Annotated in this window: 40 protein-coding genes (1 of these 40 running past the window's edge); 21 read left to right on the top strand and 19 right to left on the bottom strand. The window is 57.6% G+C overall.

Annotation, left to right across the window (positions count from 1 at the left end; genetic code table 11):
* Together Q0K10_RS06985 and Q0K10_RS06980 are read left to right on the top strand one after the other, a co-directional pair.
* On the top strand, positions 1-1,049 hold the 3' portion of the coding sequence (locus Q0K10_RS06985; protein WP_294505039.1) for a 7TM domain-containing protein. Its footprint begins 478 nt before the window's first position; only the last 1,049 of its 1,527 coding nucleotides appear in the window; the start codon falls outside the window, past its left edge; it ends in the stop codon at positions 1,047-1,049.
* Positions 1,046-2,014: an alpha-L-glutamate ligase-like protein gene (locus Q0K10_RS06980; RefSeq protein ID WP_294505037.1), complete on the top strand. Its 969-nt coding sequence runs from the start codon at positions 1,046-1,048 to the stop codon at positions 2,012-2,014. The genes Q0K10_RS06985 and Q0K10_RS06980 overlap by 4 nt, the downstream gene beginning before the upstream one ends.
* A gap of 60 nt (positions 2,015-2,074) precedes the next feature.
* Here Q0K10_RS06980 and Q0K10_RS06975 read toward each other — a convergent pair whose 3' ends face one another.
* The 6 genes from Q0K10_RS06975 to Q0K10_RS06950 all read right to left on the bottom strand — a co-directional run bounded on the left by Q0K10_RS06975 (position 2,075) and on the right by Q0K10_RS06950 (position 10,999).
* Positions 2,075-5,158, bottom strand: a complete 3,084-nt coding sequence (locus tag Q0K10_RS06975) for a hypothetical protein (RefSeq protein ID WP_294505035.1) — start codon at positions 5,156-5,158, stop codon at positions 2,075-2,077.
* Positions 5,155-7,728: a hypothetical protein gene (locus Q0K10_RS06970; protein WP_294505033.1), complete on the bottom strand. Its 2,574-nt coding sequence runs from the start codon at positions 7,726-7,728 to the stop codon at positions 5,155-5,157. The genes Q0K10_RS06975 and Q0K10_RS06970 overlap by 4 nt, the downstream gene beginning before the upstream one ends.
* 21 nt (positions 7,729-7,749) lie before the next feature.
* Entirely contained in the window at positions 7,750-8,451 is a 702-nt protein-coding gene (locus Q0K10_RS06965; RefSeq protein ID WP_294505031.1) for a prepilin-type N-terminal cleavage/methylation domain-containing protein, read from the bottom strand.
* A gap of 22 nt (positions 8,452-8,473) precedes the next feature.
* The gene (locus tag Q0K10_RS06960) at positions 8,474-8,647 is read right to left on the bottom strand and encodes a hypothetical protein (protein ID WP_294505028.1); all 174 of its coding nucleotides are present in this window, start codon (positions 8,645-8,647) and stop codon (positions 8,474-8,476) included.
* Complete coding sequence (locus Q0K10_RS06955) at positions 8,644-9,771, bottom strand: hypothetical protein (protein WP_294505026.1); 1,128 nt, start codon at positions 9,769-9,771, stop codon at positions 8,644-8,646. Before Q0K10_RS06955 ends, Q0K10_RS06960 begins: the two co-directional genes overlap by 4 nt.
* A gap of 148 nt (positions 9,772-9,919) precedes the next feature.
* Entirely contained in the window at positions 9,920-10,999 is a 1,080-nt protein-coding gene (locus Q0K10_RS06950; protein WP_294505023.1) for a GntR family transcriptional regulator, read from the bottom strand.
* A gap of 200 nt (positions 11,000-11,199) precedes the next feature.
* On the opposite strand from Q0K10_RS06950, the gene Q0K10_RS06945 reads away from it, so the two are divergent.
* Entirely contained in the window at positions 11,200-12,567 is a 1,368-nt protein-coding gene (locus Q0K10_RS06945) for an MFS transporter (RefSeq protein ID WP_294505021.1), read from the top strand.
* Between the two features lie 62 nt (positions 12,568-12,629).
* On the opposite strand, the gene Q0K10_RS06940 is transcribed toward Q0K10_RS06945, so the two are convergent.
* The 8 genes from Q0K10_RS06940 to Q0K10_RS06905 all read right to left on the bottom strand — a co-directional run bounded on the left by Q0K10_RS06940 (position 12,630) and on the right by Q0K10_RS06905 (position 21,209).
* A complete protein-coding gene (locus tag Q0K10_RS06940) occupies positions 12,630-16,703 on the bottom strand; it encodes a cobaltochelatase subunit CobN (RefSeq protein ID WP_294505018.1) in 4,074 nt (1,357 codons plus the stop codon).
* Positions 16,704-16,706: 3 nt separating this feature from the next.
* Positions 16,707-17,045 (bottom strand): DUF2149 domain-containing protein, encoded by a 339-nt coding sequence (locus Q0K10_RS06935; RefSeq protein WP_294505016.1) that lies wholly within the window; start codon positions 17,043-17,045, stop codon positions 16,707-16,709.
* Positions 17,042-17,632, bottom strand: a complete 591-nt coding sequence (locus Q0K10_RS06930; protein ID WP_294505014.1) for a MotA/TolQ/ExbB proton channel family protein — start codon at positions 17,630-17,632, stop codon at positions 17,042-17,044. Before Q0K10_RS06930 ends, Q0K10_RS06935 begins: the two co-directional genes overlap by 4 nt.
* Positions 17,607-18,317: a hypothetical protein gene (locus Q0K10_RS06925; RefSeq protein ID WP_294504998.1), complete on the bottom strand. Its 711-nt coding sequence runs from the start codon at positions 18,315-18,317 to the stop codon at positions 17,607-17,609. The genes Q0K10_RS06930 and Q0K10_RS06925 overlap by 26 nt, the downstream gene beginning before the upstream one ends.
* A 28-nt stretch (positions 18,318-18,345) precedes the next feature.
* Positions 18,346-18,783, bottom strand: coding sequence for a hypothetical protein (locus Q0K10_RS06920; RefSeq protein ID WP_294504996.1), 438 nt, complete (start codon positions 18,781-18,783; stop codon positions 18,346-18,348).
* Between the two features lie 11 nt (positions 18,784-18,794).
* Positions 18,795-19,604 (bottom strand): prepilin-type N-terminal cleavage/methylation domain-containing protein, encoded by an 810-nt coding sequence (locus Q0K10_RS06915; RefSeq protein ID WP_294504994.1) that lies wholly within the window; start codon positions 19,602-19,604, stop codon positions 18,795-18,797.
* 181 nt (positions 19,605-19,785) lie between these two features.
* Positions 19,786-20,526, bottom strand: a complete 741-nt coding sequence (locus tag Q0K10_RS06910; protein ID WP_294504992.1) for a hypothetical protein — start codon at positions 20,524-20,526, stop codon at positions 19,786-19,788.
* Positions 20,527-20,627: 101 nt separating this feature from the next.
* Entirely contained in the window at positions 20,628-21,209 is a 582-nt protein-coding gene (locus Q0K10_RS06905; RefSeq protein ID WP_294504989.1) for a hypothetical protein, read from the bottom strand.
* Positions 21,210-21,677: 468 nt separating this feature from the next.
* On the opposite strand from Q0K10_RS06905, the gene Q0K10_RS06900 reads away from it, so the two are divergent.
* The 13 genes from Q0K10_RS06900 to Q0K10_RS06840 all read left to right on the top strand — a co-directional run bounded on the left by Q0K10_RS06900 (position 21,678) and on the right by Q0K10_RS06840 (position 38,916).
* Positions 21,678-22,778, top strand: coding sequence for a GntR family transcriptional regulator (locus Q0K10_RS06900; RefSeq protein ID WP_294504987.1), 1,101 nt, complete (start codon positions 21,678-21,680; stop codon positions 22,776-22,778).
* 38 nt (positions 22,779-22,816) lie between these two features.
* On the top strand, positions 22,817-23,020 hold the full coding sequence (locus Q0K10_RS06895) for a hypothetical protein (protein ID WP_294504984.1): 204 nt from the start codon (positions 22,817-22,819) through the stop codon (positions 23,018-23,020).
* Positions 23,021-23,026: 6 nt separating this feature from the next.
* Entirely contained in the window at positions 23,027-26,485 is a 3,459-nt protein-coding gene (locus Q0K10_RS06890; protein ID WP_294504981.1) for a beta-galactosidase trimerization domain-containing protein, read from the top strand.
* A 36-nt stretch (positions 26,486-26,521) separates the two neighbouring features.
* A complete protein-coding gene (locus Q0K10_RS06885) occupies positions 26,522-27,406 on the top strand; it encodes a discoidin domain-containing protein (protein ID WP_294504978.1) in 885 nt (294 codons plus the stop codon).
* A gap of 11 nt (positions 27,407-27,417) precedes the next feature.
* Positions 27,418-28,059, top strand: coding sequence for a prepilin-type N-terminal cleavage/methylation domain-containing protein (locus tag Q0K10_RS06880; protein ID WP_294504976.1), 642 nt, complete (start codon positions 27,418-27,420; stop codon positions 28,057-28,059).
* A 13-nt stretch (positions 28,060-28,072) separates the two neighbouring features.
* Positions 28,073-29,965, top strand: a complete 1,893-nt coding sequence (locus Q0K10_RS06875) for an alpha-galactosidase (protein WP_294504974.1) — start codon at positions 28,073-28,075, stop codon at positions 29,963-29,965.
* A gap of 244 nt (positions 29,966-30,209) precedes the next feature.
* Positions 30,210-32,096, top strand: coding sequence for a proton-conducting transporter membrane subunit (locus Q0K10_RS06870; protein WP_294504970.1), 1,887 nt, complete (start codon positions 30,210-30,212; stop codon positions 32,094-32,096).
* A complete protein-coding gene (locus Q0K10_RS06865) occupies positions 32,093-33,034 on the top strand; it encodes an NADH-quinone oxidoreductase subunit H (protein WP_294504968.1) in 942 nt (313 codons plus the stop codon). Before Q0K10_RS06870 ends, Q0K10_RS06865 begins: the two co-directional genes overlap by 4 nt.
* Positions 33,031-33,735, top strand: coding sequence for a hypothetical protein (locus Q0K10_RS06860; protein WP_294504966.1), 705 nt, complete (start codon positions 33,031-33,033; stop codon positions 33,733-33,735). The genes Q0K10_RS06865 and Q0K10_RS06860 overlap by 4 nt, the downstream gene beginning before the upstream one ends.
* A complete protein-coding gene (locus Q0K10_RS06855) occupies positions 33,732-35,159 on the top strand; it encodes a proton-conducting transporter membrane subunit (RefSeq protein ID WP_294504964.1) in 1,428 nt (475 codons plus the stop codon). Before Q0K10_RS06860 ends, Q0K10_RS06855 begins: the two co-directional genes overlap by 4 nt.
* Positions 35,156-36,640, top strand: coding sequence for a hypothetical protein (locus tag Q0K10_RS06850; RefSeq protein WP_294504961.1), 1,485 nt, complete (start codon positions 35,156-35,158; stop codon positions 36,638-36,640). The genes Q0K10_RS06855 and Q0K10_RS06850 overlap by 4 nt, the downstream gene beginning before the upstream one ends.
* Positions 36,641-36,660: 20 nt before the next feature.
* Complete coding sequence (locus Q0K10_RS06845) at positions 36,661-37,428, top strand: 4Fe-4S binding protein (protein ID WP_294504958.1); 768 nt, start codon at positions 36,661-36,663, stop codon at positions 37,426-37,428.
* A gap of 219 nt (positions 37,429-37,647) precedes the next feature.
* Entirely contained in the window at positions 37,648-38,916 is a 1,269-nt protein-coding gene (locus tag Q0K10_RS06840) for a hypothetical protein (RefSeq protein ID WP_294504955.1), read from the top strand.
* A 217-nt stretch (positions 38,917-39,133) separates the two neighbouring features.
* Here the strand turns inward: Q0K10_RS06840 and Q0K10_RS06835 are convergent, their stop codons facing one another.
* The 5 genes from Q0K10_RS06835 to Q0K10_RS06820 all read right to left on the bottom strand — a co-directional run bounded on the left by Q0K10_RS06835 (position 39,134) and on the right by Q0K10_RS06820 (position 47,670).
* On the bottom strand, positions 39,134-43,558 hold the full coding sequence (locus tag Q0K10_RS06835; protein WP_294504952.1) for a hypothetical protein: 4,425 nt from the start codon (positions 43,556-43,558) through the stop codon (positions 39,134-39,136).
* Between the two features lie 44 nt (positions 43,559-43,602).
* A complete protein-coding gene (locus tag Q0K10_RS06830) occupies positions 43,603-44,358 on the bottom strand; it encodes a type II secretion system protein (protein WP_366942973.1) in 756 nt (251 codons plus the stop codon).
* Positions 44,359-45,289: 931 nt separating this feature from the next.
* Entirely contained in the window at positions 45,290-45,610 is a 321-nt protein-coding gene (locus Q0K10_RS15605; RefSeq protein WP_366942970.1) for an acetylxylan esterase, read from the bottom strand.
* Positions 45,495-46,538: an acetylxylan esterase gene (locus Q0K10_RS06825; RefSeq protein ID WP_294504946.1), complete on the bottom strand. Its 1,044-nt coding sequence runs from the start codon at positions 46,536-46,538 to the stop codon at positions 45,495-45,497. Before Q0K10_RS06825 ends, Q0K10_RS15605 begins: the two co-directional genes overlap by 116 nt.
* 28 nt (positions 46,539-46,566) lie before the next feature.
* Positions 46,567-47,670 carry a sialidase family protein gene (locus Q0K10_RS06820; protein ID WP_294504944.1) on the bottom strand — a complete coding sequence of 368 codons (1,104 nt, stop codon included), beginning with the start codon at positions 47,668-47,670 and terminating at the stop codon, positions 46,567-46,569.
* A 125-nt stretch (positions 47,671-47,795) separates the two neighbouring features.
* On the opposite strand from Q0K10_RS06820, the gene Q0K10_RS06815 reads away from it, so the two are divergent.
* The 5 genes from Q0K10_RS06815 to Q0K10_RS06795 form a co-directional block, all read left to right on the top strand.
* A complete protein-coding gene (locus Q0K10_RS06815; protein WP_294504940.1) occupies positions 47,796-48,659 on the top strand; it encodes an AraC family transcriptional regulator in 864 nt (287 codons plus the stop codon).
* Between the two features lie 676 nt (positions 48,660-49,335).
* The gene (locus Q0K10_RS06810) at positions 49,336-51,924 is read left to right on the top strand and encodes a virulence factor SrfC family protein (RefSeq protein ID WP_294504937.1); all 2,589 of its coding nucleotides are present in this window, start codon (positions 49,336-49,338) and stop codon (positions 51,922-51,924) included.
* A 98-nt stretch (positions 51,925-52,022) separates the two neighbouring features.
* Positions 52,023-54,818 carry a virulence factor SrfB gene (locus Q0K10_RS06805; protein WP_294504935.1) on the top strand — a complete coding sequence of 932 codons (2,796 nt, stop codon included), beginning with the start codon at positions 52,023-52,025 and terminating at the stop codon, positions 54,816-54,818.
* A gap of 351 nt (positions 54,819-55,169) precedes the next feature.
* The gene (locus tag Q0K10_RS06800; protein WP_294504932.1) at positions 55,170-56,807 is read left to right on the top strand and encodes a hypothetical protein; all 1,638 of its coding nucleotides are present in this window, start codon (positions 55,170-55,172) and stop codon (positions 56,805-56,807) included.
* On the top strand, positions 56,804-57,671 hold an 868-nt coding region (locus Q0K10_RS06795), incomplete at its 3' end, for a hypothetical protein (protein ID WP_294504929.1). The genes Q0K10_RS06800 and Q0K10_RS06795, both read left to right, overlap by 4 nt.

Genomic DNA, 57,671 nt, shown 5'->3' with positions numbered 1-57,671 from the left:
GGGAACTCGTTCCTGCGCTGCTTCAGGAGCTCGGCACCATGCCGCGCGGGGAGAAGCGGGCGCTCGCCCCGAACTCCGGCGGAGACGAGACGGTTGAAGCTGCGATCATGTTGCTTGAGATGCGCGGAATTCCGGCGAGGGTGGTGCGCGGAATCCTGCTGGATCAGAAGCGTTTCCTGCAGCAGCCGGACAACTACCTCGATGTCTGGTACGGCGATGCGTGGCACATCTACCGTCCGAATACGGGCGTTGAAGAGCTTCCGACGGAGTTTCTGATTCTTCAGCGGAACGATCGGTCGCTTTATGAGGTTTCCGGGGTGAAACGGTCGTCGATCGGTTATTCCGTGACCAGGGTTCCGGCCGGAGCGGAACGGCTGAATCAGATTCGGGCGCAGATCATTGACGAGCGGGATCTTTCGGACTTTTCGCTTTTTTCGCTGCCTGCCTCGGAACAGAATGCGTTCAAGCGTCTTGCGCTGCTGCCGCTGGCGATTCTGCTGATCGTGCTGATCCGGAACATCGTTGGAATTCCGACGATGGGAACCTTCATGCCGGTGCTGATCGCGATGGCGTTTCTCGAAATGCAGCTTCTGCCGGGACTGGTGAACTTCGTGCTGATTCTGACGGTCGGCCTGATGATCCGGGCATGGCTTTCCAAGCTGAATTTATTGATGGTTCCCCGCATTTCGGCGGTGGTGGTGGTGGTGATTCTGCTCATGCAGCTCATCAGTGTGGCGGCGAATTTCCTGAAACTGCCGGCGTTTGTCGACGCGACCTTCTTCCCGATCATCATCATCGCGTGGACGATCGAGCGCGCCTCGACCACCTGGGAGGAGGACGGAGCGACAAATACGCTTAAACAGCTTGTCGCGAGTACCTGTGCGGCGGCGATCTGCTACTTCATTCTTTCGAGTGCGTATCTGCAATATGTGCTCTACACCTTTGCGGAATTGAATCTCATCATCCTCGGCGTGATTCTGCTGCTCGGGACCTACACTGGTTACCGGTTCACGGAACTCATGCGTTTTCAGCCGCTGGTGAAGAAATGAAACTGTTCGGAATGCCGCTGCCGCGCATCGTTTCGCCGCGGAGTTTGCAACGGGCGGGTGTGCTCGGCATGAACCAGCGCAATCACGCTTACATCATGCGATACAATCGCCGCTCGGACTATCCCGATGTGGACGATAAACTTCGCACGAAACAGCTTGCAATCCGGTACGGCGTGGCCACCGCCGAGCTGATCGGCAGCATCGAGTATCAGTATCAGGTCCGGCATTTCCTCGATCTCGTGGCGAATGCGCCGGATTTCGTCATCAAGCCGGGGCATGGCAGCGGCGGGCGCGGAATCCTCGTCATCACGCATCACGACGGCGGGGTGTTTCACAAGCCGAACGGCGAGGTTTGCGACTACGATTTCATCTACGAGCACATCTCGAACATCCTTTCCGGACTTTACAGTCTCGGTGGCCAGGTCGATTATGCGCTGTTCGAACGGTGCATCGACTTTTCGGATGTGTACAGCCGCTTCAGTTTTCAGGGAGTGCCGGATGTGCGGCTCATCGTGTTCAAGGGGTATCCGGTCATGTCGATGATCCGGCTTGCGACGAAGGAGTCGGACGGGCGCGCGAATCTGCACCAGGGGGCCGTCGGCGTCGGGCTGAGCATCCGGGACGGAAGACCCCGGTTCGCGGCATCGCACAACCGTGAGATTACGCACCATCCCGATACGGGGGCGGCCTTTTCGGAGCTTGTGGTTCCGCATTGGGAGGAACATCTGGATCTGGCGGCCCGCTGTGCCGAGATGACGCCGCTGGGGTACTTCGGCGCGGACATCGCGACTGACCGCAAACGCGGTCCCTTGCTGCTCGAACTCAATGCGCGGCCGGGGCTGGCGATTCAGATTGCGAACGGGCAGGGGTTGCTTTCGCGGTTGCGGCTCATCGAATCTCTGCCGCCGGGCGCACATCCGACCCGTGCTGAAAAAATCGCGTTTGCACGCGAGAACTTCAATTGATGGCGCAAAAAACTCCGGAGCGGTGTGCCACGGAGTTCTTTGTCGATTTTTCCGCCCGGTTTACTTTACTTCAAAAGCGGTGTCGGCGGAGAATCCCGCGATGAGATCATGAACCGTCACCTGCCAGAATCCGGTTGCATCGTTGAGCGCGACCGGGAGCGTCACTTCAAGTTCGCCGTTTTTCGCCGCATAGAATCCGCTGCGGGCGTCGCGTCGGCCGCGGCTGTCCCGGATATCGAGTGAAACAGCCTGTGTGCCCCGCACTCCGGCGACGCTTGCGAGTTCAATTTTAACTTTGATCTCCCCGCCTTGCCTGACCTCGGGGGCGGAGCAGGAGACTTTCAGCCCCGTGATCGGACTTTCTGCGACGTAGAGGAGCCGCCCGCCGCCCGCCGGGAGGAAGAGTTCCGCTCCGGACGAATCAAGCCGGCGTCGCGCGAGAACATCGTAGACGGTCTCTTTTTCCTTGAGCATTCCGGGGGCGAAGTCGACCCGGACTTTCCGCGGCACTCCGGCATCGAGCACTTTGCCGTACTGCCCGACATACTTTCCGGCGCGCCGTGCATCGTTGACCACGAAGATCGCGCGGTCGCCGTCGCCGAGGCGCGTACTGAGGATCACATCGCCCGCCGGCGAAGAGATCTCATAACGGAATCCTCTGGATTCAAGCAGCTTTTTCAGTTCCTTCCCCGAGGCGCCCCAGCTCTGCTGCTGCGCTTCCGGGGAGAGCTTTGCGGTGTCGGGGAATGCGAACGCAGTCGAGCCGGAGAGTTTGAGTCCGGAGCTCCGGTCGAGGATGACCGGTTTTCCGGCGGCGGTGAACGCCTCGATCCGGCGGGCGACCTTCTCCGGGATGATTTCAGTGTCGGCGACGATCAGAATATCGTACCGGTCGAGCCGGTCGATCGAATCGTCATAGAGAATTTCAGGCTGGAGTTGAGCCAGAAGGATCGTGTTGTAGACGTCCGCGAAGCGCTTGTTCGCATTGCCGAAATTTCCGGTGCGCCCGAAGAGCGTGCTCGCCGCGGACTGGAGCACTGCGACGCGGGCAGGGGAGCCGGTCATCTGCTTGAGCATCGGGCCGTAGGGTTTGACCAGCGTGTCGGAGATCTCCGCGAGCGCCTCGATCGTATCGGAATTCGTCGCGGCGTAGGTTCCCGGCGTGACGCTGATCGCGCTGCCGCCGTCGAGCATCAGGGCGGTGAGCGGACGCGCCATCGCGAGCCAGACCGCTTCACGCAGATGATCCGGAGAAATCGTGACGAATCTCCCGAAGTGAACCGCGTCGCGTGCTTCGGCGACGGCGGCGGCCTCCTGCGCCTGCTTTGCGCGGTCGGCGGCGTTTTCGAGTTTGCCGATCACCTCGTTCGTGTACCAGAAGAGCTGGATGTTCGGGACGACCGGTTTGCTGTATCCGGCTGCGGCGCGCATCTCATCGATGTTTTCGAGCAGAGCGAGCGGCGAGGGGTTCGTGTAGGTCCAGTGACTGACGAAATCCATCTGCCGGTCGCGCCCGAAGAAGGGCGGATTGCGCAGGATCGGATCATGGAAACTCTTCGCCTGCGGCAGATGGCGCTTCAGGATCGCCGCCGCTTCGGCGCGCGCATCGACATAGCCGGAGCCTTTGAGCCACCACCAGCGGATGAAATCCCCCTCCGGGGTCGAGTCGGGAATCACTCCGTTCGGCGCAAGTTTTTTCGCGACCGGCACGAGCGAGACGCCGACCATCCCCCAGGTGCGGTTCAGATGGGCCGGGATCTCCCGGAATCCTGCTTCCGCGGCCCGTTCGAGGCAGGCGGGGTGAAAGCATTGATAGAGTTTGCGCTCCTCGTTTTCGGTTTCGGAGTCAAAGAGCAGATAGCCGACCGAGCGGGTGTCTGCGAGTGCTTTGCCGAGCGATTCGACCGATTCCGCGGCTGTTTTACGGAATTCCGGATGGTTCTGGCAGATGTCGCCGGAGAGTTGCAGATTCCCTTTTGCATCCTTCATCATCCAGTCGGCATATTTGTTCCTGTCCCAGTTTCGGCGGGTGTCGATCTTGATGAGGGTCGAGACGCCGAAGGGGAGTCCCGCCTCGGCGCGCCGCACGGCGGTCGTGACCGAGTCGACGTGTTTCTCCTTCTCCGCCGCGTATTTCGAGGTGAAGAAGAAGGGGGCGGAGGAGGCGGTGAAGCCGAGGCGCGCAAGTTCCGGCCAGGAGTCGATTCCGTCCCAGAGGATCATCTCATACCGGCCCGGATCGCGGCCGGGCGCGACGGTGATGACTTCTTCCCACAGGCCGATCGTGTTTTTTTCCGCATCTTCGGTGATGGCGCGGAGTGTTATCGGATAGTCGCCCGGGCGAAGTTTCCCCGCAGGAAAATCGACGGTGAAGGTTTTTTCTCCGCCTTTCGCGGGAAGCGGGATGACCGTATCGGGAATCGCATCGGTCAGATGGACGACCAGCTCCGCCTCCGGGGCGCCGGGCAGAGGCGTTGCCGTGAAGGAGAGCTGGACGTTTTTCTCGTTCTGTTCAAACACCTTGCGCCAATCGTTCCGGACGATTGCAATTTTTTCCACGGAAGGCTGTCCGGGCGCGGAGTCGTCCGGAAGGGAGATTTCCGGACAAAAGATTCCCTGCCGGTAACGGGTCCCGAATGCGCCCGCCCCGCTGCCCGGGAGTTTGCCGACGAATGCTGTGATGACCGTGTCGCCCGCTCGTCCGGTCAGAATCCCGCCGCGGAATGAGAGCGAGAGACGCAGCGGTTCTTTCTGCGGCGAGGTTTTGCCGGCGTTTTCGGTCGAGGCAAGCACGGTTTCGCGTCCGCTTTTGACTTTCAGAAGTTCGAGTTTGCGATGCGGATCGCTGTACCGCAGCGCGCAGAAGTTGTCGCGGTTCTTCCAGCCGATCGCGAGATAGAGATCTCCGACGCCGTCGAGCGTCGTGACCGTTGCGGCAAGGGCGTCTCCCGAGGCGCTTCCGGCGATCCAGAGCGGGCGGTTGCCGGAGTCGGAACCGTCCGAGAGCTCCGAGAGCACGCCGTTTTCGATCTTCCAGTCGCCCGAGAGCGGCGTCCAGGCGCCGGAGCCCGCCGGAGAGGAAGCCAGTGCCGGCGCCGCGAGCAGCACCGCAACAGTTAAAGTTGTAAATCGAAACAGTTTCATATTGCCGCCTCCATCATCAGAAGGGATTCCTCCCGGATTTCCCAGTTTGCCGTTGTGCTGCGTCCGCTCGTGAGGTCGGTCGCACGGATCTGCCGGATGCCGGGCGTGGCTCCGGCAATGACCGGCAGCGTGAAGGTGAGCCGTCCATCCCGGACCAGCCGGGTCCCGCTCGATTCGTTCCGCGTGCCGTCGGGTTCCAGAATATCGAGCCGGACGAGTTTTAGCGTCCCGGCCGAACCCGGAAGCGTAAGATTCACTGTCACAAAATCGCTTCCGGGGGTCACGGCGAGCGCCGGAGTCTCCGGTTCGTGCGGGGAAATCGCCACAATCGCGCCGCCCGCCGCAGGCAGGGCGAGCTCGAACGACCAGTCGCCGTTTCCCTCGTCACGTACTTCGAGCGGCCTGCCGGAGACCATTTCGTGGAGATACGGTCTCTCCGGGTATCCGCTGACGCGGCCGGCGGTCCGGGCTGGAACTCCCTGCTCCATCATCGCCCGGTAGCGGCCGGAACGCTCGTCCCATGTGCGGGAGTCGTTCGTGACAAATAAGTAATGAATTTTCCCCCCGGTGCGCATATTGCCGAGTGTACGCCGATTGTCGAAATCGAAGTCGCGCCGTACAATCCCGGCGAGCCGTTCGCGAAGCTCCGAGGCATAGTGCTCCATCCTCCGCTGATCCTCGTCTGCGGGGATCCCCTGTGCGGCGGCGCGGCCGCCCCATTCGGTACGGAAGTTCGTGTCGTCCGAGACCGCGAAATCGCTGCCGGTGCAGATCGCATTCGCATTCACGTTTTTGCGGTAGCTGAAGTCGAAGTCGAATCGAATCACTCCCGGGACGTCCGCCCGGAAATAGCGGTCGGCGATTACGGTCCCGCCGCGTTCGGCGAATTTGACGATCCGGCGGTGGACATTCTCCGTCAACGTATCGGCGGCCGGGAGCGCAAGCAGTTCGTAACGGTCGAGCGCACCTTCGAGCAGATCCTCTTCAAAGACGACGTCTGCAGGGAGCTGCGCCATATTCATGACCGTGTAGAAATTGTAGATCTGGTAATTCTGATAGTGTGCGTAGGAACGAGGCACTGCACTGTGGATGCGCGAGGTGAAACAGTCGAGAACGGCACAGCGGCGGGGGAGATTTTCCGTGGCGCGCGCAAGTTTCCCGAAGGGCGCGAGCACGTTGCGATTGAATTCCGCCATCGCGCGTTCGGTCTGCGGCGAGAAAAGCGCCGGATCTCCGCCCTTGAGGAACGGCTCGATCGGGCTGCCGAAGTAACATGCCAGCGCGAGCGGGCCGCGTGCGAGATTGATCCAGCAGCACTCCTTCCAGCGGTCGGGGCCCATGCGCAGCGTGTATTCGCGCGCGAAGCGGTCCTCGGCGCAGGGGGTGAGGGTTCCGGCATAGTTCCAGAGTGTGATCGTGTGGATGAACGGTTTGCCGGTGCGCCGTCCGGCCGCGGCGAGGGTTTCCGCGTAGAGCATGAGTTTCGGATCGGGATTCGTGTAGGTCCACGAGCTGATCGCGTCGACGCCGTCGAACCGTTCCGGCAGCGGTGCGAGCCGCAGCGGATCGGCGATCGTCACGAGGTCGGGGCGGAATTCATGCGCGGTTTCGGTCATGATGCGGTTGATCGTACACCAGCCGTCACCTTCACGGAAGTAGTAGCGGGCATAGGCCAGCTCCGGATCGTCTGCGGCGATGACGGCGGGCGAGCCGGGAAAACTTTCCGTGAAGACCCGTTCCGTTCCACGCAGGCGCGAGAGCGGGAAGCCGAGGCGTTCCTCATGGTGTCTGACGCTCTCCGGGTCGCACGGAAGTTTCAGCTTGTCTTCGAGTTCGCTGTTGAAGAAGAGCGTGGTGCAGGAGGGAAATTCGGAGAAATGGCTCATGAGGCGCCGCACGAGAAACCGCGCCTTCTCCTGCGTGTACGGATGAAACGGGTTCAGAAAGCGCGAACGGGTTCCGTCGGCGTCGATCCGGAGTGCTTCCGCCGGCGTGCCGGGATCGGCACGGAAAATGCCGCCGGCGGTGTTTTCGATGAGGATGCCGAGCTGGATGCCGCGCGCCATCGCCTTTTCGATGAGTTCGATCGCGCGGTCGGGGTGTTCGAGTGCCCATCCCGCACGGAACTGGCTCCAGGTTACGCCGAGCGAGGCGAGCAGATCGAGTTCCGCCTCGGCAAATTCGTCCCCCGCTTCGAGCGCATCGTAATGAACGGTCGACGGCCAGTGCCAGAACGGAACCTCCTCCGCCGATGGACGTGGAAATACGCCGAACGGAAGTTCCGTCACTGCAAGCAGTTTCCCCTGCCGGGAGAATTCTGCCCGCAGCGTCCGGAGTCCGGTGGGAAACTGCCGGGTGTCGATTTCGAATACGAGGTCCGACAAATGCCAGCCGAGTTTCGGCAGCACGCGTTTCTCCTCATACAGCCCGGCGATCCGGAGTGCGAACTCCCCGCCGTAGACGTTGCGCGGCGAGAAGTTCATCAGGTCGAACCGCAGCTGTGCCTGCTCGCCGCGGTAGAAGCAGCCGCGGCGGCTTGTGCGTTTGATCTGGATCGCAAATTCGTTCATGGGTCGCTCTTTCCCCGCTCTTCAGTTCGAACTGTCCTCGCTGAGTACGTCCGGAGTGGTCGCTTCGGGACGCAGCACTCGGGTGATTTTCACCAGGTTGCGGGTCGAGCCGATCCAGCGGTTGCCGCTCCCGGCGACTCCCTTGTCAATACCGGAGACGTGTCCGTCGAAAAACGCCATATTGCAACGGCCGCCGTGCACAAGATAGGCAAATCCGTAGCCGCTGTCGCTGAGGTTCGGCAGCAGACGGAACGCATTGTTGTTGTCATCCGCGGCCGGATTTTTCGCGCAGGCGACCATGCCGATCCTGGACATGCCGGTTCGCTGGTAATCGCCCTTTGCGAGGCTGATCGGAGCTTTGTCGGCGCTGTAAAGGCTGCCGTAGGTCTTGCGCCAGGAGTTTTCGTTGGTCGGATTCGGCAGCAGTTCCGGACAGAACATCAGTTTGCCGTAGTCGATGTAGCGCCCTTTCCAGAGCGCATAGCTCCAGGCGTAGCTGTCACCGTTGGTCTGCTGATAGCTGGAACCGGCTGGATAGAACATTTTGTTGTCATCCATGTAAGTGGTTCCGGCGAGCGCAATCTGCTTGAGATTGTTGGCGCACGACGCGGCGCGGGCGCGGGCGCGCGCCTGGTTCAGCGCAGGAAGCAGCATTCCAGCCAGAATCGCGATGATCGCAATGACGACGAGGAGCTCGATAAGGGTGAAGTTATGCTTTTTCATGTTCCTTCTCCTTGTAGTTTCGTTATTTGCCGACGAACTTGAATGCTTTGACTTCATAGGGAGCCAGAGACGTCTCAAAAGAGCCGTTCCCGGTGGTGACGACGGATTGGCCGGTGAAGAGGTCTACGATTTCGGTTTCTTCTTCCGGGAGTCCTTCCACCAGCAGTTTGACGCTGCCGCCTTTCGCGGAATTCACGAGGAAAAGCGCCCGGATATCACGGTAACCGATTTCGGCCGATGCGACAGCCGGATATTCGTGCGGGTCGTGCTGATTGTTGATTCCGGCATCGACCGCGAGCGTGACCGGGCGGAGAGCGTGCGGACCTTCAACGCATCGAGCCGTTTGCCGAAGAGGAAGAGTTCTCCGAGCTTGCGCTCTCCGGTGAGTTCGGTCGCAACCGACGCGTATGCGTCGAAGTAACGCTTGTGCGCGGAGAAGCCTGGCCGTTCCGCGAGCGAGAATACCACAACTCCCTTCGCTCCCGACACGAGCGAGAGATAGACGTCGTGCCGCACGATTTTTTCTAGGTCGGCGAGCTGCTCTTCCGACGGCTGACGGAACATCTCCGGCACACAGAGCGGTATCGCATCGCTCTTCGCGTCGAGGATCGCGCCGGTTTCGCTTTCGGTCGACCAGCGGCACCAGACGCGGTCGTTCTCCTGGCCGAGCTGGGTCGGATACATCCCCTTGCCGACGAGGTCCAGCGTTTCGCCGAATACGCGCATTTGTTCGCGGGTGTAGTGGTTCGGTAGATAGAGCCAGACCGGGCGTTTCTGCGGGTCGTTTTCGCGGATCACCTTCAGGGCTCCTTTCAGAAACGCCATGTCATTCGCGCGCCACGGACGGAGCTCCTCGGGGGTCAGGTACCACCAGGCGAGCCTGGGATTCGTCGAAGCCCTGCGAACCTTCGCGGCAATGTCATCCCAGTATGGAGCAAAGTCAGGCCGCGGCTGGTCGAGCAGCTTCTTCGTGAGTTTTTCGCCGCCGGCTTCCGGGTGGATCGGCAGAATCAGGAAGAGATTCTCCTTTTCGCAGCCTTCGAGAAGTTTCTTCTCCTGATAAGCGCTGTAAACCGGACCCGCCATCGTGAAGCCTGCCTTTTTCGCCGCCGCAATGTCGGCGGGCGCAAAGCCGGAGAACGGGAATATCCGGCCGCGCGGATAGACCTGGTCCGCCGGAAGTCCCTTTCCCGCATCGTAACCCGGTGCAAAGAAGTTGCCCGGCTTTCCCTCCGCCGTCTCCACCTCCATCGCCGCGGCTGCCGCCGAGAGCGCCACCGCCGTCAGCATCGGGAGCCATCTCATCATCCGCTTCATCATCGGGTCCTCCGTTGTTCTGGTTTGTGGACACTGTCCAATTTCTAGGATAATTATACCCGATTTACCATGAAATGTCAATAGTGAAAAGAAAAATTTTTCCGATTTTTGCACTCGTCCGGGAATTTTTGCCCGTTGTCCAGATGAGTGATCAGCCGATGATCTCCCGGATGCTGGAACGCTCGACAAGTTCCGGCTTGAATTCGAGCGATTCCGGGCGTTTCCCGGTCGCCACCCAGGAGCGCAGAAGTTCCACCGCCGCTTCGCCCTGAGCGCGCAGCGGTTCATCGAAGGTGGTCAGACCGTTCGCTTCGGCTCCCTTCCAGGAGTGGTTGTCGAATGAAATGACCGAAATATCTTTCGGGATAACGAGTTCCAGACGTTTTGCCGCTTCGTACAGCCAGCTTGCCCGGTAATCCCGGACCGTGAAGAAAGCCGTCGGCAGCTCCCGTCCCCTTAGTTTCCGCACGAGCACTCCGACCTGGTCTGCCGCCTGCTCGTAGCCGAGTCCGGAGATGACCCACTCCGGATTCAGAAGGACATTTTCCTCGGCAAGTGCACCGCGGAATCCCGCAAGCATTTCGGAATAAAGAAAATCCTTCTCCGATCCGGCAACGATCCCGATCTTCCTGTGCCCCCGCGCGACCAGATGTCGTACCGCCGCCCGGGCAAGAGCCCGATAGTCGACGAATGTACGCACCGCATTTTCATTCCCCCTGTGGTCGGAGGCGATTACACACGGAACTCCAGCTTTTTCCAGCGGAAGGCATAACTCCTTGAAGTTGCTGCATTGAAGATAAATCATCCCCTGGATTTCTCCCGCCATGCAGCGGGCGATGATCTCGTCGGTCATGCGCCCGGAATCCGAGAAGGAGACGTACATCTCGCAATTCTTCTTCTCCGCTCCCGCTGCCACTCCCTGAAGCAGTTCGGCCGTCACCGGCAGATAGCGGAAGGTCCCATAATCCGAAGGGCGTACGAAAAAGCATTTGAGCGTATTCCGGTCCGCACCGTTTTCCAGCACCAGCGCACCGCAATTCGGATAGATCCGGATCAATCCCTCCTCCTGCAACAGTTTCAGGATATTGTGAACCGAACTCTTCGAGATGTCCAGCTCCCGCGCCAGCTCCCTCGCTGAAGGAAGATAAGTCCCTGCCAGATAATGGCCTGAGAGAATCGCCTCGCGCATCTGCGCGCGACTGCCGTTGGTTTTGCTCTTTCTGATCGTCATGATTTGCCCCTTCTGCTGCGCTTTTCAAAATACTCTTTTTTTCATGAAAATCAATCTGTTTTGGTGGACATTGTCCAGAAATTTTCGTTTTTTTGATCAACCGGGGTTGACATCCGCGAAAAAACAGAGTATAATGGACATTGTCCAGTGTTTTGTTTTAAAATGGACACTATCTATTGTTTCAGACGGAGGAGGTGCGGATGAAAACGGGAAGCGACGAGGGCGTCCTCATGGAAAACGGCCGCAGATACTACACGGTCGGAACGCTGAAATACACGATGTTCGGTCTCTTGAACCTCTTCATCTGGATGCTGTGGGGGGATTTCTGTTTCACGCTCATGGAGACGCTGATCCCTTCGCTGCTGCCGATCTTCATGGAAAAGCACGGTTCGTCGAATATGCTCATCGGCCTCGTTGTCGGGAGCATTCCGGCGGTGCTGAATTTGATCATCAACCCGATTGTGAGCACGCGCAGCGACCGGACCCGCACCCGGTGGGGGAGGCGGATTCCGTATCTGTTTTTCGCGAGTCCGTTCGTCACATTGTTTCTGATTCTGCTTGGGTGGAGCGACCAGATCGGCGCTTTTTTGAACGACGCCGTCCTCGGCGGGACATTCTCCACGGCCGGGGTGATTCTCGGCTGCATCACGTTGTTTGCAATCGGATTCCAGTTCTTCAACATGTTCGTCGCTTCGGTCTTTTATTACATCTTTGCGGACGTGGTTCCGAAGCAGTTCATGGGGAGATTCATGGCGCTCTTCCGCATGGTCGGGACGGTTGCGGGCTTCATCTATCAGCGCTTCATCTTCAAACATGCCGGCGAGCACATGTCGTGGATCTTCACCGGGATCGCAATCATTTATCTGCTTGCGTTTCTGCTGATGTGCTTCTTCGTGAAAGAGGGGGAGTATCCGCCGCCGGAACCGAAGAAGAACAATATGATTGTGACCTATTTTCGCGAATGTTTCAGCCTCCCGTTCTATCGCTGGTTCTTCCTCGCCATGGCCTGCAACGAGGCCTCCATGATCTGCCGGACCATGTTCAACTTCCTCTTTGCGAACAAGGAACTCGGACTCTCGTTTGAACAGTACGGCAACATCATGAGCGTCAATATGGTGATCTCCTTCTTCCTGCTGATCCTGATGGGATTCCTCGTCGACCGGTTTCATCCGCTGCGAACCTACATTGCGGGCGCCGTACTCATCATCTGCGCCAATGTTTTCGGGTTTCTGTTTGTCTGGGACTACATGTCATTCTTCATCGTTTCAATCCTGATTGCCGTGGTTTACGTGATTCAGACCGCGAGCAAGCTGCCGATGTTCGTCGCGCTGCTCCCCGGACAGAAGTACGGGCAGTTCTGCTCCGCGAACGCGATGGTCGTCTCCATTTTCCTGATTATCGCCAACGGGGCGGGAGGAAGATTCATCGACTGGTTCGGATACCGTTTTATTTTCGTCTGGGATTTCCTCTTCACCGGGCTCGGGCTGATCGGACTTATCATGGTCTACCGCGTATGGAAACGGCGTGGTGGCAGAAAGGGATACACCGCCCCGGAAGCGGGGCAGTGACCCCTCTCCGCGTGCGGAACGCGATGCCGCAGGAGAGGGGATTTCCGGAGTGACGGGACGCGTCAGAACCGCTTCCTGCGTCGGTGCCCGAGGATGACTGCGAGCAGCGCGACGATGATGATTCCGAGAATCACGCCCGTTGCGGCACGGCGGTCGCCTTCGTCCGGTTTCGGCGGCTCGATCGTCTCCTCTTTGAGTTTTTGTCCGCTGACCTCCTCGACCTCTCTCTTCTGCCGGTCGAGAGCGTGGGCGATCTGCTGCTCGTATGTGCGGCGCAGTTCGGGGTCTTTGAGCTGTTCCCGGATCATCTCGCGCAGTTTTTCGTTGCGGGTCGGGGGCAGATCGAACTTTTCCATGAGTTCGACGTGGGTTTCGGCGAGCTGCCGGACGGTTTCGGCGTCAGCCTTCCAGTACCCCTTGCGGACCGTCTCAAGCATGACGGAAGTCATCTCCTGAAGCGCAGCCGGATTGTTGTCTTCGAAAAACTTGCGTATTTCAAGCCCGAGCTTGTCGTCGATGTAGACCTCCTTGTACTCCTGCCAGAGATGATCTTCCAGCAGACCCGGTTTCATGACCTCCCAGCCGAAGCTGTTGCGAAACACTTCGACGAAGCTGCCGGTCGCGGGAGCTCCCTCTTTCATCATCTCCCTGATGTACTTCGGGTTCAGCACCGTGCTGCGCGCCTCGACCATGGCGGCCTCGCCGGCCTCCTGAACCCGGGCGCGGCCCGGCGTGCGCAGATCGTTGAAGTAGGCGCCGGGATCTTTGCCGGTCACATGGCGCGCCGCCAGACTCAGTCCCCCGGTGAACTCATAGACGTGGTCGAGCGAGAGCGGCCCCCAGCTGTTCGACGAGCGTGACTGTACGACCGTGTCGGTGTTTTCGAGTGCGGCCTGGAAAACGCCGCCGACATGTTCTCCCCAGTGCTCCTCCGTGTAGAGCGCCCCCATGTTGTTGAGATAGAGTTCAGCGATCTCTCGGGTGTCTTCCCATTTCCCGCTGTTCTGCACCATGCCGGTGGCGCCCGGACCGAAGTTGCCGTTCACGCCGCCGAAGAGCCGGGCATGGCTGTACGACTTCGCCTCCTCCGGCGACATGCCGTTGGCGATCAGCGCTTTGACGACAGCCAGGGATCCTTCGCGCACGAAGTTTCCGAATTCACCCTCCGGATCAGTTGCCGCGAGGCGCACCGCCTTGTCGATGAGGCGCATGCGGCTGGTCGCAGCGCCCCGGAACTGGCCGGAAGTCTGGATCACCACATCGATACGCGGGCGTTTGAGTTCCGACATCGGGATGAGCCGCACGTCCTGCACCCGGCCGCGCGAATCCCAGATCGGTTCGACGCCGAGCAGGAAGAAAATCTCCCCGATGTTCGTTCCCTGCGTGCGAATGAACTCCCCGCCCCAGAGCGAGAAGCCGACTTTTTTCGGATATTCGCCGGTGGTTTTGAGTTTTTCGGCGATGAGCGCTTCCGCGAGCTGCCGGCCGACGGCGTAGCTTTCACGGGTCGGGGTCCGTTCCGGGTCGATGCCGTAGAGATTTTTCCCGGTCGGGACTGTATCCGGATTCAGAACCGGGTCGCCGCCGGAGGTGGCGGCAAGATAACCGCCGTTGAAGGCGTTGACAATCGCATCGAGTTCCGCCGGAGTCGATTTCAGCAGATCGGCGCGGGCGCGGAATGTGATCTCCTCCGGCTGCGGTTTCATTTTCGGTGCCGCTGCCGGAGTCCGGCGCATTGTTCCGTCACCGCGCATTTTTTTCATGGCGGCCATCATCTCCGGCGGGATGTCGCGGCCGTCGGGGAGTTTGCCGCTCTGCATCATGCGGCGCATCTCATCGGTTTCTGCCGACGGATGGGGGGCGGAAGGTACAGGGGGTGGGGAGGAGACGCGTTTGAATTTCTCCGGATTCTTCAGCGCTTCCCGGGCTCGCTCATGTGCCTGAGCCAGGTAGTGCCGAGTGAAAAAGTGGAGATCTTTTCGCTGTTCCTCCGTCACCTTTCCTGCTTCGAGATCGGCTTTGAAGAGCGCGTCCGCGATGGCGTCGACGGTCATGAGACGGGCGGTTTCATCCGCCTCTTCCGGCGTGTAGGGGCGGCCGATGACATACATGCCGCGATTGACCTTCGCATCCTGGATCTCGTGCAGGAAGTTGTGCAGTTTGCTGAAGTCCTCTTCCGTCGGCTTTCCGGAAGCGAATCCGGCGGAGAGTTTGAGGTCACGGTCGTAATGCTCCTTAGTGGCGATTTCGACGATGGACTTCACATACTCGGCTTTGAGCATGGCGTTTTCCGCGGTTTCGAGCTGGTCGAGTTTTTCGTGCAGCTGCGTGAGCGCACCGTAGCCGTCGGCCTGCATGAAGGGGGCGGTCAGATGGCTCACCATGGTGGCGTAACTGCGGCGCTTGGCAATTTGCGCCTCCCCGATGTTGTTGATGATGTACAAATAATAATGTGGAATCCCGCTCGCAAGCACGTCCGGCCAGTCGTAACTTGAGAGCGCCACCTGCTTCCACGGCGTGAATTCGAGACTGCCGTGAGTGCCGAAGTGCATCATCGCATCGGCATGGAATCCGTATCGGATATAGAGATAAGTCGCGATGTAGGTGTGCGGCGGCGACATTTTGACGCCGTGGATGAGTTTGCTCTCCTCCTCGCCCTCGCCGGGGAGCGACTGCGGCATCAGGATGATGTTGCCGAACCGGATCCGCCCGAGTTTCATGTTCCCCTCCGGGGTGCGGAACGATTTCCCGGGGAATTCGCCGTACCGTTCCACGACCGTCTGATAGAGATCGGCGGGCATGCTCTTCGCAACCCAGGCGCGGTACTCCTCCGGCGTGATCGTGACGCTCTGGACGCGCGGTGGATTCTCTGCGCCTTGCACGACTCCGGCGTTGGTGCCGAAAGCGGCTTTCCCCGCTTCGATTTCGCGATTCAGCTCCTCGGCGTTTTCGGGGAGGGGGCCGGTGGTGTAGCCTTCGGCCTGCAGGCGTTTCAGCACGTTCAGCACCGATTCCGCAACGCCGAGCCCAGCGGTGGCTGCCTCTTTGCCGACGGAGCCGTAGTAGATGATCGCGATCTTCTTGTCGGCGTTCGGTTTGCGTTTCAGGTCCGTGGTTTTCTTCACGAGTTCCGCGAACCGTTCGAGCCGCTCCGGAATCATGCGGAACTCATAGAGTCCGCGCCGGTTGCGGAAGAGCGCCGAGAGAACATAGGGAACCGCGCCGCCGTCGAGCTCCGGCATCGTGATGCTCTGGCTCAGCATGCCGCCGGTCATGCCGCGCTGGTCGCGCAGATACTCTTCGTAAGGGGCGTTGACCTTGATCGGGCAGAGGAGCGGGACGTTGTGTTTCTTCAGAAGTTCGACGGTTTTCTCCCCGAGACGGCCGTGCGGCTGGTAGATGACGAGGTCGGGCCGGACTTCGCCGAAGATCGGTTCAAGCCCCCGCATCCCGCTGATGCCGACGACATTGAGCCCTTTCTTCTCCAACGCGCCGATCAGCTCTTCAATCGCACCGCCGCCGTTGCCGGAGAGGATGCACACCGTCGCGGCATCCGGCTTGTGGCGGCCGCTCTTCTGATACCAGGCAAGGTACTCCCGGTAACTTTTGAACGCATCCTCCTCGGCGATGTGGAAGAAGGGGCGGTACTCCGGTTTTTCGGGCGGCTCCGGCTTCGGGGCGTTGATCCGTTTGCCGTCGACATCGTAACGGATGAAGTCGAGCATTCGCCGGAAGTTCTTTTTGCCTCCGGAGAGATATTCCGCGAGAGTTCCGCGCTGTTGTTCCGTCAGAGTGCTCAGCGCGGTCTCCTGCCGGGTCGACGCGGTTGTATAGACCGGCTTTTTCAGGTTCGCGAGAAGCAGCTGCTGCTCTTCCGTGAAGTTCAGTCCCATGCCGAAGAAGAGGATGAAGTCGTAATTCTTCAGCTCTTCGCCGCTTTTCTCCGTCCACTTCAGCGCGTCGACGCGGATCGCGGGATTGATCTCCTGATCGAGCAGCGGAGCGAGAATGTATTCCGGGTAGTTTACGAATGCGACCCGGGTTTCCGATCCGTAGTGGTGGTAAATGCCGAATGCTGCGGCAATGAGAGCGATCGCTGCTGCGAGCGCAAAATAGTTCCGATTCCATTTTCGCATGGTTCAATTGTCTCCTTCCGGAACGTAGATGACCTCGCCGGATTCGAGGCGGTAGGCGATGCCGACGCGCTGACCGCGGCCGGAGCCTTCGCTTTTTTCGGATTTGTAACGGGTGACTTTGTTGTCCTTCTTGACGATGATTTCCATATCGGGAGTTCCCGCGTTTTTGACGAAGGTCGCGTCCTCGGCGGTCAGAAATTCCGTCATGCGGCTCTGGATGGCGAATGCGACCATCAAGGCGACGGCGAAGACCATCGCCGCATCGAAGAGATTCATGAGGCTCGAACGCGGATCGACTTCATCTTCATCCCGGAAGAGGTCGTTGTAACGGCGCTTTTTCATCGGTCGGCTTCCTCAAGACGGCGGTCAAGGACATATTGCAGATTCGAGATTTCCTCCGCGAACCAGTGGCGTTTGACCGAGTAAACCAGCAGCCCGATCCCCGCCACGAGGCATCCGACCACCGTGGTGGCAAAGGCGATCTGCATGTTGTACGCCATGGAGTTGATGTCTCCGGAGGCAAGTCCCGCGAGCGCCGGACCCATTGGAATGAGCGTCCCCATGAGTCCGAGCATCGGGCCGACCTTGGTCAGAAATTTCGCACGTTCGAGTTCCCGTTCATATCCCTGCTGGATTTCGGCGATTCTCTTCTCGCATTCAAGCTCGTTCCAGCCGAGAGCGTCCAGTTCCGCGAGATGGCAGCCGAAGATGCTCCCCTCGTCGAAATCGGCCGTGTCGACGCCGGGCGAAGTTCGAATCCGCCTCAGGAGTTCATTGCGTTTCCTGCGCTGCTGAAGCAGAATGAGATAGGCCGAGAAGAACCCTCCCAGCGAGACGAGAGACGCGATCATCGCCGCCAGCAGCAGCACAATGACCGGCAGAAGCAAACTGTTCGAAATCCAGTTAAGAATTTGAGTGACGGTTGACATGACATTTTTTCCTTTTATAGTTGAACCAAATGGCAAAGACGATCATACTCAGAAGCACCGGGACGGCGAGGAGTCCGAAGACCGCAAGCGGTTCGGAGAGCGTTTCTTCTCCGGCGGCGGGAATCAGCCGGGCGGTCGCCGCAACCGGCAGAAACACCGCGCCCAGCAGCAGAACCCATTCCGCGTGCAATGCGAAAAGAATCCGGGCTTCCCGGTCGCGTCGCATCAGACGGATCAGTTCGGTTGTCGCGATTCCGCCCGCGGGCAGTGCTGCGGCGAGGATCCAGGTGATATGGCGAAACTCCATACCGGGAAACTCGTTGAACAACCGCATCTGCAGATAGAGCGCTCCCGCCGGAAGCAGTGCCGACGGCAGAAATGCCGGGAACTTCCAGCGTTTGAGCGGTTCTCCGGATTCGTATTCCGCCAGCAGAGAGATTCCGGCGATCAGCGAAAACAGCTCCTGTATGACGACCAGCGCGCACCAGTTTTCCAGCCTCGCCGCTCCGGAGAGCGAGGCCGTCACCGCCGCGAGGCTCGTTTGTGCGATCCGCTCCTCGAAGAGGAACGGCAGCGGGATGAGCAGCGCCGCCGTCAGAAACTCCCAGCGCCGCGGCAGCAGGGCGAGTTTACAGAAACTCAAAAACGCCGCCGCAGCGAGGACTGCGGAGAGAAACAGCGTCATAAGATTCTATCCTCCAGATATTTTTGATTCATTGATTCTCCTCGGGTGTGACGAAGGTGAAGGAGAGAAATTTCCAGCTGCCGTCGTTTGCCCGGCGGCAGATCGCCGTACCGATTTCGCCCCGCGCATTTTCCAGATGGAGACGGCATCGCTCCGGTTTCGCTTCATAACTGTGGATTCCGGTCAGATGAGTTTCCGACGAGCTGAATTTCCGCATGGCGTACCAGGAGCTCGCGGTCTTCCGGGCGCGCGGATCTTCGCAGTGCCGGGCAAATTCCGCTGCCGCTCCTTTTCTGGCATATCCGGAAAGCGTTTCGATGAATTTGTCCGCTTCGGCGTGTTCTTCCGGGGAGAGTTCGCGCAACCGGAACTCCTCCGGCGTTCGATCCGTCGAAAATGCGTGAATCACGACGGCAACCCCGATCAGGAGAAACAGTATTGTACCGGTTTTCTTTGCGTTTGACATTGTGTTTTTCCTTATATTTCAATGAGTTCGATGGAGTCTGGATAGAGGTGGTTGAAATATTTTTCGTTTTCGTCCGGATCACGGAAACAGCCGTAGAGATTGACCGCGTCGCCATCGCTGAACAGTTCCGACGTGACATGTCCGTCCGCCCAGGAGATGTTCGCTCTGCGCTGATGGCGGAAACCCGTCGTTCCGTTCGTATGACCCATTCCGTAACCGTATGGACAGAGGATCGGCCCGGTGACGTTATCCGCCTGGATCTGGCTGTCTCCGAACATCACGGTCTCCGTCGGATTCTTCACTTTCGCCGGTTTCGTCACTCCGTTGCTGATCTGACCTTGAAAGTATGCCTTTGTCGAATATTTCCGGCAGGAGTAACCGTAGCCGCCGAGAGAATCCATCTTCGTCATATCGCCGGTCTGCAGTCCCGCCGTCGCCGCGAACGTCGGGCAGATGATCGCCCGCGGTGTACTGCCGTAATAGGGGAACAGCGGCCCGGCCGTATAGTCGTAATGGCCGCCGCTCCCTCCCATCCCGCCGGCGCTGTTCACTCCGTACCAGTAGGTTGTCGAACTCTTTCCCGCACGCACCTTTACGTAGACTTCATTGTCGGCCGTGTACATGATGTTCGCCGCTGTCAGCTGTTTCAGCCCGTTCAGGCAGGAGGTCGCCCGTCCCCGTTCCCGCGCCTGATTCAACGCCGGCAGCAGCATGCTTGCGAGAATCCCAATGATCGCTATCACAACCAGAAGTTCAATAAGTGTAAAATTTTTCTTTCCCCGGATTATTTCCGGCTTGACAGGGAGTTCAGGGTGTGTCATGATAGAATTTCCTTTTTTTGTGATGATTAGTTCAGCCTAATTCACTGGGCAAAAAAATAAGTTTGGGAGAAATATAGCATCGGGGTAAAAGAAAAGCAAGCGGGGAATTAGATTAATCTAATTTTTTTTGACGGAAGCTGATCACGACCGGTCGATGAACCATTGATCGGGGAGGGGGGAGTTATTGCGACGCCGTCTGAGGAGGAGCGGAATCTCTTTTCGCGCAGATGAATGCATCCAGGCGATTCAAGACCATGTGATCCCTGTCCCGGAAAAAAACGGTTTGAAACCAGAGTGAATCGGCAGTTTCGCACTGGTTTTCCAAAAACAGGCGATTGTTTTCGATTCTGCAGGATCCGGCGTATTCCGCGTTCAATGTTTCTGCTCCTTTTCCGGCAAAAGAGAAGTTGCCGTCCGGGGAGAAAACCAGTTTGAATGGAGCGACCCTCTCTTCCCCGGTCTTGAAATTCTTTTGAACCAGGGACCAGGTGCCGACCTGCCACTCTGCCGTCAGAAGCTGTTCCGGATGGCGGCGTTCAAGGCGGAAAACCAGATCCGGCTGAAACTCATTTCGAAATTCGATCCCGGTTTCGTCGAAGCGGTCGGCGATCAGGCCGCGTTTTTCCGCCGGAGTTTCTTCGGAATTTTCCCGTTTCGTCTCCGGGAGAAGAAGAATCAGTTGCCGCCGGTGATAGATCAGCCTGCCCGGGATGCGTCGTTTCGCCGATCCCGGCGTGATGGTCTCCACGATTCCATCGGTCGAAATGGAGAACCGATCATCCGCCAGCAAATTTTTTTCTCCATGGTTGACAATGTAAGCATCCCATTCGCCGACAAATTCCTGCGGAATCTTCTCCGCCACAGATCCGGCAGCCACGGAAACGACGGCGAGCAGAAGAGAAAGACCGAACATGCGCTTCATGATGCTGTCTCCCCGGGAACAGAATCAAAAATCGGGGAGCGAGATCTCCTCGCTCCCCTGCTGGAATGCGGGTTGTAACGCATTCGGAACAACGTCATCCGTCAGAACCACCAACCCGACTGGGAGACGGTTGCATCAAAAAGCTTGTGCGGGACAACGAATTTGTCCATCACGACGACTTCGCCCTTGCCGTTGATGTAGAACGGCATAGGCTTCACGATTTCCACTCCCGTCAACGTTGCGGGGAATCCGGTGACCTTGACGTTCATCTTCTTGAACACAAAGTAATCGTCGGTCTGGATTTCATAACGGGCTGCGACAACGGCATCGCACTTGCTGGATGTGCAGGCATTGTAGAACGCCGCCCTGGCCGCGATCTCCTTGGCGTTCGGAAGCCAGGCGAAGAGCGCTCCGAAAACGCTGTCGCTCGCGCTCAGCGTCGCATTATCCGCAAACGCCGAGGTGTCGCCCCAGGCAAAAAGGCCGAACAGAACGTTGACCTGCGCCTGTCCGCTGACCCGTTCCTTCTCGTTGACCTTGTACAACGGACGATAACTGTCGACCGGACCAACCGTGGCAGGATACACATTCATGCTGCCGGCATCGCTGGTGTTGATGGAAGTACAGCCGGCAAAGAACAGTGCCGCCGTCGCGAACAGTGCAAGAAGAACAATTTTTTTCATCCCTACTCTCCTTTTTTTATCCAGCCTTTCGTCTTTTCCGGCCGGGACTGGTATACTATAGGACCAAAAAAAAATATGTCAAGATTGATAATTTTATTTTCATAATTAATAGTTGATAATTTCCCGGCTTTATGATCGAAGAAAAAATGCGCGCATCGTTGTCCGAAGCATTGCGCTGCGGGTTCGGACAGCGCAACATTCGAATCGTGGCAGAGAGGCGCCGGCCGAAATCTCTTCCGCAAGGGGGGCGGAGGATCGACGCACGACACCGGAGGAAAATTAGTTTCCGGTTAAGCGATTCCCGATTCCCGTTGCTTTTCTCCAGATATTCCGCAATGGTATTGTAATGGTATTATGTGGATATACTTTTATCTGACTTTTGTTCTATTCTGCTATTGACTTTTGATTTCGTCTTGCGGTATAATTAAAACAACACAATCGATCAGAAACAGATGAGAGGCGCAATACATGAATGCCGCTTTTGCCAATCAAAATAAAAACGAATTTGTCTATCGTTCCCTTCTGGATGCCATTCGGCGTGGAGTTCATCCGACTGGATCGCGTCTTCCGAGCGAACGGGAACTGGCGGATCAGTACTCTTGTTCCCGCATCACGATCCGGCATGCGCTGGAGCGGCTCGAAGAGAAGCAGGTGATTCGACGACTGCAGGGGAACGGCACCTTTGTGAACGGAGTGGATCCCTGTCCCTCCGCCGATTTCCGGGTCGGCCTGATCCTGGACTCCGAAGAGGATGAACTTTATAACGACCCCTGGTTGTCCGAGCTGCTCTACGGCATGATTTCCGCCGGAGGCAGACAACCGTTCGTCATCAGTCTCATTCCGGTTTCCAGAACCGGGACGGTTATGGAGACGCTGGCGAAACGGGGGCAGGAGCTTCATGACTACAACGGCTTCGTCGCGGCGAGGAACCTTTCGGCGGAAGAGATCGAAACGCTCTGCACGCTCGATCTTCCTTTCGTATTGCTTCAGAACGAAAAACTCAAGGGCTCCCACTCATACATCTCCATCGACAATGCGCAGGGTGCGTACCTGGCTGCGGCACATCTTCTTGCGATCGGATGCCGCCATTTGTTTTTCATGCTTCCGGAACAGTTGCCGCAGTACCAGGACCGGGTGAAAGGCTTTCAGCAGGCGTTGCGGGAAAAGGGAATACCGTCCGGTGAAGAGGATTTCGTCCTGCGGGTCGGCGTGGATGACTGCGCAGATGCGGAACGGCATATCGAAAACCTTCTGGCCCGGAAAATTCCGCTTGACGGGCTTCTTCTCGGCAGCGATGGCTGCACGTACAGTGCGGTGACCACGCTCCGGAAACATGGGGTTCGGATTCCCGAGGACGTTTCCGTCGTGATGTGGGACGATTTTCCATGGGTCTCGAAAGTGTTGCGCTTGCCGCTCACCGTCGTTCGTCAGCCGTTCCGGGAACAGATCGTCTCCGCGATTGAGATTTTGATGTCTCAGCGTGGTTCGTACAAGCCTTCCAGCATCCAGCGGATCATTCAGCCGACGCTGATCGTGCGCTGTTCCTGCCGGACACCGAACAACAACTGAGCGAAACCTGTACCAAAATAAACAGTAAGGGGTTCAACATGAATATATTGAGAACATTCCTGACTGCCGCGCTGGCGGCGGCCGCCGGGGCAGCCATGGCCGCGGAGGATCTCATCGTCGAGATCGAGATGCCGCCGCGGGAGAAAAAACATGAGCTCTATTCCGGGGTTCAGGACATCTCCATCAAGGGGAACTCCTTTTTTCGCGACGGGAAGCCGTATTTCGTCTCCGGAGCCTGGTAGCTCGACATGGAGGCGCCGGTCTGGAAATTCCGCCTCTTCGGGGTCGACGTCTGCAGCTACAATCCGGAGTTTATCTTCACCTGTTACGGACTGACGAAGGGAAAAGACGGCGTCAAACGGCTGCAGCTGCGGGCAAATCCGTGGTTCGAGGCGATGATGAACCGTTTTCTGGCCAACAAGGTCAACTTCTGGCAGGAGCACAAGGCTGCCCAGATCTCCTATCTGACCGAAGATCCGAATTTCAAGGAGGCTTCCGGCGGCGGCCATTTCGTCGCATTCGATCCTCATCATCCGCTCGGAATTCCGCTTTACCGGGAACTGTACAAAACCTGGATGCGGTACACGCAGAACTATCCGATCTTCTGCTACGAGCTCTTCAACGAGTTGAGCTACAACAACACGCATCCGCTCAGCCGCAATGCCTTCCGGGAGGCGATGAAGAAAAAATACGGAAACATTCAGGCGTTGAACCGCGCCTGGAAATCCAACTTCTCCTCGTTCGACGACGTCGATGCGCCGGGATACCTCTCCGACCACGGAAAAACCGAAATCGGGCGGGACAAATTTTACGAGGAGGGGTGCGCGAAATATCCTGCCCTCATGGTGGAGTGGCAGCATTTTCAGGAAGCTCGCTGCGCGGAAGCGGTCAAAACCCTGATGCCGATCATGCGCTCCTATGATCCCGATCCGAAGGTTTTCTCCACTCTGCAGTCGGAGATGGCCTGGTGGATGGATCACACCGGCAGCGGAGTCGGAACCGAGGCGATGACCTCGGTATCGGACTTCTACTCGCATGAAATCGGAACCGGATTGATCGAAAGTGGAAATTACCGCAGCTATCCCTACGCCGCGAAAATGATCCGCACAGGCTTTGTCGGCGACCTGGTTCGCGGCTTCAATCCGAATCGCCCGATTTTCAACGCCGAGGCGCCCTTCGGAATCGTCTCCCGCGGCGTAACCGAGGACGAACTGCGTCAGAACGATTATGCCGACATGACGAACGGCTGGAAATTTTACGACGCAACCACGGCCGCTCCGGAAAACTGGAATGCCGAAACGCTCTCGCTTGAGAAATGGGGAGAGATCCGCGTTCCGGCCATGTGGGGGCAGTGCGGATATGAAAACTGCCAGGTCGGACTTTACCGCAAGGATTTCACCCTCAGTGGCGATCAGCTCTCCGGCAAAGTCTATCTGAACGGCAAGGCTCTGGCTGACTCCGGTGAAATCTACGTCAACGGAAAACTCGCCGGAAAGGTGTCCGGATTCAATACGGCATTTACGCTGGATATCACCGGATTTGTGAAGGAGAAGAACTCCATCGCCATCCGGATTGTCAATCGCTACTTCCTCAACGGCATGTACTACGGCGGCATCCGCGGCTTCGTTTCCGTCAACGGCGCGCGGCTGATTCCGGACAGGGAGGCGGCGTTTGAGCCACGCCATTTCCGGACTTACTACTGGAGCCAGATGGCGCACGGCGCCATGAACGGCATCATGCTCTCCTACAATCCGCCGCAGCACACGATGGCGGCACGGTCGCTGCCGCTCATCAAACGGGAGATCGAAAACGTCGCGGATTTCCTCTATCTGCCGGAAAACCAGCCTGTTCCGGAAGTCGCGATGCTCTATCCCTATGAATCCATGCACACCGTTCTGCACAAGGACTATACGGAACGTCTGGAAGGACCCGCCACCATCAACATTCTGCCGTGGTACACGCCCTTCCTGTTCCACGGCAATTCGCCGGCGGTCCTGCTGCCGGAGGTGTTCTCCCGGACCGGGGGACGCGGGTTGAAACTCCTTGTCGCTCCCAATCATCTGCGCTTCGAGCCGGAGAGTTACAAGCAGCTCTGCCGCTTTGTGGAAGAGGGCGGGGTGCTGGTCACCAACTATGATTCGTTCACCGTCAACGACGAAACCCACGCGGATTTCGATTCCTCGCCGCTGACGGGCGTCACCTTCGGGGCGTCGTTGAAGAAGCCGGAATACGAACTGGCCGGAATCGGCAAAGGGCAGCTCGAAATTCGTCATCTCGACAAGAGCTTCGGGCGGGAACTCATTCCCGGCAAAGCTCAGGTGTTCCGCAAATATGCCGACGGCCGCCCCGCGGTGACGGTGAATGGGTACGGCAGGGGGAAAGTTTATGTGATCGGAGCCAATTTCCCGCATGATGTTCTCGGCAAACTCCTGCTCGAGATCGGGGACGGGCTCGATGTCCGTCGCTTTCTCCGGCTGGAACAGGCGGACAAGTCGTTCCTGCCGGAATTCATCGATCTCAAATGCTGGAGCGCCGCTGACGGCAGTCGCCTTGCATATGTTCTCAATTACGATGTGTCCGGTTCGGCGAAGTTGCACATTCCCGGATTGAAAGGGGAATACCGCATGCGCAACGTCGAAAACGCCCGTCCGATTCCGTTGCCATCTGGCAATGAGTTTGGGACGGAGCAGGAGCTTTCCGCAGGCATTCCGATGCGGGTGGAGCAGTTTTCGCCGGTCGTCGTTCTGCTGGAGCCGGCAGGAGCCGCTCCCAGGACGTTCCGGGGAATCGCCCCGACCCGGCTCGCCATGCTGAACAAGCTCTGGGTCAAGCCGGAACCGGTTCCGGGCGGGCCGCGGATCGGATTCACGCCGCTGGATGTGATGAATCCGACGCACGGCACCTTCCCGACCGCATTGCAGCTCGCTGCGGACAACGGGTTCAACGTGGAGAATCTGCCGGAAGACACCCGGTTCGAAAATCTGGATGTGGTCATGTATTCCCATCCGCGGCTCGAGTGCCGGAATCCGGACGATCTGCTCGACTTCGTCCGCAACGGCGGCGGACTTTTGATGATGGGCAGCGGCGCCCTGACTTACCACGTCATGCCCTCCAACGGCAAAATTCTGAAGGAGCTCGGGCTGGAACAGGCGTATATCCCGGCGGCGCTCTACAATCCGAAGCCGAACCTTCCGGACGAGGATTGCCTGAACGTCCGCTGCCGGATCATCTCGGGGCATCCGGTCACGGAAAACGTCAATGAATTTGTCACCGCCGGCGCGGGAGTGCTGAACCGGTTCCCGCGGAATGCGCATGTTCTGCTCCGGGCGCCGAAGGACGATCCGTCTTATCCGAACCGCCCGGTAGCGGTCGCGTTCGAATACGGCAAGGGCCGGGTAATCTACATCTGCGACTACTGGTTCGTGCGTCCGCTGCATATCAATCGCGGCGATGACGCGCAGTTCTTCCTCAACGCGCTGAACTGGCTCGCCCGGCGTGATTCAAAGCGGCTTTCCTCAGCCGATCTCGAAAAGTCGCTCTACATTACGAAGGAACTTCTTGAGAAGGCGGAGGATGAGGAAGCGCACGGAATCACGACCTTTGAGGCGCCGGCGGAGAAACCGTCGATTCTTGGAGGTTCCGATTTTTCCAAAACAGAGGGATTGCGGGGAGGCGATCCGATCGTCGACGCGATGAAAAATTTCTGAAAAAGCGACCCAATCAACATCATAGGAGATGATACGATGAAAAAAGAATTTCTGTGTCTGGTTTCCGTTCTGGGGCTTTTCGCTCTTCCCGCCGCCGAAATCACCTCCCCGTCGGGGAACGAAGGGCAGGGGGCGGAGAGCATCGAGAAAAGTTGCGACAACAACCCCGGTACCAAGTGGTACAGTGAATTCAACCGGGGACTTTCGTGGCAGCTGGAACTGCCGGCGGCGAAATTCCTCCAGTCCTACTCGTTCGTCTACGCCAACGACTATCCCGACCGTGATCCGAAATCGTGGATCGTCGAGGGCAGCCAGGACGGGAAGACATTCTCCAAGATCGGCGAAGTGCAGGATTATCCTTCCCAGCTGCGCCATGCGACGCGCTTTTTCTCCATCGACAATCCGGGGGACTACCGATTCTACCGGATTCAGTTCCTCGACAATCATGGCGACAACGGTTTCCAGATTGCGGAAATCGCCTTCAGTGACAACGAGGTACGGCCGGTTCAGAATGTGAACATTGCGACGGCGACCTCGCCTTCCGGCCATATCGGTAAAAAAGGCGAGGAGGTCGGACGGACCATCGACCGCAACAAGCGCACAAAGTGGTTCACGCCGTTCTGGCCGGGGCTTTCGTGGCAGCTGGAGCTGCCGGAAGCCCGGAAATGTACGCTTTACCGCCTGACCAGCGCGAACGATTATCCCCTGCGTGATCCGAAATCGTGGTATGTCGAGGGCAGCGTGGACGGCAAGGCGTTCACGAAGATCGCGGAAGAGAAGGATGTGACGTTCCAGTCCCGGCTTCAGGAGAAGGAGTTTCCCATCGCTGCTCCGGGGGATTACCGTTTCTACCGCGTCACGTTTACGGAGCTTGCTTCCGGCAACGACGGTTTCCAGATTTCCGAAATCGAATTCAAATAAGAGGTTCGAAAATGAAATCCGCTGCGAAATTCACCCTCATTGAGCTCCTCGTGGTGATTGCGATCATCGCGATTCTTGCCTCGATGCTTCTGCCGGCGCTGAACCGGGCGCGCGACGCGGCCAAAACCACAGCCTGCAAGAACAACCTCAAGACCATCGGCTCTCTCAACCAGCTTTATGTTGCAGACAATCAGGATTTTTTCGTCAAATGGACAGACAATCAGCGGGAAGCTTTTGTCCGACTTCTTTCGCGCGGTTATCTGGGACTGCCGGACAATGAGGACATTGTGTCGGACTGGACGACTTACAACGTCAATCCGAGGTTGAAAACGTGGATGTGTCCCGGGGCTCCGGACAGGTACAGCAGCCGTCAGTACAGTTACAATGCATTCGGTTTGGTCGAAAACATCAAGAAAATCACCGCGGCCCGCCGTCCATCGACAACCATGCTCTCGACCGACCTGCGGGAAGGAAACGGTAATTCATTCAATTACAACGATTTTTATAAAGCTCAGGATATGAGTTGGATCAAAGGACCGGATCGTCATTCTTCGACCAGCAACATCGCCTTTCTTGACGGGCATGTGGAGAACTGGCAGATTCACCGCGAATGGGCCGACGGTTGCGTGCCGCGCTGCCTGATCGGACTTTAAAACATGATTAAGAATGCGTGAACTTTATTTTCAAAACAACCGGATGGAACTCCGCTTCATTCTCGAACCGGAGTTTCGCCTGGAATCGATGAAAGATCTCCGCTCCGGCCGGATCGTATGCAGCGGGGATTCCGGGACGCTCTATGCCGACCGGAACCGGCTGCCCGCCGCGAGGTTCGAGTCCTGCAAACAGGAGGGGAATCATTATACGCTGTGTTATCGAAGCGGAGACGTTTCGATCATCCGCGAATTGTTTTTTTATGACGACGCTCCGGCGTTCCGATATTACGATACGCTGATCAACCACGGCGACTCTCTGGCGGGGATGTACTATTCCGGGCTTTTCCAACTGAAATGGAACGCTGCCGTGCAGCGGGCGGAATGCGTGCATTTCTTCGACTGCACCGATCAGTCGAACCACAGACTGCTGCGCATTCCGGCCCGGAAGGGGAAAAATGTCGGCGCCTATTTTCTGACCGACCGGCTCTTCTTCTACAAGGAGGGGCCGCAGCCGGACTGCCGTCCGATCAAAGGGGAATATGACTTTTTGTACGAGCCCGATGCCCGCAGCATGGAGATGGTCGGAATCGGGTTCGACAATCTGCATTCAGGTGAAACCCGAAGAGTGTTCGGTGTGGTTGTCGGACTGCGTGACGATTATGGATTGCAGCGCTATCAGGCGGAACGTTACGGTACGACGCCGCCGGAAGTTCTGGCCAACTCCTGGCCGGAACTGGAAACCGGGGTCAGCGAGGAAATCATTGCCCGGGAACTGGAGATGGCAGCGGAATCCGGTGTCGATGTGGTCTTTATCGATGACGGTTATTTCCGGGAGTTCATGGGAGAGATCGACACCGACAAATTTCCGAACCGGTTTTACGAACTTGCCCGGCAGGCGGAGCGATTGCATCTGCAGCTCGGGTTGTGGGTCAACCCGCTCGGACTCGACACCCATCATCCCCGCATGGAACTCTGGGACGGGGCCGAACGTGCCGACATCATGGAACAGGAGATCCACTGGAATTTTCTCGCCCGCACGGACGATTTCGTTCATACGGAGATGTACGGCGACTGCCGGGCGGAGCGCAGTTACAACCCGGTGGAGCTGCTCGACCCGGAGTGTTTCGAGTATATGAAAAACAAACTTGCCGGATATTACCGAGAATACGGCATCCGGCGTTTCAAATTCGATCTTTACCAGCTGACGGCCTTCAACACCATTCGCGGTGATGCGCAGCTCCACTACGAGGCGTACCGGCGGCTGATCGAAGAGCTGCGGCAGGAGATTCCGGAGCTGATCCTTTCCATGGACAGCACCCGGAGAAACCGCCCGACATTCGACTTTTCGCTCGATTTTGGTCGGATTTTCCTGGAGAACCGCGGTCGTGCCATTCCGGATCATCGTTACTATCATCCGTGGCGAGCCCTTGCGAATTTCCATCAAACGGCGCAATTTGTTCCTGCCCACCGGATCGAATTGGAAATGATGCCGCACGCGATGGATTATCCGCTCGAATACATTCTTGGAACGGTTCTGTTCGCCACGCCGCTTTACTGGGGGCTGATCGCCAACTGCCCTCCGGAGCGACGCGCCGGAATGAAACGCTTTTTCGCCGCTGCACGGCAGCTGCGCGAAGAACTGGCGAATTCGCTGGTCATTCCGCTCGGAGAGGCTCCGGAGGATGGCTCCTGGAGCGTCATTCTGGCCGTTCCTCGCGGCGAGGGAAGAACATTTCTGGCACTCTATCGCAATGGCGCCGCCGAGCCGGAATACCGTTTCACCGGTACGGCCGGTCTCCGGAGGGCCGAGCGGCTGCTCGGAAACGGTACGGTGGAACTGGATTCCACCGCGTTTCGATTCCGGGAAACCGAACCGTATGCGTTCTCCCTCTACACGGTGAGCTGAAGAGCCGACTTTTCTGATCGGGGAAGGGGGGCGTTTTCGCGGCATAGGAACGTTGAAACACCTCCGAACCGGCTCCGGACGCGTCATGGATCGTGCCGGTTCGTCCGCAGAACAGCGGGAATTTCGTCCGAACAGGTTGTGAGGCATTTGCACAAGGCCGGACCATCGTGTATATTATACGCCTTATTTTTTTATCAGGATACGTCAACGTAACCAGAACATAAGGTGTCATCGTGTCGATTTCGTGTATCGATGGAGTGGCGGCAGGAGTGTGGGGCGCCGGGGCGGCTGCCGCATTTCTGCTCGCCCGCAGACCCGGGCCGCCACTGTGGCCGGATGTGCGGCAATCTGGGTCGGAGTGCTGGCCGCTCTCTGCGGCCTGATCTGCCGCGGCGCCGCGCTGAACGGCGGTTTCGTCATTTTCTTTCAACTTCCGATCCTGGTGCTGGCCGCCGCCGGTGCGGTTCATTCGCCCGGTTACCTCAGGGGACACGGAGAAACACGCGCCGGAACGTACTGGGGATTTTACAATCTCACGGTGGCCGCAATGTACGGCGTGACGCTGGCGGAGAGTCCGTTCCCCTTTCTGGTGATGTGGGAAATCATGGGGCTTGCGAGTTTCGCCCTGGTCGCATTCGACCGCGAATCGCGTGAAGTTCTTCGCGCGGCATGGATCTATATCGCGGCCTGTCACGCAGGGGCGGCCGTGCTGATTGCGATGTTTTTTCTGGGCGGAACTCCGGAAACGGTTTTTGTTCTCGGTATGATCGGATTCGGGCTCAAGATCGGTTTCCCGCTCCTGCACATCTGGCTGCCGGAGGCGCACCCGGCAGCGCCGGCGCCGGTTTCCGCGCTGATGTCCGGGGCGATGATTCAGCTCGGATTTTACGGTCTGCTCACTTTCTGCACGACTTCGCAACAGCTGCAGGCGCTTTATGGCTGGACTCTGCTCGTCACGGGGATGACGGGAGCGTTCGGCGGAATGCTGTTTGCCCTCGGTCAGACCAACCTGAAGAAACTGCTCGCATATTCCAGCATCGAAAATATGGGGGTGATTGCAGTCGGATTCGGATTCGGATTTCTCGGTGAGGCCGGTGGAAATGCCGTCATGTCGCTGTTCGGGTTTGCGGGTGCTTTTCTGCATATGCTCATTCACTCGCTGCTCAAGGGAGGAGTTTTTCTCGGTGCGGGTTCGGTTCTGAAGGCGGAGGGGACGCTTGAAATGGACCGGATGGGCGGATTGCTCCGGCGTGCACCGTTCACGGGGTTCGTATTTGCAATGAACGCCGCCGGTTTGAGCGGGCTGCCGCCTTTCGCCGGTTTTCTGAGCGAATTTCTGATTTATCTGGCGGCGCTGTCCGGACTGGCGGCCGCGGATCATTACGGCGTTTTCGCCATATCGCTCGCGGCGCTGGTCGTTCTGGCGCTGACGGGAGGGGTTGCCGCAGCCGCTTATGCCAAAGCCGTCGGTGCGGTGTTTCTCGGAGAACCGCGTTCGAAGGAGGCCGCGGCGGCACACGAGGTGACCGTCCCGATGAAATGGGCGGCGGGAGGACTCCTGGCGCTGAGTCTGCTTCTCGTCGCGGCTGCGCCCCTTGTGATCGAATCTGGATTGCCGGAACGGTTCGGGGGAGGAGAGAGCGCCGCGATGAGCGAGTGTGTCGGTGTTCTGCGGCGGATCGGTGGTTTTTCGGGGACTCTCACCTTGCTGACGGCGGGACTTCTGGCGCTGCGTTTCCGGCTGCTTCCGCGCGGTCGGCACAGCCGGGTGGCGCCGACCTGGGATTGCGGTTACCACAGTCCGTCGGCCCGGATGGAGTACACCGGTACCGCGTTTTCACAGCCGCTCACGGACTTTTTTGCCGGAGTGCTGCGGCCGCGGATTGCGATCCAGAAACCGGATGGGGATTTCCCTGAGACCGCGTCGTTCGAGGAGCGGGTCGAGGATGGCGGAATGCGTTTCCTCTGGCAGCCGGTATGCCGGATTCTGTCGGAGGCGGCGCAGAAGATCCACGTTCTGCAATCCGGTTCTCTGCACTGGTACATTCTGGTGATGGTTCTTACGCTGCTTGCGATGCTGCTGTGGGCGTTCGTTTCTCCGGCCGGGATGGAAGGAGGATTGGGACGATGAATGGAGGTGCGGTCATGATCTGGATGATTTCGTTCGCACTGTCGCTGGTGCTGGCGCCGCTGCTGCCGGGGATCGTGAATAAGGTCAAGGCCTTCTTCGCGGGGCGTCGCGGTCCGTCGTTGTTCCAGCTCTACGTCGACCTGGCGAAACTTCTGCGCAAAGAAGGGGTGTTCAGCGCTACGGCCGGCGGGTTTCTGCAGCTTGCGCCTTCCGTTTCGCTGGGCAGTCTGCTGCTGGCGGCGGCGCTGCTGCCGCACGGGCTGGTGCGGTCTCCGCTGGGGTTCGGCGGAGACGCGGTGCTGTTCTTCTATCTGCTGGGTACGGCGCGTTTTGCGACGGTGCTGGGGGCGCTTGACACGGGATCGAGTTTTGAAGGGATGGGCTCTTCGCGGGAAATGCAGTTTTCCGCATTGACCGAAGGGGCGATTTTCGGTGTGATCGGTTTTGTCGCAGTGTTCACGGGAAATGCCGGTTTTTCGATGCTTCCCGCCGCGGGCGGTGGGGAGTGGTGGAGTGCCCATGCGGTTTCTCTGTTGCTGGCGGCGGCGGCGTTTTTTGTCGTTCTGCTGGCGGAAAACTGCCGCGTCCCGTTCGACGACCCCGAGACGCATCTCGAACTTACGATGATTCATGAAGCGATGATTCTGGATTACGCCGGCCCGGATCTTGCGTTGGTTCTCTACGGCGCATCGCTCAAGTTTTGGATGTTCGCGACGGTTCTGATGATGCTGATCCTGCCGTGGAACATCAGCGGCGGCTGGCTCGGGATGATCGGGTGCACGGCCGGGGTTCTGGTGACTGCCGCGGTGGTCGGTGCGGTGGAGTCGAGTATGGCGCGTTACCGTTTTCTAAAGGTTCCCTGGATGCTTGTGGGGGCGCTGGCGGTGGCGTTGCTCGGAATTTTTTTCCGGCTGGTTTTTGAAGGAGGTGTTCAATGACGGCGTGGTGTGAGGCGATCCTCGCTGCGTTTCTGCTGACGGATCTCATGCTGGCGGCGTCGAGCCGCCTGCTGCACTGCATCCGGATTGTGGCGGTGCAGGGGATTCTTCTGGGAATCCTTCCACTGGTGGTTCGTGCATGGAGCGAGGTTCATCCGGAACAGATCTGGGTTGCGCTTCTCAACATCGGGATCAAGGGGGTGGCGCTTCCGCTGCTGCTGATTCTGGCGATGCGGCAGGCTCGTGTGCGGCGTGAACTTGAACCGTTTGTCGGTTATTCGCTTTCGGTGGTGACGGTTCTGGCGCTGACGGGAATCTCGTTCTGGGTGGGGGCGCAGCTGCCGCCGCCCGGGGAGGCCGGCCTGAGACTCGCGATGCCGGTGGCGTTCTCGACGATGCTGACGGGGCTTTTCATGGTGACGGCGCGGCGCAAGGCGATCACGCAGGCGATCGGGTTTCTGATTTTTGAAAACGGCATCACGCTGTTCGGCACCGGGATGATGATCGAATACGGGCTGGTGGTCGAGCTCGGAATTCTGCTGGATGTGTTTGTTCTGGTTTTTGTGATGGGCATTGCGCTCTTCCAGATCAACCGGGAGTTCGAACACATTGACGCGGATAAACTCAACCGTCTCGGCGACTGGTCCGCGCCGGACGAGGCCGGTGCAGAGAGTCCGATCCATGCGGGAGAGAGAAAATGACACTCTGGTTTCCGATTCTTCTTCCGGCGCTGACGACGCCGGTGATTCTGTTCGCGGGGAGACGCAGTTCGCTCGCGGCCCGTGTTCTGCTGCTGCTTGCCGCTCTGCTGCATGCGGCATGCGTGATTGCGCTGTACCGTCTGGACGGACCGGTCGACAGCGGATATCTCGGGGTCGATTCTCTCGGGTTGTGGGTGGTGTCGATCACTTCGGTTCTGTTTTTGTGCGTGTCGGTTCATGCGTTTTTCTGGCTGCCGATGGCGAGGCGGTTCGAAGGAGGCGGGGACGGGCGTTCGCTGATGCGCGAAAATCTGTTCTGTGCGATTCTTCCCTGTTTTCTGAGCACGATGACGCTTGTGGCGCTCTCGCGAAATTTCGGTCTGCTCTGGGTGGCGGTTGAGGCGACGACGCTGGCGAGTGCTCCGCTGATCTGTTTCCACCGCTCCGCGGGGTCGCTGGAGGCGATGTGGAAATATCTGCTGATCTGTTCGGTGGGGATCGGTCTGGCGCTGTTCGGAACGCTGATGCTCGGTGTCGCGATCCGGCCTCCGGAGGGGGTGGCGCCGGGCCTCGGATTTGCCGTGCTCGGATCTGGATTCAATACGGTCAATCCCGCATGGTTCAAGGCGGCGTTCATCTTCTGTTTCGCCGGATACGGACTCAAGATGGGGCTTGCGCCGTTTCACACCTGGCTGCCGGATGCGCACAGTGAGGCGCCGTCGATGGTGTCGGTGCTGCTTTCCGGAGCGCTGTTGAACTGTTCGTTTCTGGGGATTGTGCGGGTGCTCGGGGTGGCGCCGGCAGAGCTGCGGGGATTTTGCAATGGATATCTGGTGACTTTCGGGGTGTTGTCGCTGGCGGTGGCGGCGTTGTTCATCATCCGTCAGGGGGACTACAAGCGGATGCTCGCCTATTCGAGTGTGGAGCACATGGGGCTGCTGGCGATTTTCTTCGGCCTCGGCGAGGAGGTGATCGGCCTGGTTCACATGGGGGTTCACTCCCTGACCAAGATGATGCTGTTTCTGATTGCCGGCAATATTCTCATGGCCTGCGGAACGCGTCGCGTGGAGAAGATCAGTGGATTGTTTGAACGCATGCCGCGAACGGCGTGGCTCTGGGTGGCCGGGCTGTTTCTGATCTGCGGGACGCCGCCGTCGCCGCTGTTCGTGACGGAACTGCTTCTCGTCAGAAGGGCCGGCTGGTGGCTCGGTGGGGCGATTCTGATCCTGCTTTTCGCGGTATTCTGCGGGATGTCGGTGATCGTCTTCCGGATGGTCGGGGGACGGGCGGCACCGGAAAGCGGGGAGTCCCGCGAGGCCGCGTATGCGGCGGAGAAACTCGCCTGGCTCCCCGGAATGCTTGCCGTTCTGCTGTTGGTGTGGGGTGGCTGGTTCACCTGGATTTTCATGGAGAATTTTCAATGATGCGGCCGATGAAACTGGGAAACGGCATGGCGGCGCCGTGGCGCGAAGTACCGAAGTTTGAGTGGACGGATTTCAAAAGCTGGCTTCTGACCTGTTCAGAAGAGCCGCAGCGGCGAATCGCGGCTTTTTTCGCGATTCCGGAAGGAGCGAGGTTCCGCCTGGTCGCCGTGGCGGCGGATCCTGCGACGCGGGGATTTGAACTCGGCTCGGCCGAGGTTGATGGACATTATCCCGCATTGAGCGGAGAAATCGTTGCGCTTCAGAAGTTTGAGCGATTGATTGCCGAACGGGACGGTGTCGTTCCCGACGGACATCCCTATCTGCAGCCGGTGCGCCGTCTGCGGGGGGATGAGAACGGCGGGGATTTTCTGGCCATGGGCGGAGCGGCGGTGCACGATGTTGCGGTCGGTCCGGTGCATGCCGGTGTGATCGAACCCGGACACTTCCGGTTTGAATGTGTGGGGGAAACCGTTCATTCGCTGGAGATATCTCTCGGGTATCAGCACCGCGGGATCGAATCCATGCTTTCCGGCGGACCGGATGGGAAAACGCTTCCGCTGATGGAGACCGCCGACGGATCGAGTTCGATTGCCGCGGCCACAGTTTGTTCCCGCCTGATCGAAGCTCTGGCCGGGCTGGAAGTGTCTCCCGGGGCGGTCACCTTGCGGGCCGTCGCGCTTGAGCTCGAGCGCATTGCCAATCATGTCGGAGACCTCGGGGCGCTGGCGGGCGATGTGGCGTTCCTGCCGACGGCGTCGTTCTGCGGCCGGATTCGCGGTGAGTATTTGAATTTGACCGCGGAACTCTGCGGCAACCGGTTCGGGCGCGGTTTCGTGATTCCCGGCGGAACGCGGTTCGGCCTGGACAGAGCCGGAGCGAATCGGATTCTGGAACGGATGCGCCGGGTCAAACGCGATCTTGATGCGGCGTTGAAACTCTTCTTCGATTCCCCGACGGTGCTTGACCGCCTGGAGAACACCGGGCGGGTTTCAAGAGAGACGGCTCTGCACCTGGGCGCGGTCGGTCCGGCCGCGAGGGCGTCCGGGGTCGCCCGGGACGCAAGGTGCGATTTCGGATGGGGCGAATACGCTCCTTATGCCGAATGCGGATGCGTGACGGAAGAGGCCGGAGATGTGCTTGCGCGGGCTCGGGTCCGTCTCCGCGAGGTGGATTTTTCCCACCGTTTTCTGGAGGCGGTTCTGTCTGGAAGCGAATGGCTTCCGGTAATTGCGGTTCCTCGCGACCGGAGAATTGCCCCGGCCGCGGACTCGATTGCCGTGAGTGCGGTCGAGGGGTGGCGCGGGGAACATGTTCACGTGGCGTTGACTGGCGGAGACGGCCGTTTCCGGGCGTACCGGATCATCGATCCTTCGCTGCGTAACTGGGAGATGCTCGCCATGGCGATGCGTGGAGAAGAGATCTCGAATTTTCCGATCTGCAACAAAAGTTTCAATCTGTCCTACTGCGGACACGATCTCTGACGGGGAGGCAGGGTGTCATTATGTTGAAAGCGCTGAAGGGTCGTTTGGAACAGGGATTTCGAACCGGGAAATTTCCCGATGCGCCGCCGGCGCTGCCCGGGCGGTTCGCGGGGCGTCCCGTGCTGGATGCCTCGCGGTGCACCGGATGCGGCGCGTGCACGCGCCCGGAGAGCTGCCCGACCGGAGCCGTCTCGCGAAAGCGGGAGGGAGAACTTGAAATCGATACGGGAAAATGTCTGTTCTGCGGTGCGTGCGCGGAGATCTGTCCCGCCGGGGCGATCGCGTTTTCTCAGGAGTACCGGATGGCCGCGGTGTCGCGCGGTGCGCTGGTTGTCCGCTCCGGCGGCGAACCGTACATCCCGGAGAGACCGACGAATCGCGAATTTCTCCGGTTCTGTGGACATTCGCTTAAAATTCGGCAGGTGTCCGCAGGAGGATGCGGCGCGTGTGAGCTCGATTTCAATGTGCTGGGGACTCTGGCGTGGGACATGGGGAGATTCGGCATTCAGATTGTCGCGTCCCCGCGCCATGCGGACTGCATCCTCGTCACCGGGCCGGTCAGTTGCAACATGCTCGTCGCATTGAAAAAAACGTATGATGCCGCCCCCCGTCCGGTCTGGGTGATCGCTTCCGGGGCGTGTGCGATTTCCGGCGGCCTTTATGCCGGCAGCCCCGAGTGCATGGGCGGGGTTGAGGAAATCCTCAAGCCCGATCTTTATGTTCCCGGCTGTCCTCCGCATCCCGCGACGCTTCTGGAGGGAATGCTCCGGCTGATGGGACGCCGCTGAAGAAAACGGAGGAGAAAGAGGTGGGAGGCGCAGGACGGCATTCCGGGGTCGTTCAATCTCCTGCCGGTTTTGCCGCGGGCCGGGCTGCGGGGGAGGGCGTTTCGTTTCCGCCCGGAATTTTTCAGAAATTCCATTCGATTTTTTTCTCCTCTTGACTTTTCGCGGCGTGTTGTTCATAATATTAATGAAACGGCAACACGTGCCAGGGGAGGGGGAACGATGAAAGAGAGATCGATTCGGATTGCGGTCGTCTGCGCTGCGGCAGCCGGTATCGCCTTTGTCATCGCTGCGGGATACTGGTTTGAGTCGGCCGATTTCGGTTTCGGGAGTGCGCGGAGTTCGCTGCTCCGCCTTACCGCAGTGGAGGATTCCGCCGAATTCGCCGACCGGAACATCGCCGCTCTTCAAATGAAACGCGACACTTCGAATTCTCTTTTCCGCATCGGGCGGCGTCTTGTCGGTCCCCCCGAAGATCCCGGCTATGATATGCCTTCCGCCGGGCCGCTTTCCGGTTTTCTGAACAATCCGGAGGCGCAGAAAAACACGCGTGAACTTCTCGGGAAGAATGCGGATGTGATCCGGGAACTGCAGACGTTCTACGAGCAGAAGGGGGGCGTGCAGGCCATCCTTTCGCCGGAGCAGTCGGAGCAGTCGCGGAGCATTCGGAAAATCCTCTCTCTTTACAGCGACCGGATGGCTGTGGCGGTTCTGGAGCGGAATCGGGCGCAGGCCTGGCGGATTCTGGAAGAGAGCGAATACTTCCTGACGGTGAGCTCTCTGCCGACCAGTCTGCAGGGCGTGTCGGACTTCAACATCGCTCTGACGATCTGGCAGGTGGAGGTTTTCGGCTGTTACATCAACACCTTCAAGCTGACGGCGCGGGAAGTCGATCAGCTCACTGCACAGATTCAGACCCTTCAGACGAGGCTGGGCGATTCGTTCCGGTGCGCGCTCGGCGGGGAGTGTCTCGCGCTGTACCGGAATTTCTCTGCCGGAGACGCCCGGATCTCCTGGCGGATCGATCGATACGATGACTATTTTCGTCAGCTTGAGCGTCTGCCGTACAACCGCTGGGTGCAGGCGGATCGGATCTTTCTGATTGCGGAGGCTCTCTCAAGTCGTTACTGCGACTTCCGAAATTACAGCACGTTTTCGGACTCTCTCCGAAAATTGAGGCGGGAGACCGGGGACGCGTCGCCGTTTGTCCGGAATTTCTGCCGACCCTTCTGGACGCTGCACCGGAACGGGGCCGGGATCTATACGCAGCTTCAGTGCGAACTTGTGAAACTTGCCGTATTGAAGTACCGGAATGCGGAAATGCGTCTGCCGCAGACTCTTGCGGAACTTTCCGCCGTGAATCTGGAGAAGGAGGCGTGGATCGATCCACTCACGGGACGGCCGTTCTCTTACGAAGTCTCTCCGGACGAAACCTGGTTTCAGGTTCTGCATGGAGGAAGGAATTGGGGACGAGCCGTGTTTCTGCCGTGAACTTCCAGATGAATGCCGGCTCGTGGTCCGATGCCCGTGGAACTTGCATTGCTGCGTTCCCGGTTCCGGCATTTCATGTTTCTGAAACGCGGAATGACTTGTCGCGCCCGCGGGGGCTGGGCGTCTGCCTTCATGACCGCCCCCCGGCGAAGCGAATCCCGCTTCCTCCGGGGAGCCGTTCCGCAAAATTCTCCAGAATGATCATTCCGGAAGGTATTCACTTCAATTGGATCTGCACTGTATTGAGCTGATTCGGCTTCAAGGGAACCTCGAAACGTCCGTCCTTCTCCGTCGGGTATGCAGGATCCGCGGGCGGAAAATCGCTCCGGAGCACCAGCTTCGGCGCTTTCCCGGCCGCGATTTCTGCGGAAATGGTTTTCCGCTGCGGATCGTAATGGAAAGAACGAATGTCCAGATCCCGGCTGTCCGTCGCACGAACGTCGCCGTAGATGAAATCCAGCGCCATGGTCACATTGGAGGCCAGCCGGATGCCGGGATAGTCTCCGCTGAGGCGTTTCAGAAGATTTTCGTTGGCCAGGCACGCTTCTACAAGTTTCAGCCGCTCTTCCGTGGAAAGCCCCTGGAGCCGGACCGCCATGTTCATCACGGTATGATCCTGCCGGAATACGCCGTTCCCGTCGTACAGGGCGGGACGGATGAAACGGCGGAGATACTCATCCTGCTCCTTCGGAATGTAATCGGCATAGAGTTTGAGCAGTCGCGCCGGAATCCCCTGGCTCATATCGTAGAGGTGATAGGACGCATTGACGGGAACCACGCCGAAGCGGTATTCGTATCCCGATTCGGTAAATCCGGTCCCGTAAACATCTTCTGCTTTGAACAGCGCCTGTCCGGTTTCGCGGATGTAGTTTTTGAACGAGAAACGTGCGAGCGTCGGAACCATCCGCCGGGCGGCGCGGTAGAGCGCCTGATCCCGCCATGCCTCGTCGCCGAGAATCTCCGCAATCCGGGCGACGTTCATCATACCGGCATATTCGCAGTTGAGCATGTCGATCGAGGCGGCCTGGCCGGACTCTCCGCAATGCCCGGTCAAGGTCACCGGATCGTCTCCGCTGAAAATCAGCTTCGTGAACCACCGGAACCAGGTCGGATTCGCCCGGATGAACTCCCGCTGGCCGAACTGTTCCGCCACCGCGCACGCCACTGTCGTGATCATGTAGGCACTCTCGTTCGCGTCGCAGATATTGAAGTTCGAACCCGTTCCCGGGGTGAATTTCGTGTGATGTACGCGGGGACTGTTGTAGCAGACCGGATAACGCAGGCCGCTGTACGGCTCCTCCCGCCACCGGGCGGCGCTCTTGTATCCGTATTGCTCCACCGGCGTCAGCAACCGATAGGCGAGGCGTGCCTTGAAGTTCTCCAGATTCCGCGGATTCAGACCGAACGGAGCTCCGACCGTTCCGGAAGAACCGTGCAGCCACATGTGCAGACTCATATTCCGGCCGGGATCGGACGGTTTGAAGGGATGGACGAAATTCGCCGTGGCCACCGGGCGGCTTCCGCCGATGAACCGGGCGGCTTTTGCGTAAACCTCATTGATGACGGTGTCCACATCCTCCCCCGTCCGGCAGCCGGGAAAGGCCGGAAGTTCATCTTCCGGCAGCGGGAGACTCCAGTGCACGGTGTCGGAGTTGGATCTCGCGGCGAAATAACCGAAAGCGGTCGGCAGCCGCCAGTTTTCCGCCTCGTTCGATTCAAAGAGCACGCCCCGGGTGAAATAAGCCAGCGGCGAAACCGGCGCGAAGGGTTCGGGGGAGATCTCCCAGTCGTTGGCGGTCTCCCGGTACGAGTAGGTTGTCCGGATTTGGATGCGTCCCTTTTCGCGGTCGATCTTGAAATACTCCCGGGCGGCGACCGGATAGGCGTAGGCTTTCGGAATCCAGAAATCGATTTTCCGCAGCAGCTCTTCCGGGAGTTTCTTCTCCCAGCCGACGGTGGAGACCCGCCGGTTTCCCTCGATCCACAGCGGCAGGATCATGCCGGTCCCGCCCCGGCGGGTCACCGTCAGCCCCGAGAGTTTGCCTCCGGAGAAGTCAAACGTCACGGAATCCGGTTGTTTCGAGAACACCAGCAGCAGCGGCACCCCCCGCTCCTTCGGGAACAGCAGCAGAACCGGCTTGTCCCACTTCCCCGTCAGTACCGGCGGCGTGCGGAGGTCGAAAACCGAGATCCCCCCATCGCGGAATACGGCTGCGCAGGCGGCGAGATTGCTCAACGAAAGAAATGTGCTTTCTCCGGAAAACTCCCACCGGGTTCCCGGAAAGACGAGGCTCGTGTCGAAACGGTGTTTCTCTCCGGTCGCGGTGTCGATGACGTTTCCCCCTTTTCCGAACGGGTTGGCTCGATCCACCCGGACGTGACGCACCGCCCGCGGCGGCTGGGGCGGCAGGATTTCCGGGCAGCTGCCGAAACCGCCGCTTTCACGGAGATTTTCCGTCACGACCCGAATCATGTTTTCCTCACCGAAACGGATCTTCTCCTCCGGAATCCGGTAGCGGTGCGGCCGTTCCCAGTAATTCGGCATGTCCCGGGTCACCTTGCCCAGGAGCGTGTCGTTGAAATAGACCTCCGCCAGATCGTCAATGCCGCGCTCCACCTGAAAAAAAAGCGGTTCCCCGCGCCACTTCTCCGGAATGACCGGAGCACAGCTCAGTTCCAGCACGCCGATCTGTCCGTAACTGTAATTCCAGTCCACATCGCGCTCCTGTTCCGCCGGTGCTCCGGAGAGTGAACGGATATGCCACTTGTTCAGTCGCAGTTTGGGCGCCGCCGTTTTCAGAAACTCATACTCCCCGCTGCCGGAGGCGACCGAGAGATTGTTGCGGAACGTTTCGCACAGCAGGCCGTCGCCCAGCGCAAATCCCACGCGGCCGATGTTTTCCGCCGTGATCCCTTCCAGCCAGCCGTCTCCGTCGCGCCGGGGAGAACTCAACTCTTTTTCCGCAAGTTTTCGGCCGGTCAGCTCCGAAATCACCCGCAGAAGAAAGGGGTCGATGGCCGCCTTTTCGCGAATCAGCCCGCAACCCAGCCCGAAGGCGTTGTAGATGACGTTCTCCTTGCGCACGAGGAGCGGCGCACCGTTGGCGCCGGTCAGCAGGATTTCAGCACCGGGCCGGGGACGCAGATCCCGATAGATGCCGAATTCCGCATCGGAGAGCTCCCGGAACAACGCCGCGTTTTTTCCGGTCGGCTTCAGCGCGCTCCGTTCCGGAAATCCGGTGACTTCACGCACCGTCACCTCCGCCGGAATCAGTTCCGCCACTTCCGGGTCGGCGATGTTGGCCGCGGCATACAGCCCGGTGCCTTTGCGTACCGCCGCGGCGATCCGGGCGGCGGCTTCCGGATCGCGGGCCGCCGCGGAATAGATGATCACGTCCGCCTCTTCGGGGGAGTCGCAGAGAACTGCCGCATCTTTCACCGTGTCGAGGAGCATTTCGCGGTAGCCGCGGTAGGGAATGGGATCGGTCAGCCCCTTTGCCGATACGGGGACGTCATCGTCGTTGTCCAGATGAAAGTACACCTTGAGCGCATCGGAAGCCGGAGTCCCGCGCGGGCGCCCGGGCGGATAGACGATCACTTCGGCCTGCTCGGAACCCAGACCGAGACTTTCGGCCGAGCCGATCTGGAAATCGCGGAATTCCACCGTCACTTTTCTGCCGGCCTGTGTCCCATTGATTCCGACGAACGGCTTGATCTGCCGGATCAGATACTCCTGGTCGAGCAGCCCGAACGTGCTGTCCAGCCCGAAGTGATACCGGGCGAACTCACGGCCGGAAATCGTGATTTTCGGCCCCCAGTGCATGACGACTTTTCCGTTCTGACGCGTGGAGATGATCAGGTGAACCTGCACCGATCCCCCTTCCGGGCAGCGGGCGCGGAACGCGAGTTTCCCCTGTGCATGGAACGGCGCATCCACGCTGCGCACCACCTGCACCGCGCAGTTCGAGTTGTTCTGCGGCCCCGGAATCAGCGTGAGGTTGAATTCCGTCGGAGAAAATGATTCCACCTCCGCCCGGGAATCTCTGGTGAGCGTCTCCGGAATATAGCTCCAGTCGGCGCTTTTCCGCTGCGGGCGGGCGGCCGCCGCAGGAAGAGCCGGAGCGTCTTCAAACCGGAAATCCTCCACCGCCACCGTCACCGCCTGACCGCCTCGGGGATTGACGATTCCCACCCCCGGCTTGATCTGCCAGATATGATATTCTCTGTCGGGCATGCCCAGATCTTTGTCGAGCCGGAGAACGTAACTCTTCCACTCTTTTCCGGAAACCTTGATCTCCGGCCCCCAGTGCGGAACGCTTTTGCCGTTTTCCCGCGCCGAAACCACGAATTTCATGCTGACCGTTCCCCCGTCGGGACAGCTGGCCCGGAACGCGATCTGCTTGGGATTCCTGACCGGCGCATCCATGGTGTAAACCAGCTGGGTTCCGCATTTGGCGTTGTTCTGCGCTCCCGGCGTCAGCGTCAGACGAAAGGCTGCGGGAGAGGTCGATTCGATCCGCTCTTCGGAATCCGGAGTCAGCAGCACCGGAATCGTCTGCCAGACGGGCGGAGCCGCATGCAGCGCCAGAAACGGAATGAGTGTTAACAGGATCAGAATCAAAGATTTCAGTTTTCTTGTCATTGGGGTGTCTCCTGGATGGTTATCCGATAAATCTGCACTGGAAATCAGCTGCCGCGGGTGTTGCCGCTGGTGCGGGCCTTGCCGTCATATGTCCAGACGTTTCCGTCCTTGTTGTAGCACTTCAGCGGTCCCCCCGCCGCGTACCAGTCGACGAAACTCATGGTCTCGTTCTGATTGAACAGCCCGATTCCGCGAAGCGAACTGACGCTCCCGTCTCCGTGCGCCAGATTCGCAACCATGCTGCCTGAGTGGTGGGGTATGACGTAACTCCCGCTCGTCCAGGTCGAATTCGTCAAGCGACCGTTTCCGGCATCCGCCACGATCAAAAACAGCGATGGATTCCGGAGCATGGTGACCTTCAGCCACGGATACTGAATGTCGGTAACTTCCCGCCCTCCTGTCTCAAAGCAGTTGTACCCGTAGGGAAGATGTTGATACATCATGGAGTCAAGATCATTTTTCTCCGCTCCGTTTATCGCTATTTCCGTATTGCGGTTTCCCCATTTGATTGCGGCGATATCCGCGAAAACCGGCAGCGTCACGTAGTTCCTGTCCGTCAGAACTTTCGACCAGAAATTATCCCCCTCATACATGACCGCCTTGGGAAAATAATCGTTGTAATCCCCCTGATACAGCATCAGACCGCTGCCGATCTGCTTGAGGTTGTTGACGCAATTCGAGGCCTGTGCCCGATCCCGGGCACTGTTCAACGCAGGCAGCAGCATCCCGGCCAGAATCGCGATGATCGCAATCACCACGAGGAGCTTTATCAAGGTAAAAGCCGCTTTTCGCGTTACCAGGTCGTGGGAGGCAGGGGGCGTGTCCGCCTTCCGGAACGTTGCAGGGTCGTGGGAGGCAGGGGGCGTGTCCGCCTTCCGGAACGTTGCAGGGTCGTGGGAGGCAGGGGGCGTGTCCGCCGCCCCCCGCACCCCCTGCGTCCGGCAAGGTGCCGGTGCCGGGTACGGAGCGGTTCCGGACGTGGCTGCGGTCGGCAGGCGCGAGGGGAAAGAGCCGCAAAAACGCGAACGGCTCTTCCCGCTTTTCTGCGGAAAGACCCATTCGCGTTTTTGCTCCACTTCGCCGCTTGCCGAGCGGAGACTTTGTTGCGGGGCAATGATGGACCGATGAGGAGTTTGAGGGTTGGTCGGTACGGGGAGAGACGCGCTCTTACGAGCCGCTTTCTCTCCCCCGAACCCCTCTCTTGTTCTGCCGGGCGCTGAACTTTGTTGCGGGGCGATGATGGACCGCTGGGAAGTTTGATGGTTGGTCGGTACGGGGAGAGGCGCGGTGTTTCCAATCGCTTTCTCTCCCCCGAACCCCTCTCTTGTACTGCCGGGCCTGAAACTGGATTGCGGAAGTTCAGACGATTCTGGCTGCGGAGCGGAAAGCCGATAACTCTTGGACATGGGGCAAGTTTTTACCATCAGAAATTCGATCAATTCGAATTCGGCCGCCCGTCCTGTTTCTGTCGATGCGGGGAGCTGTTCCGCCCGGAAGCGTTTCTGCCGGATAGATTCAGAACGGCCGGATTGGGCTGCGTTCCTTCCGCAAGTGGCGTGCAACAACAGCCTGAGGCAAGAAAATCTCCTGTTCATGATGTCCTCCTCTCTTGTTCCGTTTCTTTTGATTTTGCGTGTGTTCGATTCCAGTATGCTGATGTCCAGGGGGTTCCGTATTCCTGTCGACAAAGAATTCATTCATCTTCTCCGGATGGTGTTGATTGATCCCCCCTCAGCGGATTTCTCCGGTAAACACGGTTTCATAAGGATCCGGCTGCAGGCAGCGACCGTGAATCCGGTTCTGATGAATTTTGATCGTCTTTTCCCCCGCGAGATTGCGGAAGAGAATCATCTGTCCGGAGGGAGGACAGACATAGTCCCCCAGACCGATTGCGATCGTCGTCGGACATTTGACCCGGGTCGCAAGATTGGCCGTATCAAAATAGCGGAGTGTTTCCGTGTATCCCGGAGCCCAGCCCCCCCAGTCGCCGGAACCTGGCTTTCCCGGCCAGATCGGCCATCCATGGGATCTCCGCAACGCACTCCGTGACATGCGGATTCAGTGCAGCCGCGGCAATCGCCTGCGCCGCCCCCATGGAACCCCCTTCGACTCGAATGTCCCGTCTGTTCCACACGGGCAGCGTCTCCGCATACTGAATTGCCCGCTGTCCCCGCATGTACATGCCGTAGAAATCATTCTTGTATTTGTCGTTGTTGTTGCGGAAACAGTAGTTTTTCATCGTGCGGTTTTGAAGATCCTTGTAATATTCCGGTTCGCGATCCGGTTCTTCCCCCTGCCGGGTGACTTCCACGACAAGCCGTCCCTTCTTCGCCGCCTCGAAGGGAATCCGGGTGGCATGGAATCCGTATCCGGTAAATCGAACCGTCATCGGCAGGGAACCCGGCGCGGCGTTCCGGGGATACAGAATGTATCCGGTCGCCGGTCGTTCACCGGGAAAGGTGCTGATGGAAAACTTCAGCACCTCGATGTCGTCCCGCACCGGAAGAGCCTCCACTTTCGCATCGTAAGGCGTGCTGTGCAGCCGGGCGACTTCCGCATCCCAGAAGGCATGGAAGTCGGCGGGCAGGGGATCGGCGGGCAGCTGGTTGACATCCGCCCCGGCTCCGCTTTCGAACCGCTCGGTGCGTCCCTTCATCGGATTGCCGTCGTGATCCAGTACGTTCACGATGATCCGCACAAAACCGGGTTTGTCGATCCGGGTGGTGATTTTCAGCGGCTCGTCGGAGAGGGCTTCGCCGTGTTCGTTTTCGCCATCGTCTCCGGTGCGGTTCCAGACCAGTTTTCTGCCTTTGGCGATTGCGCCGTCGGCATCTTTGTCCCGCAGAGTGACGAGGAAGGTCATCGGTTCGCCCGCCTTGTAGAGGACCGGACTTTTCTCCGTTTTCCCGTCAAAGTAGAGGGATTCGGCCCACAGGGTTCCGGTGAGCGCGAGAGTTGCGAGCAAGAGTCGTTTTTTCATTTCATCTCTCCTGACATTTTCATCGCTTTCAGCGGGGATACAGCGGATGCCGAGGCGGTTGGTTGATGATTTGAGCCACACGGGAACTGTCGCGGAGCATTCCGCGCACCATGATTTCCGGTTCCGTCAGGCGCGTCAGCAGGATCGCCTTTTCTTCGAATCTGCTCCAGTCGTGAAGGATGTAGATGACTCCGTCGCTGTCCTCGGCGACATCCGGATAGGAGGTGTGCATCCGCGCGTCGAGCAGCATGGGGGGGCTCCAGGTCCGTCCGTCGTCCCCGGAAATGGAGACGCTCAGATTGATCCGGTCGACCGCATCGTTGTTGCGTACGCAGATCAGATTTCCGGAACGGAGGCGGCCGATGTAAAAACGACTGCCCGGACTTGTCAGCGGTCCGTTGAACCCGTCGCTCCACGTTTTCCCGCCGTCCGTCGAAACGGATTCGGCGATGTGTCCGGTGCCGGCGGTCCGGGCAAACAGCCGGAGTGTGCCGTCCCGGTGTTCCAGGATGATCGATTCGTCGAACGGAGTTGGAATTTTTCTGCCGGCCTTCCGTCGGATCCAGCTTTTCCCCTGATCGAGGGATTCCGAATAGCAGTAGTGTTCGCTGTTCCGGTCATAGGCGCACATCAGCCAGCGGCCGTCACGCAGCGTGGTCGGTTTGCAGCGCAGAAATCCGTCCGTCACGTAAAATGGTTCGGACCAGCGGATTTCCTCGGCGTCCGGATCGTCGGCGGTCATCGCCCAGGTCTCATGGAACTCCTTCCCCGGGCAGCCAGGGCCACCGCCCCAGCCGATGACCTGCGTCCAGAACACCCAGCATTTTCCGGCGGGATCGATCCACAGCTGAATGTCTATGCAGCGCAGCCCGATAGAAAGTTTGCTCTCGATCACGAGGATCGGCTCGCTCCAGGTTTCCCCGTGGTCGTCGCTGCGCACGAGCAGATTGTAATTGCGCATGTCCGGTTCGGCGATTCCGCCGGAATACCAGCCCGCCAGCAGACGCCCCTTCGCGGTGCAGACGATGGTCGGACATCCCTGCCACAGGCGGTGCGGAGTGGAAAATCTCTCTTCCGGATGGAAATGTATGTATCCCGGCTGCGAGGGGAGCTCTATGGTTACTGTTGACATTTTCGTTCTTGTTTCCGTATCTGGATCTTGTTGTATTTATTTAATATTATAGTATATTAGCATAGGAACGACAATAGTAAAAATGAGTTATTTATTGTATTTTTCGATACTTTCGGGGAAGAACGATGGACAGTATTTACGGAAATGAGTGGAAAAAACGGGAGAAGGATCTTCTCTCCGCCGATCAGATTTCCCGGATGAAAATCGTTCAGAATGCGCCGCCGCCGCTGGTTCTCAATGTGTCCCACTGGAACTGCTTTTCCCCGTGGCATGTTCCTGCCCGGAAAATCACGGATCACCTGCTGTTGTTCGTCGAGAGCGGGGAATTTATCGTCAAACTGGCGCATCGGGAGTTGCATCTTGCGCCGGGGGAGGGGCTGTTGATTCCGGAGAATACGGTTCACTCGTACCAGCTAGCTCCCGGCTGTTCGGAAAGCAGTTATTACATTCTGCATTTGTTGTGTCTGCCCAACGATCTCATGGCGTTTTTTCCGGAGTCCCCGCATCGGCTGCATTATCCGGAGGGGTTCTTTGAGCATCTGCGGTTTTGCATCGCGCTCCGCAACACGCATCCCGGCCATGCGGAGGTCTATGTGTGCGAGCTGTTGCGGCTGCTGATCCGGGAGTGCATCGCCGATCAGGATTCCGTTTCCGGCGAAGCGGAAAGTTCCGATCACCGGATTCATCAGATTCAGGAGTTTATAAAGAGCAACTACACCGGCAACATCAGTGTTCGCGACATCGCAGATGCAGTGGGACTCAAGGAGGTGCAGTGTCGCAGAATCTTTCAGAAGGAGACCCGGATGAGTCCGATGGAGTATCTGAATCGTCTTCGGCTGCTTTACGCGATGCGTCTTTTGATCTGCAGCGACCGGAACGTCGGGGAGATCGCCGCAGCCGTGGGGTTTCACTCCGCGAGTTACTTCTGCCGCGCCTTCCGCAAGTTCTATCGGAAAAGCCCGGAAGAGCAGCGGAAGTTATACCGCTGACTTCCGGTTCCCTGCCGCCCCGGCCGATGGCGCCGGGGGCCCGGAACGACGATGAATAACGAATGGTGAAGCATTGTGTTTCAGACGGTGTTCTGCTGGTTATACGGACGTATTCCGGATGCGGATTCTCTGCCGCACTGACATCTCTCCGGCATCATCAAGACTTATGAATGAGAGTACATTATCCTGGAAAAAAGGGGATTTTCGACGAAAAAAATCGGTTTCAGGTTGACAAATCCGAACGGATAGAATATATTCCCCCATGCTGTAGAACTTCAGCAGGGCTGATGAAAAATCCGATCCAGTCATCGGAGATGTACGATAAAACTTGCAATTTTGATCTGTCACATTCCATAATCCGAGAACCGTATCTTCCAGGGGGGAGGAGCCCGTAACTCATGATGTACTTCCTTTGTTCTGTCAAAATCACAGGCCTCGGCGTTTTCCGGAGTCAGCCGTTTTTTTGCATCATGCGCAAAAAACGGCATTCAGCCGGGCTGCAGAATTTGAAAGTGCAATGATTTGACATGGTGTTTGTTGCAGAAAGCAAAGGCGTTTGAAAAATGTTCGGAGCCACCTGGATAAGGCGCTGACAAGGACTCCGATAAAAAAACTCTGGTAATTGGTACGTTGGAATTAAAGTTGAAAAGGTTCAATCCCCAAGGAGACTTTTAAAATGCAGGAACTGGTGAACTGGTATTGGAAACACGGAGTTAAACGAGGATATTCCGCCGATGATCCGGATCGTGAACTTCGCAGAATTTCCATCGGTGGATGGCTTGATCCGATCGTAAAGATACTAGATCGAAACGATGCGATCCACTCCAATGCGAAAGCGAAAGCGTGTCTTGCCCTGTGGGGGCCTTCTCAAACCGGTAAGTCGACGATGATCAGCCGGTATGTGGACGGAATTCTTGACGACGGAGGCGATTCTGCCCTGACCTGGTCGGAAAACCATAAGACCCGTTTTTCCCCGCCCTCGGGGGGAATCGATTTTCTTCAGAGCATTGCACCGGATACACTCGTGTTTAACCCGTACAACCATAAGTCTGATGCATCAGGTGTTGCAACCCGCTATACGCTGAGGTCAGAAGGAGATGGTGTTAACCCGGATTTTCCTATTGAACTCAAATTTACGACGCGTGCTCAGATCATTCAGTCGTTGTCACAGGGGTATCTCTCGGAATGTGAACCGATCGGCGAACATTTTGTTTTTACCCAGGAACAATTTATGGACGAGGTAGCAGAGGGTGAGCCGTGCGGCGGTACTCGCGAAGCCTACTGGCTGTTGAAGGATATCGCCAATGTGCTGGAGTGTATGAAAGGAGATCCTCGTTTCAACAATCTGTTCAAGCGGGGCGAGTGGGATAAGAAGATTCGGAAAGCTCTGGTATCCTCGCCGGCGTTGCTGGCAAATCAGTCAGCGGCTGAAGATTTTATGGCAAAAATCTTCTGGGATTCCGCTGAGGTGTTGACCCGATTCTACAAAGAGGCGGTGCGGATGCTTGAGCAACTCCAGAAGGAGTGGGAGGGGTGCCGGGTTTTTACCTCCATGGAGGTCGGCGCACTTCTACTGGACATCGATTCCTTCAAGAGTTTTGTCGCGTTCGACGGGGAAAGGAGCCGGAAGATCAGTGAAAAGGTCTCCCAGCTTGCATACGAGAAGTCTGGAGAGGAAGTGCACATCTTTCTGAAGTCGGGCGGCTCCTCCATCGCCGGGGACGCGTTCGGCTATTTTCAGGCGATTTGTGCGGAACTGGTGGTCCCGCTGCGAAAGGAGAATCTGGAAAACAATCCCTTGAAGAACTCCTTCCTGGAGCTTGCCGAAAAATGCGATTTTCTCGATTTTCCCGGCGTGAGCAACAAGAATGTCGGGAAAAATATCGAAGAGGGAAATACTCTCCTCGTCGATCTGGCTCACGCGAATCCGGCCGACATCTTCACGAAGGTGTTCAAGCAGGGCAAGACTCAGTGCTTTGTGTACAACTATGTGAAAAAATATGGAATCGATGCGTTTGCGATTCTCGTTCGCACGGATCTTTATCCGAGTCAGTCGAGTTTGTTGAGTGCGGGGGTTCGGGAGTGGCTCTGTTCGTTCAATCCGAACTGGGCGCCAGGCCGCGCTGCGGATATGCCGGTCTTTGTGGATATGACGTTTTTTGCCGGGCTGATTAACAGTGTTGCCATGAATGGAATCGGAAATGGGTTGACTCCCTATGTGGAACGCATTCAGGATCTTTCGTTTGCCAGGAAGGAGTCCGCGCAGTTCTTCGCCACGACCTATCATCAATTCCCGGACGGCAAGATCGACAATCCCGAACAGCAGGAACTGACGATCTCCTCCATTATGAAAGATCCGGTATTTTCTTCGTCGACCGGATTGACTGAGGAGAATCTCCGGGCCGTTTACTCTTCTGACGGCGGGCTGGATTACATGTTCACGAACATGACGCAGAAGATTAATACTGCGCGAAGGCTCGATCTGTGCCGGTCGATTCTGGTTCGGGATCATGCGGATTTCCAGCGTCTGGTTTCGAGTCAGCTCCCTTCTGATGAGGATAATGCCTCGGATCAGCGGAAGGAGAAACTTCGGGAATGCCTCAAGTCAATGGAGGCTGCTCTCAGGCAGATCGAAGAGGATGATGATGCCAGTGAGTACAGAAAATGCGCCAGCTGCATCAAGGGGCTGCTTACAGCCTCGCATACGATTTTCGACCCCATTCCGCAGAATGCTTCCGACATGAGCAAGAAGGAGATCAAGGCGTTCATCAAGAGTCAGATCGCAAAATGGTTCGACTACAAGGTCGCCAATCTTGACGATTATGATTTCCTGTCGATGGAGCAGAAACAGATCATATTGACTGCTCTGCGGGACTCTATTGACGAAGAGGGGTTGTTCCGTCTGCTCAAAAGCAATCTCGGGGGAATATCGAGCCGGATCACTGCGGATGCTGCCCGATATCCGTTCGCACTCGCGTTTGGGAATCTTCTGCAGGCCGGAGTCGTATCTCGGTCGGATGATGAAACGGCTGTCGGCGAGCGCAATCCGGCGATTCTGACCCAGTTTATTCAAGCTCAGATCGACAAGGATTCCGAGAAGGAGGGGTCACCCTACTACCATCGGATTTTAAAACCATTCCTGGCCAAGCTGGAGTTTCTGGCCGATAATGCGAAGACCGGAAAGAGACCTCCTCAGGAGGGAGATGCTGAACTCTCGGAAATATTCGGCCGAATCGAAGCGTCGCAGATTTTTCAAATTCTTTGAGGTGAAATATGGCACAACAATGTGTGAAGAAGATCATTGTTTTTCTGGATTCTGGATTGCAGAAGACCTTTGTTCCCCTGAGAAAACCGGTGAATTTCATGGATTTACCGAAAAATGTAAAGGCTCCGGCATCGCTGAACGAAGCTCTTGCGGAAATTGCTCTTTATGACGATCTGATTCCGGCTGAAACCAGGAGATTGCTTGACGAGATGTTCAATGGAGGGAGCAAACGGGATTGGGATTCCTTTGCTCCATATCTGAAGGCGAGATTCGGGCAGAAAACCTGGCATTTGAAAAACGGACTGGAGATCTCCTTGAACGGAATCTGGTTCATGATTGAAACCAATACCAGTGGTCAGAACGGCAATAAACTTCCTCGCCGATTCGACCGGGGATATTTTTATCAGAGCAACTGCTTCTCTGAAAGTGAAAAGCAGATGTTCATCGAGGCCAGAAAACGAAATCTCCCCGTTTCCGGAGGTATTTCGCATTACATTCCGCTGCAGGAGAACGAAACGCTTCCGCTTGATATTTTTTACCATGACCGGCAGTCGAATTCCGATGTTAAGATCGATTTCGGCGACCTGAAATTCGAGCTTGCAATCCGGACGCCCGGGGGAAAAATCCGGGATGTTGATGTGATTCTCGACCTGGGGAATACAAGAACGGCAGGATTGCTGTTTGATCATGCGGGGAATGCAACTTTTGAGCCGGACAGCTTCAAGCAACTGTTCAAGATTTTGCGCATCAAGCCGGATCCTTCCTCGGGAGAATATGATTCGCTTGACGATGTCGAGGCGGGAATCGTCCCCTCCTGGTTCATCCTTCATCAGCTTGAACATCAAAAGTATTTCGGCAGGAACGATTCTAAACTTCCTGTGCTGCTGGAAACCGAGTACCAGAATGTTCAGGTTTCCGAGATCGTTTCCGGCTTGATTTTTAAAACGAGGACATATGAGATTTCCGGGCGCGTTTGTCAGCGGATTCCTCAGATGTTCACGCAATTGTCTCCGGTACTGCTTGGAGATCAGGCGGAACGTGAGTTCAACCGGCCCTATGCCCGGGCGATGATTTCCGTCGGGGCGAATCTGCAGCTCAGTTCTCCGAAACGCTACTATTGGGACGACACCAGGGGGAACGTGTGGTGGAACCTTCTCCTGAATGAATGGGACAAGGCGTACAACGAGTCGCCGCGGGATGCGACTGCTCTTCCGACATTGCAGGGAGAGATGCTTCGATTTATTCCTGAAGACGGTTCCATTCTGGATTTGAATCAGGAGCGCGAACCCGCCGATGCGCCGCAGGCGTATCCGGAACGACCCTCCTATCCCCGGCAGTCGACGTTGACGTGGTTTCTTCTGCATATTCTTGAGCGGGCTTATTCGCAGATCAACTCGGCATTTGCGCAGGGAGCTACATTCATTCCGCACCGGTTGCGCAAGGTGCTGATCACTTATCCTTCCGGTTGGACCAACGATGAGGTAAATCGTTACCGGGAAAGATGCCAGGAGGCACTTGATATTTTCTCTCAGACCAACGTTTACCATGGGGTAAAAAGCCCGTTCCGCCTTGAGATGGTTCCCCGGGAACAGACCCCGGACGAAGCGGTGGCGGGGCAGCTGCCATTTGTTTTCAGCGAAATTATCCGTTATCCCGGACAGACTGCCGCGAAATGGATTTCGCTGGTTGGTCGCAAGCGGCAGGGGACGAACACGGTTCGCATCATGAACTTCGACATCGGAGGCGGTACTTCCGACATTTCGGTGGTGGAGTATAAAGATCTCAACAATGCCGGGGCGGGGGTCGCCCAGAATCTGTTGTCGACCTGTCTGCTGTTCAAAGACAGCCAGGCGATCGCGGGGGACGATCTGGTCAAGCAGATCATTGAGAAAATCATTCTAGGTGGATTGCTTCGCGCAAAGAATGCGGTTCCGGGTTTGACCGACAACATTTTGAGCCGGTTTACGCAGTCATTCAACAACCGGGAAGATGAGGCGGTACGGAGTCGAATTGTCCGAACCTGCCTGATTCCATTGGCAACGATGTGTCTCAGCCGGTTGGGGGAGGGGTCGGTACAGTTTTCCGCGCAGCAGGCGGGGGTCAACCAGAACAACTGGAAGGAATTTCTCGATTTTATCCGGACGCCGGAAAATGCTATCCCTTTCACGCAGAGCTGTTTTTCGTTTCACAGTACTGAAATTAATAAACTGATGGAGAAATTGTTTGCCGGTCTCTTCCTGAACTGTGCGATGTATGCGGCGGCTTACGATGTTGATCTGCTGATTTTCAGTGGCAAGCCCTCTGAACTTCCGTATATCCGGACGATGGCCCGGCAGTATATTCCGATCGATGATGAGCGAATTATTTTTGCTCGTGACTACAAGGCGGGACACTGGTATCCCTTTACTGATGAAAAGGGATACATCCGGGATGCCAAAACAGTGACGGTTGTCGGGGGCGCACTCTATTACGCGTTGTCGAACGGCTTGATTTCCAACTGGAAAATCGAAACTTCCCGAAATGTTTCCGAACGTAATGAGTGGGGGCAGCTCGAAGCGATGAAAAGTGCTGACCGTGCGGTGTTCCTCTCCAAGGAGGATGACGAGGCGGAGATTCGGATTCTTCCAAACACCATCATCGCTCGGCGGCAGAACATCTGCAGTTCCCCGGAGCCGGTCTATAAATTCCTGCAGAAGGATGCCGCTGCGCCACACAATATCCGTAAGATTCACCTGAAACGGACCATTACAGATGACGGGGAATCCCTCTCCATCACGGCGGTTGACGACAGTCCTGAGATGGCGGCTGATTTTGAACTTAAACTCTGGCCTTGCGAAAGCAGCAGCGGATTTGTGTTCTGGCAGGAGAAGGGGATTTTCGACAATTTGGAATGAAAAACTTGGGAGCATGTTGACAGGATGAGAATACATATTGGGATGAAAACAATTTCATGGCTTTTGTTGCTGTTTCTGACGGTATCTCTATGCGCTGCCCCCGGTCGAGCTCAGGAGGAACCGAATAAACCGGTGGAGGTGAAGAAGCGCAACACGAATGGGAGTACCAAACAAACTGCGGTGGAAATATCAGAAAAGAAAGAATCGACCGGGGACAAATCGGGAGAGTCGAAAACAGTGACGATCGTTGAGCAGCCACCACCACAACCGAAGCCCGGTGGGTGCGAAACCGGTACAATGGAGATGATTCTCATCTGGACTGCTTGCCTGGCGGGGGTGGGAAGTCTGGGGATGTTGATCTTCTTTTTCTGCGTGCAGTGGAAGATGGGCCGGAAGATTCAAGGTATTTCCAGGGAGGTCGGGGACCTGGATGAAAAAACCGGGTTTCTGGCTGAAAAAACCGGGTCTCTGGCTGAAACCGCCCGGAAACAAGTGGAACTTCTTGAGCAGGTCGTCGCGAAAACTCCGGCGGAATCCGGGGTTGCTTCCCGGGTGGCGGAGACGTTGAAACTTCAGTTGGAACAGTTGCGCAAGGCGTTGATGAATCCGCCCTCTTCACAGAATGATCTGGAGATTCTGACCACGGTCAGGAGTATCAAATCAAAGATGGAAAAAGAGTTGGATGATCTCCGTCTAAAAGAACGTCAGGTTCATGAACAGAAAGCGGAACTTGATTCCGAAAAATCCGAGATGAAACGCAAGCGGGCGGAAGCGGAACAGAAAATCGCCAATTGTGAAAACGATGTACGGCGTGCCGTGGAAAATGTCCGTATTGAAGTTCAGACGGCGATGCGGAAACAGTTTCAGATGGAAGAGGCGAAACTGCAGGAGACGATTCAGCAACTTCGAGAGAAAGCGGAGGCTTCGCGACAGGAAATTTTACGTTTGAATACCGCGATATCGGAACGGAAAATCCAGAGCGCCGATGCGGAATCCTCCGGCTTTGAACGCGGTGTCAATCAATCGATTGAAAAGATTCGGGAACTTGAGCGCAGCCGGGGCGTACTTTCCTGTCAGCTTGAGCAGGCAAAAACGCAGGTTGGAGAGCTTCAGCAGAAGCTTTCCGGTTCGGAGCAGGAGCAGAAATCTCTGCGGGAGACGCTTCGGAATCAGGAGCTCCTCCGGGAGAATCTGGCGAAACAGCATGCGACCGAGTTATCTCAAATAAATGCTCAGTTGACAGAAAGGAGTCGTTCCATCGCTGAGATTACCAGGCAAAAACAGATCGTCGATCAGGAACTGGGCACTTTCCGGATTCAGCTTGAAAAGGCTCGAGAAATGGTTGCTGCTGCGGAGCGGAAGGCCAGTGAATGTGAGCAGCGGTTTGCCGTGATGCAGACATCCGTCGAGCAGTTGAGGCAGGAGAAGGAACAACTGAGTGCGGCCGTTGCGGCGGAACGCGCCTCCGTGGCGAAACTGACCGATGAAAAAAACGCTCAGACGGCGTCTTTGCGTGCGGCGATGACGAAAATCGAGAATCTTCAGAAGGAGGTTTATCCGGCGGAATGCCTCGCGGATCCGGATTTTGCGATACTGAAGGAGCATTTGGATTCGTGGCTTGCTGAGCAGGCGGCTTCAGCGGAGATCGTGAAATCCTCATTGGGGTTGTTTTCGCAGCGTGCTGTGGTCAATTCGGAGACGTGGCAGTTGGCGTTGCGCAATATTTCCATCGGTATCACACAGACGCTTCAGCAGAGAAATGTTCCGAGTGCAGCGATTTTGGCGGAACTGTTTTTGTGGAGCAAGTTCCTCATGAAATTTTCCAATGAAGATTTTGATTTTTCACTCAAGATTCCGAATATAGGAGAAGGAGTGGATCCGGCCTGGATGTCGGTGGGGAATTCTCGTGCAACAAAGGTGAGCCGGGTCATCAGCTGGGCGGTTTGGAACAATCAATTTGGAGTTATGCACAACGCTGAGGTTGAATGATGCAAGTCAAGAGGAAAACGGGGGTTGTGATCACGGAGGCTGACGGGACTCCTTTGACCAGCGGGCTCTATTACTATTGGGATGCGGATCTCTCGCAGATTTTGCTGCAGGAAGCGCACGACTTCTGTCCGGATGTGGACTTCAAACAGAAAGAGGCAGCTTCCTTTGAAACCTGTTTCCATAAGGATACCGCCAAGGGTGTCGAGTTGTGCGGGACATCCAAGTCGCTTGATGACAAGGGGGTACAGATACCGGAAAGTGATCTGGACCGTTTTATTGCCGCGATCGATCAATTGCATGCGAAGTCCGAGCGGCCGGGAGTTCCGGAGGACAGCCGGAGTTTTATGCGTGATTTCGTCGTTCCCAATCCTCTGACGATGCGTTCCGCGTGGCGGGTGAGTACCGGATTTTCGAAAAGGCTTCTGGTGCTGTGGGGATACAGTTCTGCGGCATCGGAGGCGGTGGTTCTGCCGTTGACGCCGACTTCGGAGAAATGGGAGGATGCCGCGCAGCGGGTTGATTTGAAAAAACTTCTCGCCTCATCCGGACTGATTTCGAAGCACAAATTCAACTGGGGGAAATTCTTCCGCTGGCTTCTACTGTTGCTGCTGCTTGTGTTGTTGCTGTTGCTGCTGCTCGGCTGGTGGGCGTGGGGACATAAATGCGAAGTCTGCGACGGAGCGACCTCGATTTCCCTGCGCCACTTCCCGTTCGTCTGCAAAACGTGCGACAAAGCGGAAAAAGAGTGCACATGCAAAAAAACTGACGTCCCAAGTCCTCCTGGGACACCAGGACCTGGGACACCAGAACCAGGACCTGGGACACCAGAACCAGGACCTGGGACACCAGGACCTGGGACACCAG

Source organism: uncultured Victivallis sp., assembly GCF_944391105.1.
Classification (GTDB): Bacteria; Verrucomicrobiota; Lentisphaeria; order Victivallales; family Victivallaceae; genus Victivallis.
Note: the sequence above shows the minus strand (reverse complement) of the source record. Positions and strands in the feature narration are given on the sequence as shown.

Excerpts from the sequence above, each read along its gene's own strand:
- Q0K10_RS06825 (WP_294504946.1), bottom strand. The coding sequence starts at position 46,538 with ATGAAAAAACGACTCTTGCTCGCAACTCTCGCGCTCACCGGAACCCTG.
- Q0K10_RS06970 (WP_294505033.1), bottom strand. The coding sequence starts at position 7,728 with ATGAACGAATTTGCGATCCAGATCAAACGCACAAGCCGCCGCGGCTGC.
- Q0K10_RS06835 (WP_294504952.1), bottom strand. The coding sequence starts at position 43,558 with ATGACAAGAAAACTGAAATCTTTGATTCTGATCCTGTTAACACTCATT.
- Q0K10_RS06955 (WP_294505026.1), bottom strand. The coding sequence starts at position 9,771 with ATGATGAAGCGGATGATGAGATGGCTCCCGATGCTGACGGCGGTGGCG.
- Q0K10_RS06900 (WP_294504987.1), top strand. The coding sequence starts at position 21,678 with ATGAATGCCGCTTTTGCCAATCAAAATAAAAACGAATTTGTCTATCGT.
- Q0K10_RS06820 (WP_294504944.1), bottom strand. The coding sequence starts at position 47,670 with ATGTCAACAGTAACCATAGAGCTCCCCTCGCAGCCGGGATACATACAT.
- Q0K10_RS06815 (WP_294504940.1), top strand. The coding sequence starts at position 47,796 with ATGGACAGTATTTACGGAAATGAGTGGAAAAAACGGGAGAAGGATCTT.
- Q0K10_RS06915 (WP_294504994.1), bottom strand. The coding sequence starts at position 19,604 with ATGACACACCCTGAACTCCCTGTCAAGCCGGAAATAATCCGGGGAAAG.
- Q0K10_RS06895 (WP_294504984.1), top strand. The coding sequence starts at position 22,817 with ATGAATATATTGAGAACATTCCTGACTGCCGCGCTGGCGGCGGCCGCC.
- Q0K10_RS06905 (WP_294504989.1), bottom strand. The coding sequence starts at position 21,209 with ATGAAAAAAATTGTTCTTCTTGCACTGTTCGCGACGGCGGCACTGTTC.
- Q0K10_RS06945 (WP_294505021.1), top strand. The coding sequence starts at position 11,200 with ATGAAAACGGGAAGCGACGAGGGCGTCCTCATGGAAAACGGCCGCAGA.
- Q0K10_RS06880 (WP_294504976.1), top strand. The coding sequence starts at position 27,418 with ATGAAATCCGCTGCGAAATTCACCCTCATTGAGCTCCTCGTGGTGATT.
- Q0K10_RS06965 (WP_294505031.1), bottom strand. The coding sequence starts at position 8,451 with ATGAAAAAGCATAACTTCACCCTTATCGAGCTCCTCGTCGTCATTGCG.
- Q0K10_RS06950 (WP_294505023.1), bottom strand. The coding sequence starts at position 10,999 with ATGACGATCAGAAAGAGCAAAACCAACGGCAGTCGCGCGCAGATGCGC.
- Q0K10_RS06885 (WP_294504978.1), top strand. The coding sequence starts at position 26,522 with ATGAAAAAAGAATTTCTGTGTCTGGTTTCCGTTCTGGGGCTTTTCGCT.
- Q0K10_RS06935 (WP_294505016.1), bottom strand. The coding sequence starts at position 17,045 with ATGAAAAAGCGCCGTTACAACGACCTCTTCCGGGATGAAGATGAAGTC.
- Q0K10_RS06845 (WP_294504958.1), top strand. The coding sequence starts at position 36,661 with ATGTTGAAAGCGCTGAAGGGTCGTTTGGAACAGGGATTTCGAACCGGG.
- Q0K10_RS06980 (WP_294505037.1), top strand. The coding sequence starts at position 1,046 with ATGAAACTGTTCGGAATGCCGCTGCCGCGCATCGTTTCGCCGCGGAGT.
- Q0K10_RS06860 (WP_294504966.1), top strand. The coding sequence starts at position 33,031 with ATGACGGCGTGGTGTGAGGCGATCCTCGCTGCGTTTCTGCTGACGGAT.
- Q0K10_RS06910 (WP_294504992.1), bottom strand. The coding sequence starts at position 20,526 with ATGAAGCGCATGTTCGGTCTTTCTCTTCTGCTCGCCGTCGTTTCCGTG.
- Q0K10_RS06925 (WP_294504998.1), bottom strand. The coding sequence starts at position 18,317 with ATGACGCTGTTTCTCTCCGCAGTCCTCGCTGCGGCGGCGTTTTTGAGT.
- Q0K10_RS06805 (WP_294504935.1), top strand. The coding sequence starts at position 52,023 with ATGGATTTACCGAAAAATGTAAAGGCTCCGGCATCGCTGAACGAAGCT.
- Q0K10_RS06890 (WP_294504981.1), top strand. The coding sequence starts at position 23,027 with ATGGAGGCGCCGGTCTGGAAATTCCGCCTCTTCGGGGTCGACGTCTGC.
- Q0K10_RS06930 (WP_294505014.1), bottom strand. The coding sequence starts at position 17,632 with ATGTCAACCGTCACTCAAATTCTTAACTGGATTTCGAACAGTTTGCTT.
- Q0K10_RS06855 (WP_294504964.1), top strand. The coding sequence starts at position 33,732 with ATGACACTCTGGTTTCCGATTCTTCTTCCGGCGCTGACGACGCCGGTG.
- Q0K10_RS06840 (WP_294504955.1), top strand. The coding sequence starts at position 37,648 with ATGAAAGAGAGATCGATTCGGATTGCGGTCGTCTGCGCTGCGGCAGCC.
- Q0K10_RS06975 (WP_294505035.1), bottom strand. The coding sequence starts at position 5,158 with ATGAAACTGTTTCGATTTACAACTTTAACTGTTGCGGTGCTGCTCGCG.
- Q0K10_RS15605 (WP_366942970.1), bottom strand. The coding sequence starts at position 45,610 with ATGTCACGGAGTGCGTTGCGGAGATCCCATGGATGGCCGATCTGGCCG.
- Q0K10_RS06810 (WP_294504937.1), top strand. The coding sequence starts at position 49,336 with ATGCAGGAACTGGTGAACTGGTATTGGAAACACGGAGTTAAACGAGGA.
- Q0K10_RS06865 (WP_294504968.1), top strand. The coding sequence starts at position 32,093 with ATGAATGGAGGTGCGGTCATGATCTGGATGATTTCGTTCGCACTGTCG.
- Q0K10_RS06800 (WP_294504932.1), top strand. The coding sequence starts at position 55,170 with ATGTTGATCTTCTTTTTCTGCGTGCAGTGGAAGATGGGCCGGAAGATT.
- Q0K10_RS06920 (WP_294504996.1), bottom strand. The coding sequence starts at position 18,783 with ATGTCAAACGCAAAGAAAACCGGTACAATACTGTTTCTCCTGATCGGG.
- Q0K10_RS06875 (WP_294504974.1), top strand. The coding sequence starts at position 28,073 with ATGCGTGAACTTTATTTTCAAAACAACCGGATGGAACTCCGCTTCATT.
- Q0K10_RS06940 (WP_294505018.1), bottom strand. The coding sequence starts at position 16,703 with ATGCGAAAATGGAATCGGAACTATTTTGCGCTCGCAGCAGCGATCGCT.
- Q0K10_RS06850 (WP_294504961.1), top strand. The coding sequence starts at position 35,156 with ATGATGCGGCCGATGAAACTGGGAAACGGCATGGCGGCGCCGTGGCGC.